We start from the raw sequence: 48,780 nt of genomic DNA on the forward strand, positions 1-48,780 counted from the left end.
TCTCGGCGGCTGGGATGGCTACCCGTCCTCCAAACCCCCAGGTCCGATAACCCTCAAGAACGGCCTCGAATACTTCCAGGCCGTCGCAGCAGGATGGAGCCTCAGAGATATGTGCATGCTCTAGCGCGTTCGCGGGGACGACAGCTAGGGCTGCGCGACGATCACGCCCTCATTGCCGCGCAGATCCAGCACGCCTTCGAGCCTTTCGCCTTCGCGATCGAGGAACGTCGAGACAAGAATCTCGCTGCCGAACCTTATCGCGCTGGTGGTCACTGCGATCGGATCAGGGCCGAGATTGAGCGCCACGATGATCGCCCTGCCCTCGGCCTGGCGACGATAGATCAGGAGATCGCCCTGCGCCGCGATCGGATGATAGTCGCCGGCGACCAGCGGCGGGCAGCTCTTCCGCACGCCGATCAGACGTCTGTAGAGCGCGAGGATCGAGCGGTCATCGGCTTCGAGGTTGACGACATTGTCCCGCACATGATGCTCCGGCAGCGGCAGCCACGGTCGCACCGCGGAGAAGCCGCCGAACTCGGACGCGTCCCACTGCATCGGCGTGCGGCAGCCGTCGCGGCCGACACCGATGCCGGGGACGTTCCTCTCGAAGGGATCGCGCACGTCCTCCGGCGCGATCGTCACCTGATGCATGCCGATCTCGTCACCGTAATAGAGCGTCGGCGTGCCGCGCAGCGTCAGCCACAGCATGGCGGCGACGCGGGCCTGCTCGGACCCGACGCGGCTGGCCACGCGCGGGCGATCGTGATTGCCGAGCACCCAGTTCGGCCAGGCGCCCCTCGGCAGCGCCTTCTCGTAATCCTCGATGATCTTCTCGATCGACCGCGCGCTCCAGAAGGTGGAGAGCAGCGCGAAGTTGAACGGCATCTGCGCGCCGGTGAGATCGTTGCCGTAATAGGCCATGAGGCGATGCAGCGGCAGATAGATCTCTCCGATCAGCACGCGCCGGCCAAAGCCATCCGTGACGCGCCGCATCTCGGCGATGACGTCATGCACCTCCGGCTGGTCGGTGGAATATTGCGTGAGGATTCTTTCATTCGGCGGCCGGCCCTCGACGTAATGCGGGTTCGGCGGATTGTCGCGGAATTCGGCGTCCTTGATCAGGTGCCAGATCACGTCGACGCGAAAGCCGTCGACGCCCTTCTCCAGCCAGAACCGCATCACGTCGTAGATCGCGGCGCGGACGTCCGGATTGCGCCAGTTGAGGTCCGGCTGCTGGGCGAGGAAGGCGTGGTAGTAATACTGGCCCGTCGTCTCGTCGAACTGCCACGCACTGCCGCCGAATTCGGACAGCCAATTATTCGGCACACCGCCGTCCGGTGCCGGATCGCGCCAGACGTACCAGTCGCGCTTGGGATTGTCGCGCGAGGCGCGGCTCTCGACGAACCAGGGATGCTGGTCGGACGTGTGGTTCGGCACGAGATCGAGGATCAGCTTGAGGCCGTTGTCGTGGGCCGCCGCGAGCAGCGCATCGAAATCCGCCATCGTGCCGAACAGCGGCTCGATGCCGGTATAGTCGGAGATGTCGTAGCCGAAATCGGCCATCGGCGAGGGAAAGATCGGCGACAGCCAGATCGCGTCGACGCCGAGCGATTTGACGTATGGCAGACGGCGCAGGATGCCGGCGAGATCGCCGACGCCGTCACCGTCGCTGTCCTGAAACGAGCGCGGATAGATCTGATAAAAGATGCCGTCGCGCCACCAATTCTCGTCGCCGTGAGCCATGCCTGAAACACCACCGAAAAATATGCTTCTCGCGCGGAAGAACGCGGAAGGAACGCCCCGGTTCAAACTGGCAAGTCAATTGGGACGGCCGTGTGACGGTGGGCGCGGCTGTTCCGGGGTCCGGTTGCGAATCTTTTGCTTGGCGGCATGACAAAAATCGGCATTGTGAGGCCATGACCGAGCAAAATGATACCCGCGAATCCGGGCAGGCCAAGGCCGGCGCGATCATCGTTCCCGTGACGCTGTTCGAGCAGAACTGCACCATCATCTGGGACGAGCCCAGCAAGAAGGCCGTGGTGATCGATCCCGGCGGCGACGTGCCGAAGATCCTTGAGGCGGTCAAGCAGACCGGCGTCACCGTGGAGAAGATCTGGCTGACCCACGGCCATATCGACCATGTCGGCGGCGCGGCCGATTTGCGCGATGCGCTGAAGGTGCCGATCGAGGGCCCGCATCAAGCGGACAAGTTCCTGCTCGACAACGTGGTCGAGAGCGGCGCGCGCTTCGGCATGACCGGCGTGCGCAACTTCGCACCCGACCGCTGGCTCGACGAAGGCGACAGCGTGTCGATCGGCGGCTTGCAGTTCGACATCTTCCACTGCCCCGGTCATTCGCCGGGCAGCGTGGTGTTCTTCAACAAGGATTTGCGTTTTGCCCATGTCGGCGACGTGCTGTTCGCCGGCTCGGTCGGCCGCACCGATTTGCCCGGCGGCAGTCACGCCACGCTGATCAACTCGATTCTGACCAAGCTGCTGCCGCTCGGCGACGATGTCGGCTTCATCTGCGGCCACGGCGCCGGCTCGAGCATCGGCCAGGAGCGGATGACCAATCCGTTCATCACCGGCGAGATGTAATGTTCTATTCCGCGGCGTCCGCCAGCGCCGCGGGTTCGCTCAGGTTGCGCTCGCCCCATTCGCGGATTGCGGCGACCACCGGCACGAAGCTCCTGCCCTTGCGGGTCAGGCGATACTCGACCTTCGGCGGCACCTCGCCGAAATCCTTGCGATCAATGAGACCGCTTGCTGTCAGCGCCTTCAATTCGCGGCTGAGCACGCGCGGGGTGATCTCGGCGCTGCCGGCCGTGCCGCGCAACAGGCCGCTGCGGATCTCGCCATAACGGCGCGGGCCGTCTTTCAAGTCCCAAACGATGCGCAGCTTGTACTTGCCGCTGATCATCTTCTGAAACGCGGCGACCGGACAGGCGCGCGCGGGGACTATCTTTGCCATGTCGTCTCCTCCATGTGCGAATTGAGCATAGGAGTGACTTCAGAAAAGTCCATACTATCAATTTTGTCCATACTTGCAGGATCGTTCGCAAGGGGCAGATGATGGCGCACATGATGAACAGGGAGCGTCACATGAAGCACTTCATGATCAGGTATCAGTTCAAGGACGGCACCACGGAAGCCTGGCATCGGGAGATCGGCCGCTTCGTCAAGGCGATCGACGGCGATCCGGAGCTGAAAGGGCGGATCGGCTATCGTGTCCTGAAGAACCGCGACGACGGCAGCTACTACCACCTCGCCAGCGTCAGCGACGATGCCGCGCAAAAGACGCTGCAATCGCGCGACTTCTTCAAGGCCTATCAGGAGATGACACGGAAGGTCGCCGGCGGCGAGGTGACGGTGACGCCGATCGAATGGATCGACGCGACGGCGTAGCCGTCATTCCGGGGCGCGCGAAGCGCGCGCCCGGAATCCATAACCACAAGGAGATGTGGTTACGGGGACTCGGAGTGACGCCTTCGCGCATCACCCTGTCCTGTGGTTATGGGTCCCGGATCGGCGCGCGCTTGGGGCGCGCTTGTCCGGGACGACAGTGAAGTTTGTGCCGCTTATCGCGCGATCAACTACTTCATCAAACCCGCCGCCGTCAGCGCGCGCGTGATGATCTGTCCGAGATCGAAGCCGCGAGCCTCTTCACGCTTCGGCTCGGCCGGCTGTGCGGCGACCGCGGTGCGGATCGAGCGGGCGAGATGCGGCGCGGGCGTCAGCGCCGCCTTAGTTGCAGGCTTGGCCTCGGCCTTCTTCGTCGCCGCATCCGGAATCCAGCCGGTGAGGCCGAAGAACTTGGCGATGTGATAGGACGAGGAGATCCCGGCCTCGATCAGGAAGGCGCCTTCGACGCCGTAGCGCTGGTCGTTGTCGGCAAGGCCGAGCGGCGTGCCATGCGCCATGTCGGTGATGGCGTAGGATTCGACCAGCGTCTCGCCGTCCCTGTTCCACCAAGCCTGGCGCGGATAGCCGTCGACATTGGTCTCCGCCATCGGCACGTCGGGCAGACCATGGAGGTCGAGCCATTGCTTGACGATCTCGTTGGCATTGCCGGGATTGACGGTGCGGTCGGCGCTGCCGTGCCACACCGAGATCTTCGGCCAGGGTCCGCGATAATCAGAGGCGCGGCGCACGAGATCGCCGAGTTCGCGCGCGGGGCGCACCGGGGAATGAAACATCCCGTCCAGCGCCTCGCGCAGATTCGCGGCGATGCCGTAGGGCAGGCCCGCGATCACCGCACCGGCGGCGAAGACTTCGGGATAGGTCGCGAGCAGCACCGACGTCATGCCGCCGCCGGCCGACAGGCCGGTGACGAAGATGCGCCGGGAATCGATCCGGTGCGCGTCGACCATGTGCGCGATCATCTCGCGGATCGAACGCGCCTCGCCGCTGTCCCGCGCCGTGTCCTCCGGATTGAACCAGTTGAAGCAGGTGTTGCCGTTGTTGATGCGCTGCTGCTCGGGCATCAGCAGCGCGAAGCCGTAATGCCTTGCGAGCGTCGACCATCCCGCGCCGAGATCGTATCCGGCCGCGGTCTGGCCGCAGCCATGCAGCACGACGACGAGCGCACGCGGCCTCTGCAATTGCGCCGGCACGAACGCGAACATGCGCAAGTTTCCGGGATTGGCGCCGAAGCTCGTGATCTCCTGCAGCGGGCTGGATGCATCTGCGCCTTGGCCAAAATCGGCAAAGCGCAGACCGTTCAGCTTCGGCAGGCGTCTCAAGAGATCGACATTTCTGGCTAGTGACACGGCAACTTCCTGGTGGGGCGACGTCCAACGTTCAGCCAAACCAAATAGTTGCTGCAGCGCAAAATAAAAAGGCCGTGTGCTGTCGACCGGCCCTAAATCATCGGTAATCCCGCGGAAATCCGCATGTATTAACCGCAATGCCTCAACTTCATGCAGATGCGCGGCGCATCCACGCCAGAAATGCGGCGCAGATCATGATTAATGTCACAAACAGCGCGAGTGAGACGAGAAATCCTGCGCGCGCTGATTGCAGCGCTTCGATCGCGAAGAACGTTGCGCCGATTGCGGCCACTCCGGCCGCATTTCCGATCTGCGCCGTGGTGCCATACGCGCCGGAGGCAGAGCCTGCGGCGACGGATTTCACTGTCGAGAGCACGGCGCCCGAGAGCGGTGCCATCACCAGCCCCTGGCCGTAGCCGAAGATGACCATGGTGAACGCAAGTGCGATCGCCGTCGGCTTATCGACATAGCCTGCAACGAGCGCGAGCGCGGCGAGGCCTGCGATCTGCAACATGCAGCCTTCTATCAGCACCTTGGTGCCGCGATGCCGCGCCCGCGTCGCGCTGTGGCGGGATGCCACGACAAAGGCCAGCGCGAGCGGAATGAAGGCCATGCCGGCCGCGAGCGGCGGAATCTTCAGGCCGCGCTGCATGAACAGCGTCATCACCAGATAGAACGAGAGATTGGCGAGGAAGAAAAAGAAGGCGGCGCCGAGGCCGCGCAGGAAGGCCGCGTCCGACAGCAATGTGAGATCGATCAGCGGCATGCCGCCGGCGCGCGCCATCGCATGCTCCAGCTTCAGGAATGCGGCGAGGATGGCGCCGCCGCTTCCCATCACCGCCCATAGCCACGGCGCCCAGCCGAAATCATGGCCGAACAGCAGCGGCCCGATCAGGCACAATAACCCTGCGAACAGGACCACGCTGCCCTTGATGTCGAGCCTTGTGCCGGCCCGGCGCGGTACCGACGGCATGATGCGCCAGGCGGCAGCGGCGATCGCGAGGCCGCAGGGCACGTTGACGAAGAACACCGCGCGCCAGCCGGTACCGGCGAGATCGATCGTGACCAGCAGGCCGCCAAGCAGGAAGCCCGCAGCGCCTGCGAGCCCGAGCACGATGCCGTAGATGGCAAAGGCGCGGTTACGCGTCTCGTCGGTGAACAGCAGGTGCAGCGTCGCCAGCACCTGCGGCACCATCAGCGCAGCGGTGGCGCCCTGCGCCAGCCGCGCCACGATCAGCTCCGCACCCGACTGCGCGAGGCCGCACCACAGCGAGGTCGCCGTGAAGCCGAGCACACCGGCCAGGAAGATAGTCTTCGTGCCGTGAATGTCGCCGAGCCGGCCGCCGGTGACGACCAGCGTGGCATAGGCCATCAGATAGATCGCGATGACGGATTCGATCTGCGCCGGTGACGCCTTCAGATCGACCGCGATGGTGGGAATGGCGACGTTCACGATGAAGGCGTCGACGCCGAACATGAACTGGGCGGCAACGACGATGGCCAGCACCCACCAGCGGCGGGACGTATCGATCTGCTTCGTGACGGCTTGATGCATCGGCGCGTGAACCTGAATTGTCGTTGCCCGATGGTCTCAGATCGCGTGCGGTGTCGCGATTACCTCAGAGGTAGGACTCCTGTGCTTCCTTCACCTCTCCCCGTAAGGACCAGGGGTATCGCGTATGCAGGCTGTTTCTCTGCGGCCATCCTTCGAGACGCCCGCCTTTGGGCGGGCCCTCAGGATGAGGACGGAGTGTGCGGCAGCAATTTCAACAGACAACCCTGCCGCTTAGCCTCATCCTGAGGAGACCGCGGAGCGGTCGTCTCGAAGGGCGAGGCGTGCGCTCAGGCGCCGCCAATAGTCATATGCGATTGCCCTACCGTAAGGACGGGGAGCGGGAGAGCAGAGATCGCACGCGCGATCAGAAGCTTGCCGCTCCCGTCTCCCTGCATGCCCAGCATTCCGTCGCACGGGACATCGCGAGATTGCGTTCGCTCTTTCCAGCACGTAGCCTCACCGCCTCAACAAACAGAAAATCGAAGCCGGAGAGAACGCCATGGCGCGCCTGAAATTCGGAGCCTTCCTTGCCCCGCATCATCCGATCGGGGAGCATCCGATGCTCCAGTTCCGGCGCGATCTCGACCTGGTCGAGCAGCTCGACGCGCTCGGCTATGACGAGTTCTGGTGCGGCGAGCATCACTCCTCCGGCTGGGAGATGATCGCCTCGCCCGAGATGTTCCTGGCCGCGGCGGGCGAGCGCACCAAGCGGATCAAGCTCGGCACCGGCGTGGTGTCACTGCCCTATCACCACCCCTTCAACGTCGCCCAGCGCATGGTGCAGCTCGATCACATGACCGGCGGCCGCGCCATCTTCGGCTCCGGCCCGGGCGCGCTGGCCTCGGACGCGCACACGCTCGGCATCGACCCGATGACGCAACGCGATCGCCAGGACGAGGCGATCGGCGTGATCCGCCGCCTCTTCAATGGCGAGCGCGTCACCGCCAGGAGCGACTGGTTCACCATGAACGATGCCGCGCTCCAGATCCTGCCCTTGCAGGAGGAGATGCCCTTCGTCGTGGCCTCGCAGATCTCGCCCTCCGGCATGACGCTGGCCGGCAAATACGGCATCGGCATCATCTCGCTGGGCTCGATGACCACGCAGGGACTGATGTCGCTGCAACAGCAATGGCAGTTCGCCGAGGACGCCGCGAAAAAGCACGGCACCACGGTCAATCGCGCCGACTGGCGCGTGCTCCTGACCTTTCACATCGCCGAGACCCGCGAGCAGGCGCGCCGCGAAGCCGGCGCCGGCCTGATGCGCTGGCACAACGAATATAATGTCGGCACGCTGCAACGGCCGGGCCTCACCGCCTTCTCCTCGCCGGACGAGGCCGTGGACAAGACCGCCTTCGTCGAGGGCGCGGCCTCCACCATCGGGACGCCCGACGATCTCGTCAAAACCATCAAGAACGTGATGCAGGTGTCCGGCGGTGTCGGCGCCATCATCGGCTTCGTGCACGACTGGGCCAATCCGGAAAATACGCGGCGGAGCTGGGACATGGTGGCGCGCTACGTCGTGCCCGAGATCAACGGCTACATCGATGGCCTGCGCAAGTCGCAAAAATTCGTGATCGAGAACCGCGCGATCTTCGAACGCGCAGGCCAGGCCGTGATGGCGAAAATCATGGAGAACGAGAAGGCCGCCGAGGCGCTGAAGGTGACCGGCCCCGGCCGCGTCGCCATTCCCGCCGTCAACGCGCCGGATCTGCAAAAGGAAGCCGCGAAGCAGCAGGGATAGGCTCGCGCGGCCGTGAATTCGGAAGGGCGCGGCGGCACGTCATTCGGTCCGGACCGTGCTATGCTAGCCCTGCAAGTCAATCGGAGTCAGCAGCATGTCGATGCCAAGCGTTGCCTCTCCCGGCGTCCCCTTCACGTCGCCCAGGCGTAACCAGTTGACGCACATTCCGGGCGACGAGGGCTGGCCGATCATCGGCAAGACGTTCCAGGTGCTGGCCGACCCCAAGGGCTTCGTCGAGGCGGCCGCCAGGAAATACGGACCGGTCTATCGGACCCACTCGTTTGGCCAAACCAACGTCGTGCTGCTCGGACCCGAGGCCAACGAGCTCGTGCTGTTCGACCAGCAAAAGCTGTTCTCGTCGACCCATGGCTGGAATCACGTTCTCGAACTGCTGTTCCCGCGCGGCCTGATGCTGCTCGATTTCGACGAACACCGCCTGCATCGCAAGGCGCTGTCGGTCGCGTTCAAGTCCGGACCGATGAAGTCCTATCTGGGCGAGCTCGATAAGGGCATCGCGGCGCGGATCGCGCAGTGGAGAGCGAAGCCCGGCACGATGCAGCTCTATCCCGCGATGAAGCAGCTCACCCTTGACCTCGCCGCGACGTCGTTTCTCGGCGCCGACATCGGACCGGAGGTCAACCAGATCAACCTCGCCTTTGCCGACATGGTGGCAGCCTCCATCGCCCCGATCCGCCGTCCGTTGCCGGGCACCCAGATGGCGCGCGGAGTGGCCGGACGAAAGCGCGTCGTCACCTATTTCCGCGAACAGATTCCGCTCCGCCGCGCCAGGGACGGTGGCGAGGATCTGTTCTCCCAACTCTGCCATGCGACTCACGAGGACGGCGCACTGCTCTCCGAGCAGGACATCATCGACCACATGAGCTTCCTGATGATGGCCGCGCACGACACGCTGACTTCGTCCCTCACCTCCTTCATCGGCGAGCTGGCGGCGCATCCCGATTGGCAGCAGAGGCTGCGCGAAGAGGTTCTGGCGCTCGGACTTTCGGCCGACGCCCCGACGGGCTTTGATGATCTCGAAAAGATGCCGCTGTCGGAAATGGCGTTCAAGGAGACGCTGCGGATCAGGCCGCCGGTGCCGTCGCTACCGCGCTACGCCATGCGCGATTTCACTTTCAAGGGATACACCATTCCTGCCGGGACCCCGGTCGGCGTCAATCCGCTCTACACCCATCACATGCACGACATCTGGCCGGAGCCCGACCGCTTCGATCCGCTCCGCTTCACCGAAGACGCCCAGCGCAACCGGCATCGCTTCGCCTGGGTGCCGTTCGGCGGCGGCGCGCATATGTGCCTCGGCCTGCATTTCGCCTACATGCAGGCAAAGTGCTTTGCGCGACACTTTTTGCAGAACATCGCGGTGTCGCTGGAGCCGGGCTACAAGCCCCCCTGGCAGGCATGGCCAATCCCGAAGCCACGCGACGGACTGAAGGTGACGGTGAAGGCGGTGTAGCCGCAATCGTCATTGCGAGCCAACGGGTCCGCGCGAAGCGCGGCCCGATGACAGGCTCCGCGAAGCAATCCAGACTGCCTCGGCGGAAGCAGTCTGGATTGCTTCGTCGCAAGGGCTCCTCGCAATGACGGAAAGCTGGTTTCGTAGGGTGGGCAAAGGCGCGAAGCGCCGTGCCCACCATATCTCGCGGAGAAAGAATTGGTGGGCACGCTTCGCTTTACCCACCCTACGACTCCGTCGCCGTGGCTCCTATGCCCCCTGATCGAATGCCTTGCGCAGGGCGACATAACCCTGCTGCTGCTGGCTCCAGTTACGGCCGCCGGTCATGGCGCCGTCGATGACGAGGTCGTGGCCGTTGATGAAGCTCGATTCGTCGCTGGCCAAAAACACCGCGGCGTGGGCGATGTCATCGGGCAGGCCGGCGCGCGGGATCGGCTGCGCGGTCTTGTAGACTTCGCGCATCACCGCCGGCGTCTTCTCCGCCGCATCGGTCGACAGCCCCAGCGCCTTGCCGAAGATGCCGGTCGCGATCGCGCCGGGCGAGATCGAGTTGACGCGCACGTTGGACTCGCCGAGCTCCATCGCCACGCATCTGGTGAGATGGATCACCGCGGCCTTGGCCGCGCCGTAGACCACCGACGAGGAGAAGCCGGCGAGGCGGCCGGCGATGCTACCATTGTTGATGATGCTGCCGGCCCCCTGCTTCTTCATGTGGGGCGCGGCGTGCTTCATGCCGAGCATGACGCTGCGCACCAGCGTCGCCATCGCCGCGTCGAACCGCTCGACCTCGAGGCCCTCGATGCCGCCGGTCTGCGCCGGGCCGCCGGCATTGTTGAACAGGCAGTCGATCCGGCCGAACTTGTCCACCGCGAGCGCGATCAGCGCCTGCATCTGCGCTTCGACCGTCACATCGGTCTGGCGGAAGATGCAGTTGGCCCCGAGCTGCTTCGCCAGCGCCTCGCCTTCCGCCACGCGGCGACCCGCGATCACAATTTTGGCACCTTCGGCAACGAAGACTTCCGCGGTACGCAATCCGATCCCGCTCGTCGCGCCGGTGATGACCGCAACCTTGCCGTCCAGCCTGCCCATGGAATGTTCCCGTTTTCGATTGATTTGATTTCTGATGGCGGACACTGACAGATGACGGCGCCGCGACGGTCACTATTCCCGCCGGCTCGCGGCAAGGCAAGCTTTGCTTGCGCTTCCGACATGCGTAACATTCGCAACCATCGCTCGATTTTCGAACGAGCATCGCGACCGGGCCGGGCATGGGGAAGCTGATCGACGAGTTCCGCAAGGGCTGGCAGGGTGTGGCGCCGCCATCGCTCGGTCTGAGTATCGCCTTCGCGATCGCCTGCCTGCTGGTTGCGACGCTGGCGCGCTGGGCTCTCGCGCAGGTGCGGCCCGACGTCTACTTCACCCCGTATTTCCCGGCCGTGTTCTTCGCCGCCGCCTTCGGTGGCTTCCGGATCGGCATCGTGACGGCGCTGGTCGGCGGCGTGCTCGGCGTGGTCGTGAATTTCGGCGATGCCTTTGCCGATCGTGCCCGGTTTGCCCTGCTGACGCTCTACTGGGTAGTCTGCGCGCTCACCATCTGGGGCGTCGAGCACTATCGCTCGCTGCTGATCGAGCAGCGGCGGATCTCCAAACGCCTGATCGAGGAGGAAGACTATCGCAAGCTGCTGGTCGACGAGCTCCAGCACCGGCTGAAGAACAAATTGTCGACGGTGCACGCCGTGCTGCACCAAGTGCTGCACGACCAGCCGCAGGTCTGGGACCGGATCGATCCGAGGCTGCGGTCGCTGGCCACGACCGACGATCTGATCTCGCGGATCGACAAGGGGGGCTGCGACATCCGCGATCTCCTGATCGCGGAGCTCGGGCCTTACGGCCATGTCCGCTTCACGCTCAATGGCGAGCGGCTGTACCTGCCGCCGAAGCTTGCGGTCACGCTGTCGCTGATGTTTCACGAGCTCGCCACCAACGCGGGCAAATATGGCGCGTTCTCCGCGCCGCGCGGCTTGCTTCAGGTCTCATGGACCGTCGACGGCGATCGCCTGATCGTCACCTGGGATGAGACCGAGGGACCGAGCATCGGCGAAGTGTCGGCACCGGGCTTCGGCACCAAATTGCTGAAGTCGGCGCTATCCGCCTTCGACGGCAAGACCGAGATCTCGTATCTGGCCACCGGCCTGCATTGCATCATGCAATGCCGCATCCCGCCAAACGGTTAGCGGATGATCACCTCTCCCCGGCGGGAGCAGGGCCATCACATTGAGAGAGTTTCGCTGCGGCCATCCTTCGAGACGCCCGCTTTAGCGGGCTCCTCAGGATGAGGACGGAGTGCGCGGCAGCCGTTTCAACGGGCACTGCCGCTCGTTAGCCTCATCCTGAGGAGACCGCTGAAGCGGTCGTCTCGAAGGACGAGGCGCGCGCTCAGGCGACTGCCAAGATCACATGCGATTGCCTTGCCGGCGGATGGTGTCCACTACGGCTCGCACCGATTTCAGTCGAAGCCATCGCACGTCAAGATTCAATGGAAGCGAAAGAGAGCGCGCGCTCCGCACGCCGTTTCGTAAGCGGCGTTGACGCTCTGTTAATGACGATCGGCGGCGCGCGTCGCATCGCCGCAAGTTTCGTCGAAAACACCCCCGTATTTCTCCGGACCCCTTAACCAAACTTAAGAGGGAACTGCGCATGATTGCGTGCATTGCAAAGGCGCGCTGAACAACAAGATTCATGGCTTCTATGAACGACAACAAGTATTCCGGCGCCAGCGAAGCCGAGCTCGGTTTTCTCAAGGAAATCGTTAGAATGCTGCCGGCCGGCCTGACCGTGCAGGACGCTCATGGCGAGCTTCTGCTGGTCAACGATGCGGCGGCCGCCCAACTCGGCATCGACGGTAGCCGTCCGTCGCTGGATCTGACGCCGCGCCGGGAAGCGTGCAGGCGGGCGCTGAGCGCCGGCAAGGCCGTCGTCGCCGAGGAGGCGCTTCACGACGGCGCAGCGCGGCAGGTGCTGCTCACGACGCATCGTCCCGTCCGCCTCGCCGGACGCGAGCTGTTGATCTCGGCCTCCTCCGACATCACCGAGCAGAAGAACTTCGAGGACCAGCTGTTCCGCTCGGCCTATTTCGACGAGCTGACGGGATTGCCCTCGCGGCGCGTGATCGAGCACCGCGCCAACAGCCTGCTCGCCCGCGACAGCGCCGGCGAGCGCTTCGCGCTCGCCTTTCTCGATGTCGACAATTTCAAGCACATCAACGACTATTACGGCCACGCCGTCGGCGACGCGCTGCTGGTCGAGCTGTCGAAGCGGCTCGGACGCGACTTGCGCGATTCCGACATGCTGTCGCGTATCTCCGGCGACGAATTCCTGCTGCTGCTCTCCCCGATCCAGAGCCAGGAGGAAGTCGCCGAATTCATGCAATCGACGCTCGAGCGACTGACTGCGCCGTTCTTCATCGACCATTCGGAGGTGTTCGCCTCCACCTCCGTCGGCATCAGCCTCTACCCGGATCACGGAAGCAGCTTCGAGACGCTGCGCCAGAACGCCGACATCGCGATGTACCGCATCAAGAACGACGGCAAGGGGTCGGCGGCCTTCTTCGATTCCAGCATGGAGCGGGAGGCGCTGGCGCGGATGAAGGTCGAGCAGTCGCTGCGACTCGCGCTGCTGGAAAAGCGCTTCTGCTGCGCGTTCCAGTCCAAGGTCGACATCCGCACGCAGGCCGTGAAGGGCATCGAGGCCCTGGTGCGATTGCGCGACGACGAAGGCGTGATCCAGGCGCCCGGCTCGTTCATCGACCTTGCCGGCGAGCTCGGCCTGATCGACGAGCTGACCCATCTCGTGCTGGCCGAGATCGTCAAATCGATCGACTTGATCAACGACACGTTCGGCGCGGAAGCGACCATCAGCATCAACGTCGCCGCCAAGCAGGCCGGCAACCTCGAATTCATGCGCAGCTTCGCGCAGGCGCTTGATGACACCGGCTTCCCCAAACGCTTCATGATCGAGGTGACGGAAGACGCCTTCGTCGCCAAGAACCATTTTCAGGACGAGATCCTGCCGATGTTCCGCAAGCTCGGCGTCGGCATCTCGATCGACGATTTCGGCACCGGCTATTCCTCGCTCTCGGCGCTGGCCGACATCACCGCCGACGAGATCAAGATCGACCGCTCCTTCATCACCGACATCCATAAGCGGCCGCGCAGCCAGGGCATTTTGCGCGCGATCGAATCCTTGAGCGACGCGCTCGGCATGACCGTCATCGCCGAGGGCCTGGAATCCTACGAGGAGCTGGCCTATCTCCAGGCCGCGACCAAGATCCGCTACGCGCAGGGCTATTACTTCTCGCGGCCGATCTTCCTGGAGGAGCTGAAGCTCGCACCGCCCGCCGCCAGCGAAGCGCGCGCCAGCGTCGCAACCCGCCCGATGCAGCAGAACCGGCAAGGTTATTCGCGGGCGAGCGGGTATCGACGGTAGGCCGGCAACAACCACCGTTGTCGTCCCGGGGCGCGCGAAGCGCGAACCCGGGAACCATAACCACAGGGAGAAGTTGCTGCGTGAGTTGCCCACTCCGAGCCTTCGCCAAACCACTGCCTGTGGTTATCGCGACGAGCGCAAGCGCTCGCGCGGGGGTCCCGGATCTGCGCTCCGCTTCGCTGCGCTTGTCCGGGACGACGACTGAGGGCAAACGGGCGCCGTCGTTAACCCCGTCACGCCAATTCTCTCCTTTGAAATTGCTGGCCTTTTGCTAATAAGCGGGTGGACTTCCCGCGAGGTACGTCATGCCCGCCTCCTCCGCCGTCAGCGATCCCGTCTATCTCCGTGCGCGCGCGATGGTGACGCTGTTCGAGCGGCTGGAGCATCTCTGCGAGGGCGCGATTGCGATCGATCGCGGCGGGCGGGTCGTCTACGTCAACGAGAAATACCTTGCGGCGCTCGGCCTCAAGCGCACCTCCGAGGCGATCGGCCGGCCGATCGAGGAGATCATTCCGAACAGCCTGATGCGGAGGGTCGTCGAGACCGGCGAGCCGATCCTGCTCGACATCATGGAGCTCGGCGGCGAGCAGCTCGTCGTCACGCGGATGCCGATCGAGGACGAGAACCGCGAGATCATCGGCGCGATCGGTTTCGTGCTCTATGATCATCTGGAGAGCCTGAAGCCCCTGCTGGTCCGCGTCACGCAGCTCGAGAGCGATCTGCGGCTGGCGCGGCGGCAATTGTCCAACCCCCGCGCCGCGCGCTTCACCTTCGCCGATTTCGTCGGCGCGACGGCGGGAATCGCACAGGCCAAGGAGCTGGCTGCCCGCGCGGCGCGGCAGAACGTCACCGTGCTGCTGACCGGCGAGACCGGAACGGGCAAGGAGATGCTGGCGCAGGCGATCCACAACGCCTCCTCGCGCGCCGAAAAGCCGTTCGTCAGTGTCAATGTCGCGGCCATCCCCGATACGCTGATCGAGTCCGAATTCTTCGGCACCGCGCCCGGCGCCTATACCGGCGCCGACCGCAAGGGCCGCGAGGGCAAATTCCGCGTCGCCGACGGCGGCACCCTGTTCCTCGACGAGATCGGCGAGATGCCGCTGCAATTGCAGGCCAAGCTGCTGCGCGTGCTCCAGGAGCGCGAGATCGAGCCGCTCGGCTCGGACAAGGTGTCCAAGGTCGACGTCCGCGTGATCGCCGCCACCAATATGGATCTGCGCAAGCGCGTCAGCGACGGCGCGTTCCGGGCCGACCTCTATTACCGGCTGAACGTGCTCTCGATCGACCTGCCGCCGCTGCGCGACTGCCTGGGCGATCTTCCCGATATCAGCACGCGGCTGCTCGAGGACATCAGCGCCTCCGGCGATTACGTCAGCGCCAGGATCACGCCGAGCGCGCTTGCGGCGCTTGCCCGCTACGGCTGGCCGGGCAACGTCCGCGAGCTCCGCAACATCCTGGAGCGCGCGCTGATCCTCAGCGATTCCGGACGGCTGACCGGCGACGATTTTGCGCGCATCCTTCCGGTCGACGCCGATGCGAGCTTGGCCGCGCCGGCGCGGGCGGCCGGCATCGTGGTGCCCTATGCCGAGGCCGAGGCGGAGTTCGAGAAGCACACGCTCGAACAGGCGCTCGCGGCCAGCAACGGCCAGATCTCCGAGGCCGCCAAGATGCTGCGCATCTCGCGCGCCACCTTCTACAAGAAGCTCGCCAAGTTCGGGCTGGCTACAGGATCTGGCCCTGACGGCGTGTGAGGTTTTCGTGTCATTCCGGGGCGCGATGAAGTCGCGAGCCCGGAATCCATCGGGCCGCAGAGATCGTAGCGCCATGGATTCCGGGCTCGCGCTCACGCGCGCCCCGGAATGACGAGGGACTCGTGCCCGTCTGAGTTTCGAGACACCGCGTGTCCGGAGTCTCGGATTCCTGACACCGCGCCCGGCGCCCCTGCTTCGACGTCTGCACTGAATCTGCTGGGTTTTCAGCCCTCTTGCGCAAACTGACGGCATCTGGCGCGGAGCTTGCTCTTCGCTTTTGCACAATGACGCATGCTGCACATGCGCATTCGCAACCAGGGAGAGCGCCAGATGAGTGAAGCGATCACGATTCATCCGCTTCAGGCAAAGCAGCCGTCGCACGTCACGGTCGCCACGGCGAGCCTGATCGGCACGGCCATCGAGTGGTACGATTTCTTCCTCTACGGCACCGCCGCGGCGCTGATCTTCAACAAGCTGTTCTTCCCGACCTTCGACCCCATGATGGGAACGCTGCTGGCGTTCGCGACCTACGCGCTCGGCTTCATCGCGCGCCCGCTCGGCGGCGTCGTGTTCGGACACTACGGCGACAAGATCGGCCGCAAGACCATGCTCTATCTCACGCTGCTGATCATGGGCGCAGCGACCGCGGCGATCGGCTTCCTGCCGACCTACGAGACCGCCGGCATCTGGGCGGCGATCCTGCTCGTGACCTGCCGCCTGATCCAGGGCTTTGGTCTCGGTGGCGAATGGGGCGGCGCCGTGCTGATGGCGGTCGAGCACGCCCCCGCCGACAGACGCGGCTTCTACGGCAGCTGGCCGCAGCTCGGGGCGCCGCTCGGCCTCGTGCTCGGCACGCTGGTATTCTCCGTGGTGTCCTCGGTGCTGACCGACGCCCAGCTCTATGCCTGGGGCTGGCGCATCCCGTTCCTGTTCTCGATCGCGCTGGTGCTGGTCGGCCTGTGGATCCGCTTCACCATCGCGGAATCGCCGGAATTCCAGAAGGTCAAGGACACCAAGCAGGAAGTGAAGATGCCGATCCTCGAGGCGATCCGGATGTATCCCAAGAACATCCTGCTCGCGATGGGCGCGCGCTTCGCCGAAAACGGCTTCTTCTACATCTACGCGACCTTCGTGCTCGCTTACGCCACGCAGTCGCTCGGCATGAACAAGCAGGACATGCTCAACGGCGTGCTGATCGGCGCGGCGATCGAGACCTTCACCATTCCGGCATTCGGGGCGCTGTCCGACCGCGTCGGGCGGCGGCCGATCTACATCTTCGGCGCGGTCTTTTCCGCACTGATGTCGTTTCCGCTGTTCATGCTGCTGTCGACCAAGAACCCGCAATATGCCTGGATCGCGATCGTGCTGGGCCTCGCCGTCGGCCACGCCGCGATGTACGGCCCGCAGGCGAGCTTCCTGTCCGAGCTGTTCGGCACCAAGGTGCGCTACAGCGGCGTCTCGCTCGGCTACAACCTCGCCTCGATCTTCGCCGGCGCGCTGTCGCCGCTGATCGCGACCGGCCTGATGACGGCCTATGCACCGGCCACCTGGCCGATCTCGCTCTACATGATCGCGCTGGCGCTCATCACCATCGTGTCGGTCTATTTCGCCACCGAAACGCGCAAGATGGTTCAGGCCTGAGACCCCTCCCGTCGCGAGGAGCAGCCTGTTGCAGGGCCGCTCCTCGCGATAAGATCGACGCACCGCAACGACGGCATACTGTCCATGAATCGGGAGGAACGCCGTGAACCAGCACCCAGCTCTGCCCTATTTGCGTAATTCGGAAAAAGGCAAGGTCGTCACCGCGGCGGAAGCCATCATGCTGATCCGCGACGGCGACACGGTCGCCACCGGCGGCTTCGTCGGCATCGGTTTCGCTGAAGAGATCGCAGTTGCGCTGGAGGAACTCTATCTCGCGAGCGAGGGCGATGCGCCCTACACCCAAGGCAAGCCGCGCAATCTGACGCTGGTCTATGCCGCGGGCCAGGGCGACGGCAAGCATCGCGGCCTCAATCATTTCGCGCATGAAGGCTTGGTCCGCCGCGTGATCGGCGGCCATTGGGGCCTTGCCCCCAAACTGCAGCAGCTTGCGATCGCGGGCCAGATCGAGGCCTACAACCTGCCGCAAGGCGTGATCACCCATCTGTTCCGCGACATCGCCGCACACCGGCCCGGCCACATCACCCGCGTCGGCATGGGCACCTTCGTCGACCCCCGCAATGGCGGCGGCAAGCTGAATGAACGCACCACCGAGGACATGGTGGAGCTGATCAGGATCGGCGGCGAGGACTGCCTGCTCTACAAGACATTCCCCATCCATGTCGGCATCATCCGTGCCACCACCGGCGATCCCGACGGCAACCTCACCATGGAGAAGGAGGCGCTGACGCTGGAAGCGCTCGCCATCGCCATGGCGGCGCATAATTCCGGTGGCATCGTCATCGCGCAGGTCGAGCGCGTCGCCGAAAGCGGCAGCCTCAATCCGCGCCAGGTCAGGATTCCCGGCATCCTCGTCGATTGCGTCGTGGTGGCGAAGCCCGAGCATCACTGGCAGACGTTCGGCACCCAATATAACCCCGCCTATTCGAGCGAGATCCGGGTGCGCGCGGCGTCGCTGCCGGTGATGCCGATGAGCGAGCGCAAGATCATCGCCCGCCGCGCCGCGTTCGAATTGAAGGCCAACAGCGTCGTCAATCTCGGCATCGGCATGCCCGAAGGCATCGCCTCGGTCGCCAATGAGGAGCGCATCATCGACCTGATCACGCTGACGGCGGAGCCCGGCGTGATCGGCGGCATTCCCGCGAGCGGGATCGATTTCGGCGCGGCGATCAACACCCAGGCGGTGATCGACCAGCCCTACCAGTTCGACTTCTACGACGGCGGCGGCTTGGATGCCGCCTTCCTCGGCCTCGCCCAGGTCGATCGCGCCGGCAACCTCAATGTCAGCAAGTTCGGGCCGAAGCTCGCCGGCGCCGGCGGCTTCATCAATATCAGCCAGAACGCCAAGGAGGTCGTGTTCGTCGGCACCTTCGGCGCGGGCAAGCAGCGCATCGCGGTCGAGGGCGGCAAGCTGTCGATCGTCGAGGAGGCGACGTCGCGCAAATTCGTCGACAAGGTCGAGCATGTCACCTTCAGCGGCGCCATTTCGGCGGCGCGGGGACAGCGGGTGCTCTATGTCACCGAACGCTGCGTCTTCAGCCTGCGCCCCGACGGCCTCGAGCTCGTCGAGGTCGCGCCCGGCATCGACATCGAACGCGACATCCTGCGCCTGATGGATTTCAAGCCGCTGATCCCGCGCAACCCGGTGCAGATGGACGCACGCATCTTCCGCGAGGACATGATGGAGCTGCGCGAAAGACTGCTGACCATCCCGCTCGACCAGCGCTTCACGCTGGACGAGCAGCAGAACCTGTTCTTCGTCAACCTGGAACGCTATCCGCTGCGCAGCAAGGCCGAGATCGACACCATCGCTGAAATCGTCGAGTCCAAGCTGGCGCCGCTCGGCCGCCGGGTCTACGCCATCGTCAATTATGACAACTTCTCGATCCTGCCGGAATTGATGGACGATTATTCGGCCATGGTGCGCAGCCTCGTCGACCGCTTCTATTCCGGCGTGTCGCGCTACACCACGTCCGGCTTCCTGCGCATCAAGCTCGGCGAGGCCCTGGAGCGGCGCGGCGTCGCGCCGCATATCTTCGAGAGCGCGGAAGAGGCGCAGTCGGATCGGCGGCAGGTCGAGGCAACGGCCGCCTCGATCATACCCGACGCTACACGCGTCACACGGCAGGCCTAAAAATGATGCATGCTCGCATGCCGGCATGCTCCGCCGGAAGGTTCAATTGCAATGTTCGTAACGTTGTGCAAATCGCTGTCACCACAAGTCTTGAATCAGGAGGGACCATCGTGCGTCGATCACTCATCATAACAACAACCATCCTCGCGCTCGCCGCGGGCACCTCCGCACGGGCCGACGATCTCAAGGTCGCGCTGATCTACGGCAAGACCGGTCCGCTCGAAGCCTATGCCAAGCAGACCGAGACCGGCCTGAAAATGGGCTTTGAATACGCCACCAAGGGCACCATGTCGCTCGACGGCCGCAAGATCGTCATCATCACCAAGGACGACCAGGGCAAGCCGGACCTGTCGAAGGCCGCGCTCGCGGAAGCCTATCAGGACGACAAGGCGGACATCGCGATCGGCACGACCTCGTCGGCCGCGGCGCTCGCCATTCTCCCGGTCGCCGAGGAGAACAAGAAGATCCTGATCGTCGAGCCCGCGGTCGCGGACCAGATTACCGGCGAGAAGTGGAATCGCTACATCTTCCGCACCGCGCGCAATTCGTCGCAGGACGCGATCTCCAATGCGGTCGCGATCGGCAAGCAGGGCGTCACCGTGGCGACGCTGGCGCAGGACTACGCCTTCGGCCGCGACGGCGTCGCCGCCTTCAAGGAGGCGCTGGCCAAGACCGGCGCGACGCTCGCCGCCGAAGAATATGCGCCGACCTCGACCACCGACTTCACCGCGGTCGGCCAGCGCCTGTTCGACGCGCTGAAGGACAAGCCGGGCCGCAAGGTGATCTGGGTGATCTGGGCCGGCGCCGGCAATCCGCTGGCCAAGCTCCAGGACATGGACCCGAAGCGCTACGGCATCGAGCTGTCCACCGGCGGCAACATCCTGCCGGCGCTCGCCGCCTACAAGGGCCTGCCCGGCATGGAGGGCGCGACCTATTATTTCTATGAGATTCCGAAGAACCCGGTGAACGACTGGCTGGTCGCCGAGCACCAGAAGCGCTTCAACGCGCCGCCGGACTTCTTCACCGCGGGCGGCTTTGCCGCCGCGATGTCCGTCGTCGCCGCCGTCACCAAGGCGAAGTCGACCGACACCGAGAAGCTGATCACGGCGATGGAAGGCCTGGAGTTCGACACGCCGAAGGGCAAGATGGTGTTCCGCAAGGAGGACCATCAGGCGCTCCAGAGCATGTATCACTTCAAGGTCAAGGTCGATCCGAACGTCGCCTGGGCCGTGCTCGAGCCGGTGCGCGAGCTGAAGATCGAGGACATGGACGTTCCCGTCCGCAACAAGCGCTGAGCGCTCTTGCTTCACCTCTCCCGCTTGCGGGAGAGGTCGGCGCGAAGCGCCGGGTGAGGGCTTTCTCCTCTCGGGGACTGTCCCGTTGCGGAGATACCCTCTCCCCTGCCCTCCCCCGCAAGCGGGGGAGGGGGCGCTCCGTGATCGCGGATACACCCCAAACTCATCAGACGCTCAATGACTCTGACCCTCGAAACCCGCGATCTCACCATCCGCTTTGGCGGCCACGTCGCGGTCAACAGCGTGACCTGCACGTTCCGCCCGGGTGAGCTCACCGCGATCGTCGGGCCGAACGGCGCCGGCAAGACCACCTATTTCAACCTGATCTCAGGCCAGCTCCGCGCCTCGAGCGGCAGCATCCTGTTCGACGGCACCGACATCACCCAGCATTCCGCGCCGCTGCGCACCCGCGCCGGCCTTGGCCGCGCCTTCCAGCTCACCAACCTCTTTCCGAACCTGACCGTGGAAGAGAACGTGCGCCTCGCCGTGCAGGCGGCGAACGGCACCCATTACGACATGCTGCGGCCCTGGATGGTCCGCCGCGACCTGATCGCCCGCGCAGACGGCATCCTCGACCAGGTTGCGCTCGGCAGCCGCCGGGGCGTCGCCGCGACCGCACTGTCGCATGGCGACCAGCGCAAGCTCGAGGTCGCCCTGATGATCGCGCTGGAGCCGAAAGTGTTCATGTTCGACGAGCCGACCGCCGGCATGAGCATCGACGAGGTGCCGGTCGTTTTGAACCTGATCGCGCAGCTCAAGCAGGACAGGAGCAAGATCATCCTCCTCGTCGAGCACAAGATGGACGTGGTGCGCTCGCTCGCCGATCGCATCATCGTGCTGCATAACGGGCAACTTGTTGCGGATGGCCCGCCCGCCGAGGTGATCGCCTCGCCGATCGTGCAGGAAGCCTATCTCGGCGTCGCTCCCAAGAACGCCGCAGAGAGTGCAGCATGACAGACCTTCTGAGACTCTCCGGCGTGCACACCCATATCGGCCGCTATCACATCCTCCAGGGCATCGACCTCGCCGTTCCGCAGGGACAGGTCACGATGCTGCTCGGCCGCAACGGCGCCGGCAAGACCACGACGCTGCGCACCATCATGGGCCTGTGGCAGGCCTCCAGCGGCGAGATCAGCCTCGCCGGGGAGCGCATCGAGAGCCGCGCCACGCCCGACATCGCGCGGCTCGGCGTCGGCTACGTGCCGGAGAGCATGGCCGTGTTCTCCGACCTGACGGTGAAAGAGAACCTCGTCCTCGCCGCGCGCGACGGGCCGCTCGACGACGCCCAGCTCGACTGGATCTTCGGCTTCTTCCCGGCGCTGCGCCGGTTCTGGCTGTCGCGGGCCGGAAGCCTCTCGGGCGGACAGAAGCAGATGTTGTCCATTGCGCGCGCCATCATCGAGCCGCGCAAGCTGCTGCTGATCGACGAGCCGACCAAGGGCCTGGCGCCGGCGATCGTGATGGCGCTGATCGAGTGCCTGAAGGAGATCAAGCGCGAGGGCGCGACGATCCTCCTGGTCGAACAGAATTTCTTTGCCGCCCGCGAGCTCGGCGACAACGTGCTGGTCATGGACAACGGCACCATCGTCCATCGCGGCGAGATGGCGGCGCTCGCCGCCGACGTGCCGCTGCAGGAGCGGCTGCTCGGCCTGAGTCTGGAGGCGCATCAGTGACTGAACTTGCCGCAAATGATCCGCTGCCGAAGCCGAAGCGCGACATCGCGCCGGTTCTGCTGCCAATCGCGGTCGCGCTTGTCATGATCCCGCTGATCGGCTCGCCCAGCACCTGGCTGACGCTGACCGCGGCGAGCCTCGCCATGGGCATGATGATCTTCATCATGGCCTCCGGGCTCACCCTCGTGTTCGGCCTGATGGACGTGCTCAATTTCGGCCATGGCGCGTTCATCGCCGTCGGCGCCTATGTCGCAACCCTGGTGCTGGCGCCGTTCGCGGCCTCCATCCAGGCGGATTCGCTGTGGATGAACCTCGCGGTGCTGGCGCCGGCGGCGCTGCTGTCGATGGCGGTCTCCGGCGCGCTCGGCCTGGTCGTCGAGCGCGTGCTGATCCTGCCGGTCTACGGCCAGCACCTGAAGCAGATCCTGATGACCACGGGCGGCCTGATCGTCGCCGAGCAGACGCTGTATGCGCTGTGGGGCCCCCAGATCATTCCGATGCCGCTGCCGGCCTCGCTGCGCGGCTCCTTCATCCTCGGCGACGTCGCCATCGCCAAATACCGCGTGCTGGCGATGCTGATCGGCCTCGCCATCTTCATCGCGATCCAGCTCGTGCTCAACCGCACCAAGCTCGGCCTGCTGATCCGCGCCGGCGTCGAGAACCGCGAGATGGTCGAGGCGCTCGGCTATCGCATCCGGCGCCTGTTCCTCGGCGTGTTCATGACGGGCTCGGCGCTGGCCGGCCTCGGCGGCGTGATGTGGGCGCTCTACCGCGAGCAGGTCCATGCCTCCATGAGCGACGACCTCACCGTGCTCATTTTCATCGTGGTCATCATCGGCGGCCTCGGCTCGATCGGCGGCTGCTTCATCGGTGCGATCCTGGTGGCGATGGTCGCCAATTACGGCGGCTTCCTGGTGCCGAAGCTCGCCCTCGTCTCCAACATCCTGCTGATGGTCGCCATCCTGATGTGGCGTCCGCGCGGCCTCTATGCGGTGACCAGCCGATGATGATCCTGTCGGGCGATCCGCCGCGCAGCCGCGTGCTCACGCTTCTTCTCGTCGTCATCATCCTGGCGCTGGCGGCAACACCGTTCCTGTTCCCGGGGGCCAAGGCGCTGAACGTCGCAGCCAAGATCTGCGTCTTCGCCGCGCTGGTCGCCTCCTACGACCTGCTGCTCGGCTATACCGGCTCGGTGTCGTTCGCCCACACCATGTTCTACGGCATCGGCAGCTACGCGATCGCCATCGCACTGTACGGGATGGGGCCCAACTGGGCCGCGGTCGCAACCGGCATCGTCATTGGCCTGCCGCTCGCGGCTCTGCTCGCGCTCGCCATCGGCCTGTTCTCGCTGCGCGTGGCCGCGATCTTCTTTGCCATGATCACCCTCGCGGTCGCTTCCGCGTTCCAGGTGCTGGCCTCGCAGCTGTCCTGGCTGACCGGCGGCGAGGACGGCCGCAGCTTTCAGCTGCCCGAGCTGCTGCGTCCCGGCACCGTGCTGATCTCGAAGAACCTGTTCGGCTTCGAGATCAACGGCCGCATCCTGACTTTCTATCTGGTGTTCGCCATCTCGGCCCTGATGATCCTCGCCTTGCTGCGGGTGGTGAACTCGCCGTTCGGGCGCGTGCTCCAGGCGATCCGCGAGAACCGTTTCCGCGCCGAAGCGCTCGGCTTCCGCACCGTGTTTCACCTGACCTACGCCAACTGCCTCGCCGCCCTCGTCGCCGCCAGCGCCGGCATTTTGAACGCGCTGTGGCTGCGCTACGCCGGGCCGGACACCTCGCTCAGTTTCTCGATCATGCTGGATATCCTGCTGATGGTCGTGATCGGCGGCATGGGCACGATCTACGGTGCGATCATCGGCGCCACCATCTTCATCCTCGCGCAGAACTATTTGCAGTCGCTGATGGGCGTCGCCTCCCAGGCGGCGTCGGAAGCGGGCCTGCCGCTGCTGCCGGGGCTGTTGCATCCCGACCGCTGGCTGCTGTGGCTCGGGCTGCTGTTCATTGCCAGCGTCTACTTCTTCCCGACCGGCGTGGTCGGACGGCTGCGCAAGGCGGGCGGCGACAAGAGCGCGGACGCCTCGCATTAAGCACCGGTTAATGGTGCAGCGCAGCGATTGTTGCGAGCCTCGCGCAACCGCGAAGCGATTCCCGCCCTGCTGCATGCCGGTGCGGCCGCGCAACCCGATTAATGCTTAGGTAACTGGCTTTCCTAAGGTTTGGGCCATTTGTGCGGTGTATTTCTGTTTCTCCAGGGAGGGGGAATGCACCAGGTCTTTTCCAGGGCGGCAGCCGGAATGTCCCTAGCCGCGAACAACGGCTGGGCGGCCTTGGCGCGGCGTGGTCCCGTGCTGTGGCTGACCTTGTGCGGCGTGTTGCTGGTCGCGGGCATCTTCACCGTGACCGCCATGGCTGTCGGCGAATTTCGCGAGCGCACCCTCGCCAACCGCGAGCGCGAGCTGGAAAACACGGTGCAGCTGATCGCGCGGCACTTTGATCAGCAATTTGAGGATTCCGACGTCGTCGCCGCCGACGTGATCGGGCAGATGAAGCTGCCGGAGATCACCTCGCCCGCGATGTTCCGCGAGCGCATGTCCGGGCTCGCGACGAACCAGATGCTGCGCAGCAAGATCAGCTCCGTGTCCTATCTCGGCGACATCGCGATTTACGACGCCGAGGGCGAGCTGATCAACTGGTCGCGGGCCCAGCCGCTGCCCAAGATCAACGTCTCCTCGCGAGCCTATTTCCAGACCTTCAAGTCCGATCCGATGGCCGAATCGGTCATCCTGGAATCGGTCCGGAGCTTCATCATCGGCAAATGGACCACGATCGTCGCGCGCCGGCTGAACGGCGCGGACGGCACCTTCCTCGGCGCGATGGTCCGGCGGATCGATCCGGACAGCTACCAGCAGTATTTCGCATCCGTCGCGCTTGCCGAGGGTACGGCAATCGCGCTGTTCGATCGCGAAGGCAAGATGCTGGCGCGCTACCCGCACCTCGAGGAATTGATCGGACGGAGCTTCAAGGATGCGCCGCTGATGCAGAAGGTGCTGTCCAAGGGCGGTCAGCACACGCTTCGGGTCAGGAGCCCAATCGATGGCGAGGAGCGGCTCGGCTCGGCCGCATCGCTGACGCACTTCCCGCTGGTCATCGTCGCCACCAACACGACGGCCGCCGCGCTCGCGGACTGGCGGCAGCAGACCAACTTCATGGTTACGACGGCGACGCTTTCGGCCACCGTGATCGCGCTGATCCTCTATTTCATCATTCGTCAGATCAGCCGGCAGAATCGCGAGGCCCAGGAACGGATCGAATCCGAGCGACAGCGGCTCGACACCGCCTTGAACAACATGTCGCAGGGGCTGATCCTGTACGATGCCGCCGGATACATCGTCACCTGCAACCGCCGCTACGCCGACATGTTCGGCCTCTCCCACGACGTCATCAAGCCCGGCTGCCACATCCGCGAGGCGATGCACCATCGCAAGGAGCGTGACGCGTTCGACGGCGATGTCGAGGAATTCTGCGCCGATGTCATGAGGATCGTCACCGAAGGCACGGTATCCACGCGAATTCATCAGCTGGCCAACGGCCGCGCCTTCCAGGTCATCAACACCCCGCTCGCGCAGGGCGGATGGGTCGCCACGATCGAAGACATCACCGAGCGCCGCAACCTGGAGCAGGAGCGCGACCGCAACTACACGTTCCTGCGCGAGATCATCGACCATATTCCGTCGCGGATCACCGTGAAGGACGCCCGGACGCGGCGCTACCTGCTGGCCAACCAGGTGGCCGAGGAACAGCTCGACGAGACCCAAGAGACGATCGTCGGCAAGACCGCGTTCGATATCTACCCTGCAGAGTCCGCCGAGATCATCACCCGGGACGACGACCAGCTCCTGCAATCGCAGGACGGGCTGTTCCTGGATGAGCACGTCTGGAGCACTCCCGCCGCCGGCCGGCGCTACATCACCTCGCGGCGGATCGGCATCCGCGACAAGTCCGGCGAGCCGCGTTACATCATCAACGTCGTCGAGGACGTCACCGAGCGGCGACGCGCCGACGAGAAGATTGCGCATATGGCGCATTACGACGCGCTGACCGACCTGCCGAACCGCACGCTGTTCCGCGAGCAGATCGAACGCGAACTGGACAAGGTCGCCGGCGGCAAGCAATTCGCGCTGCTGTACATCGACGTCGACGAATTCAAGGGCATCAACGATTCGCTCGGCCATCACGTCGGCGACGAGCTGTTGAAGGCGATCGCGGGCCGCATCCGCGGCTGCCTCAAGCAGGGCGACCTGATCGCGCGGCTCGGCGGCGACGAATTCGCGGTCATCCAGACCGGAATCCAGTCCGCTGCCGACGTGGTGTCGTTCGTGACGCGGATCTACGAGGCGATCCGGCAGCCTTTTCACTGTCTCGGCCATCAGCTCTCCACCGACGCGAGCATCGGGATCGCACTGGCGCCGCAGGACGGCAGCGATCTCGACCAGCTCGTCAAGAACGCCGACCTCGCAATGTACGGCGCCAAGGCCGAAGGACGCCGCACCCACCGCTTCTTCGAGCCGGAGATGGATGCGAGCGCCAAGGCGCGGCTGAACATGGAGCAGGATTTGCGCCAGGCCCTGGTGAATGGCGGCTTCGAGATTCACTACCAGCCGCTGGTCGATCTGCGCTCGGGCGCGGTCTCCGGCTGCGAGGCGCTGCTGCGCTGGCGGCATCCCGAGCGCGGGATGGTGTCGCCGGCCGAATTCATACCGGTCGCCGAGGACACCGGCCTGATCAACGAGCTCGGCGACTGGGTGCTGCGGATGGCCTGCAACGAGGCCGCGACCTGGCCCGCGCATGTGCGCGTCGCGGTCAACGTCTCGCCGGTTCAGCTCAAATGCGACACGCTGGCCTTGCGGATCGCCGGTGCGCTCGCCGCCTCCGGGCTCGCTCCTTCCCGGCTCGAGCTCGAGATCACCGAGGCCGTGCTGATCCGCGACGACGAGGCGGCGCTCTCGATCCTGCACCAGCTCCGCGCGATCGGCGTGCGCATCGCGCTCGACGATTTCGGCACCGGCTATTCCTCGCTCAGCTACCTGAAGCGCTTCCCGTTCGACAAGATCAAGATCGACCGCTGCTTCGTCGCCGACATCGCCGAGACGCCCGGCGCGCCCGTGATCGTGCAGGCGGTGGTGAACATCGCCGCCGCCAGCAGCATGACCACGGTCGCCGAAGGCGTCGAGACCGAGGCTCAGCGCGAGATGCTGCGCGCACTCGGCTGCACCGAGATGCAGGGCTATCTGTTCAGTGCGCCGAAACCGGCCGCCGAGGTGCGAAAACTGTTCGGCGCGGGCGATGGCTTGCCCGGAGTCCTGCCGGTGGCGGCGGTGGCCTGATGCCGAAGTCGCGCAAGACCGTCGACGTTGCGGATTCCTATGCGGTGCGGCTGATGCAGCATCTGGTGGTGCCGACCTTCGTGATCGACCCCAAGCGCCGCGTCGTGATCTGGAACAGAGCCTGCGAGCGGCTGACCGGCGTTGCCGCCTCGGAGGTGATCGGCACCACGAAGCACTGGCAGGCCTTCTACGAGACCAGGCGCCCCTGCCTCGCCGACCTCGTCGCGCGCGACTGCCCCGAGCAGCTGCCGGAGTATTATTCGGAATACGCGGCGCGCGGCCACAACGGGCTCGGCTTCAGCGCGGAAAACTGGTGCGTGATGCCGAAGCTCGGCAGCCAGCTTTATCTCGCCATCGACGCCGGCCCGATCCACGACGAGGCCGGCCACCTGATCGCCGTGGTGGAGACGCTGCGCGACCTCACCGACCAGAAGCGCGCCGAGATGGCGCTGAAGGAGCTCGCCACCAAGGACGGGCTGACCGGGCTCTCCAACCGCCGCTCCTTCGACCAGATGCTGGTCACGGAATGGGCCCGCGCCCAGCGGACGCAGAAGCCGCTCGCGCTGCTGTTCGTCGACGTCGATCATTTCAAGCTGTTCAACGACCGCCACGGCCATCAGATCGGCGACGAGTGCCTGCGCGCGATCGCTGATGTCGTCAGCCGCCACGCCGTGCGCCCGCTCGACCTCGCCGGCCGCTATGGCGGCGAGGAGTTCGCGTTGATCCTGCCGGACATGGATTGCGATTCCGCCTGCGCCGTCGCGGAGGAGATCCGCGGCGCCATCATGGCCTTGCAGATAGCCCACGGCGCCACGGGCGCCGGCGACCACGTCACCCTCAGCGTCGGCGTCGCAAGCCACCTTCCGAGCGGCGCCGATGGCGGCCCCGACCGGCTGCTCGGCGCGGCTGACGAGGCGCTCTATGTGGCCAAACGGCTCGGCCGCAACCGCGTCATCTGCGCCGAACGGGTGCTTGCCGAGTTCGCCGCCCTGGGCCGGGAGACCGCAGCGGTTCCGGCCCCCGGACGGCGCAAATCGGCCTAGAGCCATACGGCGAGAAGCGGTTGCCCGCCCCTCGCCAATCGGCTACATGAACCCTCGCTGCACCCGTAGCTCAGCTGGATAGAGCGTTGCCCTCCGAAGGCAAAGGTCACACGTTCGAATCGTGTCGGGTGCGCCACTTCGCAGAATCGGATCATGCGCAGGCATGCTCATTCCGCTGCGATGGCCTCGATCTCCAGCAGCCATTTGCCATCGACGGTCTCGGCGACGATCACCGTCAAGGCCGGCTCGTGATCCCCGAATATCCGCCGGCGAATGGCGCGATTGGCGAGAAGCTGGCTGCGATCGGTCAGGAACGTCGTGACCTTGACCAGATGCTCGACCCCGAGCCCCGCGGCGGCGAGCACGGCGAAGACGTTGCGCCAGGCCTGCTCGCATTGCGCCTCGAAACCTTCGGGCACGCTTCCGTCGGGCCGCTCCGGCACCTGGCCGCTGACGAACAGCAGCCGGCGATGCTGGTCAAGCTCCAGCCCCATGCTGTATCCGCCTGCCGGCGGATGCACGGCGGCGGGGTTGTGGCGAGTGATACGGGCCATGTCATTCTGCTCCTTTTGAATTCGCGGGCGGCGGCGACGGCGCCGACGCTCTGAAAACCAACCGCACGACCAACCCTAGACAGGGACATGGGCATTCGGCAAAGCAGAATTGGTGACGGCAAGGTGCAGAAAATCTATTGCAAGGTAGGCAGCGGATCGGCGCCGGACAGTGCGGCGATGACCTGCGTTCTTCTCTGCTCAATGCGTTGTGCGGCTTCGCGCCGTATGGCGTTGATCAGCTTCCGCACCACGCGGGCGCGCGGTGCGGCCTAAAGCCGATGGGTCGCGCGCGGGAGCTGACTTCGTCCCGCGGCCATTGCTCATCCTGGCGACCTCTGGGGTCATCGGCGGCCGTGCTATCGTCGTCGCCGACAACACGTTTCGACGGCGCAATCGAACCTTCCGTCGGGCTCGGCGCCGTGGCGCCCGTCAATGTCTGACGTGCTCGAACACGACGATCACACCGGTCGGCTCGGGCTCGTGCGCCATCAGGCGCGTCAGGTCCGAATCGCCCCAATCGGCCAGACTGACGACTTCGCCGCTCTGGCGCTCCGCCCCGACCGACGGCGTGGGCTCAAGCACCTTGAGGCCGGTCTCGTCCACGAAGAAGGTGTGTTCGCCGAACATGCTGTTGAGCTGCGGCATGGCCGGATGCTCGTCGGGCAGCACCTGAGCGCCGAGTTGCCTGACGGTCTGCTTCACTTGCTCGGACGTTAGCTTCATGCGCTGCTCCGTTTTGTGATGTCGGGTTTCATAGAGCCGGGTCGGGCGTTCCCTGCGCCTCCATTGCCTGGCTCTAGCTCCCGAACGGGTGCTGCGCACAAATGTTCCTTCGAAATGTATTTCGTGATCGCGCGTTGCATTCGCCGCGCTGGCGGCACGAGATCGCCACAGGATGCACACGATTTGGCGGATCCGGCCGAACCGGAACCCTACTCGCTCCTGGTCTCACCGACCGACAGCGCGCAGATGCGTGACAGATATGTGTAGGGAAGACCGGTCTCCGCCGCCCAGGCGTTGAACTGCGCCTGCACCTTGGCGAGATCGCCTTTCGACTTGACCTCTTCGGCGATGTCGAGGCCGGCCCCGCGCAGGCAAGCGACGACATCCTTGGAGGTGACGAAACCGTCCCAGCCGACGAAGCGCAGCAGCATCTGGCCGGTGTTACCCCCGAGCCGGCTGCCGCGCTTGGTCAGGAGATCGAGCAGGCCGACCTCGTCGGAAGGCGGCCACTTCGCCAGGAACTTGCCGAAGCTGCCATGCTCCTTTGCGATCTCCTGCACGAAGGCGGCATTGTCGCGTACCGACATGATCTTGGCGCCGTTGCGCACGACGCGCGCGTCGCGCAGCAGGCCTTCCCAATAATCCTCGGGCTGGAAGCTGAGCTTGGCCGGCTGGAAGTGCAGGAAGGCCTCTTCAAAGCCGTCCCATTTCGAATCGATCACGCTCCAGGCAAAGCCCGCGCAAAACACCCGCCTGGTCATCTCGGCGAGGATGCGATCGTCGCCGAGCTTCGCCAGACCCTTCAGGTCGGGCTTCGCCGGCATCAGCTTGTCCAGCGCCTTGGGCCCGCCCTTGCGCTTCTCGGCGCGGGCACGAATGGTCTTGAAAGAGGTCATGCGGACACGCGCGGTTGAGGGTGCGCCACGACATCAGAATTCGATGATCCGGTCCAGCCCTGCGTCACCCGCCCCCTTGCGGGCTGCAACGCGCCGCAGCATGCTCTCGCCCATTGATTGACGGGGCGGAGCGGCCAGGCTGGTCTGCTTCTTGCTTTGTGACGTTTTGGAATTCCCTGACATTTTCAATCGACGGATTTTCAATGCGCTGCCTGGTCGTTGCCGACCTGCACTATTCGCTGCCGCAGCTCGACTGGCTGGTCAGTGCGGCGCCACAGTTCGACCTCGTGATCTTCGCCGGCGATGCACTCGACATCGGCTCGATGGTGGATTTTCGCGCGCAGATCGTGGTGGTGAAAAAATACCTCGCGCTGCTCGCAGCGAAGACCCGCGTCATCCTCTGCTCCGGCAACCACGATCTCGACGAGCGCAATGCGGACGGCGAGAAGGTCTCGCGCTGGATCTCGGAGGTGCGCGAGCTGGGCGTTGCCTGCGACGGCGACAGCCTCGCCATCGGCGACACGATGTTCACGGTATGCCCGTGGTGGGACGGGCCGCTGGTCAAGCAGCGCATCGTCGCGCAACTCGGCGACGCCGCGGCCGGCCGGCACCAGCGCTGGATCTGGGTGCATCATGCGCCACCGGCGGAATCGCCGACGAGCTGGGGCGGCAAGCGCTTCTTCGGCGACGTCGAGCTGGTGCAATGGATCATGCAGTACCAGCCGTCGATGGTGATCTCGGGCCATGTGCACCAGTCGCCCTTCATCACCGACGGCTCGTGGTTCGACCGGCTCGACCAGACCTGGGTGTTCAACACCGGCCTGCAACCCGGGCGGCCGCCCACCTACATCGTGCTGGATCTCGATGCGGACAAGGCGTTCTGGCTTGCGGCCGGCGAAGCGCAGTGGATCGACCTCGCCGCGCCGCTGAAGCGGCCAGCGGCTCCCATCGAGGCGCCGCCGGACTGGCTCACATCCTTGGATCGGATTTCCGATCCGAGCCTGGCGAAACCTCAAGCGGCGGCAGGTTGATCATGCTCTGGAGCACTTCGCCGACCATGGCGAGATGCGTGCCGTGGCCGGCATATTGCCGCTTGAGATCGGCGAGATAGGTGTTGGCGACGTTGAGCCGCTGCGCCAGCATCTTGGCGATCAGCAGCGCCACGCCCGGCTCCTGCTTGAGGAACGAGGCAGCATCCTCGAACTCGTAGACGACCGCGTCGGAGCAGGCCCGCACGGTTGCGGTGTGCGGCTGGCCCAGCAGCACCGACATCTCGCCGAGCACTGCGCCGGGCTCGGTGACCGTGGCAACCACCATCTCGCCCTTTAGCACCTCGAGCTTACCTTGCATCAGCACGTAGAGATGGCCGCTGGTGCCGCCTTCGGTGACAATAAGCGTACCGGCCGTAACCTTGCGCTCCGTTCCGCCGGTGCAATAATCCAGGACTGCGCGCATCTTGCGAAGACTCCCGTCACGACGGGACAGTAGAGCACGATCCGCTGCAGCTTGCAGCGATTTTCGATCAAGCCGAAGGCTTGCTGAAATCTTCGGCAGGCCCGGTCAGCGCGACGGGCGTTTTGCCAGGTGGACCGGCTGCCAGTCTCCAAGCCCGGTATCACTGAACCCCGCCCTGGTCGCCAGGCCGCGCATTTCGGCGTTCGTCCGCGTGCGTCACGCGCGGGAGAGTGACGGCACCTCCTCCGGCAGGATCGCCTGGAGACCGCCGAAGCGGCGCTCGCGGCCATGGAAGGAGGCCAGCGCCGCGGCGAGATCGCCCGCGTCGAATTCGGGCCACATCCGCTCGGTGAAGTGCAGCTCGGCATAGGCGCCTTCCCAGAGCAGGAAGTCCGACAGCCGCTTCTCACCCGAGGTGCGGATGATGAGATCGACATCGCGAAGTGCGGCCTCGCCGGTGACGAGCTGTGAGAACGCTTCGCGGGTGAGGCTGGTCAGCGCAGCCGCCTTCGCCGCGGCGTTGAGGATGGCATCCCGCGCGGAATAGTCGACCGCGATGCGCAAATGCAGCGTGCTGCCATGAACAGTGGCCTCTTCGGCGCGCGCAATCGCATTGGCGATGCCGTCAGGCAGGCGATCGCGGCGGCCGATCACGGTGAGGCGCACGCCATTCTTCACCAGGCTCTGCACCTCGTTGGCGAGATAGAAGCGCAGCAGGGTCATCAGCGCGGCGACTTCGGCCTTCGGCCTCCGCCAATTGTCAGTGGAGAACGCATAGAGCGTCAGCGTGCCGATGCCCTGCTTGGGCGCGGCCTCGACGATACGGCGGATCGCCTCGACGCCGGCCTCGTGGCCGCGCACGCGCGACAGGCCGCGGCGTGTCGCCCATCGTCCGTTGCCGTCCATGATGATGCCGACGTGAAGCTTTTCGCTGCGGAAGGTGACGTCACTTTGCATCGCAAAGTCTCCGGTCAAAAAGGGGGAGGATCAGATCGAGACGATACCGAGGCGTCCGAGCGGCGGCGCCTCGCGGCCGGCGGCCTTGGCGGCGTCGCGCACCAGGCGTTCGAGCACGGCGAGATAGTCGAGGAAGCGGCGGCGCCCGGCCTTGGTCAGGCGGCAGGTGGTGTGCGGGCGGTTGCCCTCATAGCCCTTGGTGACCTCGACGAGGCCGGCCTCCTGGAGCACGGCGAGATGCCGGCTGAGATTGCCGTCGGTGAGGCCGCAGAGCTGCTTGAGATCGCCGAACGCCAGACCCTTCGGATGCGCCATCAGCGAGGTCAGAAGCCCGAGCCTCGCCTTCTCGTGGATCACGCGGTCGAGCCCTTCATAGGAGAAGGGCGCGCTGTCAGTCTTCGACATCATTGTCTCCGGAAGCGAAATACAGAATGCCCGCCATCATCGACTGCCCGATCATGAAGGGCAGGCCCATGGTCCATGGCGACAACGTGTGAGTCCGGCTCGCCAGCACCACCACCACAAAGCCGGACATGAAATACCAGGCGCCGGCGAGCGCGACGGTGCGCGGCAGCGAGCGGATGGAGGCGAAGATGCCGAGCGACACCAGGATCTGCCACAGGCCGGGCAAGAGCCACAGCGTTTCGGCGGCGAACTTCCACATCACCACCGCAAGCAGCACGCCGGCGACGCCGGCGGGAAGAAACTGCTCGACCGCCTGGTGGATCATCGCATCGGCGAGGCCCGAATGATGACGGCGGGAACGCGCGCGCATCTCGATGCCGATCATCAGACCGGAGAGCGCGGCGGCGATGAACCAGCCGAAAAAGAAGCCGAGCGGCTCGCTGGTGGGGTCGCCGAGCAGCCAGAGCTGCAGGATCGCGGTGAGAAGCGCGACGCCGCCGGTCGCGGCCATGGTCGCGGGGCCATAGCCGCGGAACGCCGTGCCCGCCGCGATCTGGCTGCGGATCGCCACGATGTCGGCCAGTGCCTTGTCGAGGTCGCGCATCGGCAACGCCAAAACCCCGCTTCGCCCCCTGCGTTCCGGGGGCTGCACGCCCCCGTCACTTTGTATCGCAAAGTATATAACACCGCAAAGTAAGCGCAAGCCCGAAAGCCGGAGCAGGGAGACCTTGCCCACGCGGGCAACTGCCGGTTGCATGGCCGGTTCCACCACGGATAAGATGGAGCCAAAGCATTCCCGGGGGCTGGTATGTGGCTTAAGTCATTTGTCGTTGCGTCCTTGTTGCACGTGGGTGTCGTCGGTATCGCGCATGCGGCCGGACCGTTCGGCTCCGTCAACGTCGGCAATTGGATCGGCGGCGCTTTCAGCAACGATGAATCGGGCGCCTTCTCCCATTGCGCCGCGACCACGCCTTACGCGAACGGCGTCATCCTCGTCGTGGGCCAGAGTGCTGCCGGCATATGGTCGCTGGGTTTTGCGAGTCCCAGCTACCGCTTCAAGCAGGGCGAGAACGCCGCGATCGACGTCATCTTTGACGGACAGGAACAGGCCAGGCTGTTCGCCACGGCCAATCAGCCGAACATGCTCACGGCCGTCATGCCGGCCAATGTCGTGCGAACCTTTCAGAAGGCGAGCCTGATGGTCGCGACCGCCGGTCGCGCCGTCCTGAATTTCGACCTGACCTCGACCGGGCCGGTGATCGCCGCATTGGCCAATTGCGTCACTAGGGTGAAAGCCGACGGGCTGAGCAAGGCCGGTGATTTCACCAAGGTCGCCGCGAAACCGCAGGCTGCGCCGGACAAGCAGACGCCGCCTGCGGCCGGCGGAAAAGCCGCCAGAGCCAAGAGCGGCACCGGCTTTGTCGTAAGCGCGAGCGGGCACATCGTCACCAACAACCATGTGATCGACGGTTGCGTCGGCGACATCAAGGGCAACCTCACCGGCGAGGCCTCGATGGTGTTGCGCGTCGTATCGAGCGATGCGAACAACGATCTCGCTCTCTTGCAGGCGCCGTCGACGACGACCTTCAAGGACTTTGCCCGGATCCGCGACCGTTCAATCCGCTCCGGCGATTCCGTCATCGCAATCGGCTTTCCCTTCCATGGTCTTCTAAGTTCGGATTTCACCGTGACCACCGGCATCGTCAGCTCGCTCAGCGGCATGCGCAACGATTCGCGCTTCCTGCAAATCAGTGCACCCATACAGCCCGGCAATAGCGGCGGGCCGCTGTTCGATACCACCGGTCAGGTCGTGGGTGTGGTCACCGGAAAGATCCCAGCATTGCGTATAGCCGCTGCGACCGGCAACATTCCCGAGAACATCAACTTCGCCATCAAGACCGGCGTGCTGCGCGACTTCCTCGACAATTCCGTGGTGCCCTATCAGACCGCCGAGCCGAAGGGCGAGCTGAAGACCACCGACATCGCCGGCAACGCACGGCCGTACACGATGCTGATCTCGTGCAACGCGACGGAACAGGCGGACGCGAAGCGGTGAGATGGGCTGCGCTACCAGTCCCGTCATCCTGAGGTGCGAGTAGCGCAGTGCATATGCACTGCGCTACTCGCCTCGAAGGATGAACGGCCGGCATGCAGCCGGGCCGCCGCCCTTCGAGGGCCGCTGAAGAAGCGGCCACCTCAGGGTGACGGTGATAGTCTGGAACTCGCGGCGACGTAAGCTTCGCAGCCCTCACCCGTGGCAGCACGCCGCCTTCGTCGACTGCGGCTCGTACTGGTCGCGCAGGCGGACCCAGTCCATCGGATAGGGCAGGCCGTCCTCGTGGCGGCCGAGCGGGGTGAGGTCGAGATATTGATAGGCCGCGTTCATCATGTCGAGACCGCGGGCAAAGCATGAGTAGGTGTGGAAGATCTCGCCGGCCTCGTTGCGAAAGAACACGCTGATGCCGGGAAGCTCGGGGCCGTAGAACGGCGTGGTGCCGAAATTGTACTTCGGCACGCCCTTGTCGATCTGCTCGCGTGTGAACGAGACCTCGTAATCGTAGTTGAAGTCGTTGTCGCCCGAGGAGACCCAGTCGAAGGTCCAGCCCATCCGCTTCTTGAAGGCTTCGAGCTTGGCGACCGGGGCGAGCGAAATCGCGACCATGGTGGTGTCGCGCGCGGCCAAATGCGGCACCATCCGTTCGAAGCCGTCGGCCCAGAACGAGCAGCTCTTGCAGGCGGCCTCCCAGTCGGGTGCGAACATCACGTGCTGCACCACGAGCTGCGGCCGGCCCTTGAAGAGATCGCCGAGCGTCTCCTTGCCGCTCGGCCCGTCGAACACGTAGTTCTTGTCGACCTTGACCCAGGGCAAGGCGCGGCGTTCCTCGGCGAGGCGCTCGCGGGCCTGACTAAGCTCCTTCTCATGCGCCAGATGGACCTTGCGGGCGGCGATCCATTGCTCGCGCGAGACGATCTGATGTTGCTGCATGGTGTCCTCCTCTGACAGGGATCAGCCGACGAACGCGTCGAGCTTGTCGAGGAACGAGCTCCAGCCGCGCAGGTGGTTGTCGCGTGCGGTTTCGTCGAAGAACTGGGCGTGATGAAAGATCAACAGCGCGCCGGCGCTGTCCGGCTTCAGCGTGATCGTCACCAGCGATTCACGTTCCGGCGTCGAGTGCCAGGCCCAGGTGAAGACCAGCCGCTCGTTCGGCACGACGTCGCGATAGGTCCCGCCGGCCTGGAAGTATTCGCCGTCATCGCGGGTGAAGCTGATGCGAAAGCTGCCGCCGGTGCGGACGTCGAGCTCCGCTTGAAGCGTCGCCGGCTTCATGTTCGGCGGCCCGAACCATTGCACTAGCTGCTCGGCTTGCGTCCAGGCGGTGTAGACCTTTTCCGGCCGCGCGCGGAGCCGGCGCGTGAGCGTGAGGCTTGGACGTTCAGGGCTTGGGCGTTCCGTTGGACGCCCGGCGGCGCGGGCATCGGCGTTGACGGCTGCGTTGGCCATGTCTCTTCCTCCACGAAGGCAGTGAGGCGATCGAGATTGTCGGACCAGAACTGCGCGTAGCGATTGAGCCAGTTCATCGCCTGCTCCATCGGCTGCGCGGTGAGCCGGCAGGCGACCGTGCGCCCGGTCTTCTCCCGCACGATCAGGCCCGCATCCGTAAGCACGTCGAGATGCTTCATGATCGCCGGCAGCGAGATCGGGAACGGTGCGGCCAGCTCGCTCACCGACAGGCTGTCCTGCCCGACGAGGCGCGCCAGCAGGGCACGCCGCGTCGGGTCGGATAGCGCGGCAAAGGTCCGGTCCAGCGTCTCGTCCTGATACTTAACCATATGGTTTAGTATAGGCGCAAGCGGGAAGGCGTCAAGCTGGAACCCGCATCGGAGAGCCTGCACGACTGTGTGATCGGAAAAGAGGTCGCGCCACCTTATTCCAGATCAACCGGTACCGAGCACGCAAGAAAAAAGCCCTGCCATACGGCAGGGCTTCATTCGATCGTCGCGAGATCGCTACTCGACCTTCAGGCCGGCGAAATCGACGACCTTCTTCCACTTCTCGGTCTCGGCCTTGATCTCCTCGCCGAAGGCCTCGGGCGCCTGCACCCGCGGCTCGCCGCCGAGCTCGACCAGACGCTTGGTCATGTCCGGCTCCTTCATCAGCGTGTTGATCTCGCTGTTGAGCTTGGCGATGATCTCCTTCGGCGTGTTCTTCGGCGCGCCAATGCCGAACAGCGCGCTGGCCTCGTAGCCCTTGACGGTGTCGGCGATCGGCTGCACGTCGGGCAGTTGCGGCGAGCGCTCCGTGGTGGTGACGCCGATGGCGCGGAGCGAGCCGGAACGGATGTGCTGGATGATCGAGGGCATGTTGTCGAAGATCACCTGCACCTGGCCGCCGAGCATGTCGGTGATCGCGGGCGCCGCGCCGCGATAGGGCACGTGCTGCATCTTGCAGCCGGTCATCGCCATGAACATCTCGCCGGACAGATGCACCGAGGTGCCGTTGCCGGAAGAGGCCATGTTCACCTTGCCGGGATTGGCCTTCACATATTCGATGAACTCGGCGACGTTCTTGGCCGGCACGTCCTTGTTGACGGTCATCACGTTCGGCACGCGCTGGAACGAGGCGATCGGCGCGATGTCGCGCACGAAGTTGAACTTCAGGTTGGTGTAGAGCGAGGCGTTGATATAGTTGGCCGGATTGACCATTTGCAGCGTGTAGCCGTCGGGCTCGGCGTTGATGACCGATTCGGTGGCGATATTGTTGCCGGCGCCCGGCTTGTTCTCGATCACGAATTGCTGGCCGAGCCTCTCCGACAGCCGCTGGCCGATCAGCCGCGCCAGGATGTCGGTGGCCCCGCCCGGCGGATAGCCGACCACCCATTTCACCGGGCGGGCCGGGTAATCGGCGGCAAAGGCCTTCGACAGCGGGGTGGCTGCAAGAGGACTGGCGGCAAGCAGGCCCAGCGCGGTACGGCGAGTGATCATCAAGGGTTCTCCCAACGTGTTGTTCTTGAAAGCGTCATGATCTTGAAGGCAACGTGGACGGCGTTGTAACAAAGCTTGTCGCGGGCGGAAAGTGCGTGCGGCGCATCGCGACGAAAGGATGAGGCATGACACTCAAGGTCGAAGCCCTCGATCACCTCGTGATCAACGTCACCGACGTCGCCGCGACCGCCGAGTGGTACCGCAAGATTCTCGGCATGGAAGTCAAGGTGTTCGATCCCGGCGGCGGCAAAGCGCCGCGGACTTCGCTTCAGTTTGGTAACCAGAAGATCAACGTGCGGCCGCGCGACGCCGACAAGGTGGAATGGTTCACCGCGGACCACCAGACCGCCGGCAGCGACGATCTGTGTTTCCTCACCTCCTCGACGCCCGACGAGGTGGTGGCGCATTTGCAGGCACATGGCGTCGCGATCGAGGAAGGGCCAGGCCCTAGGCAAGGCGCCCGCGGCACGCTGCGCTCGGTCTATTGCCGCGATCCGGATGGCAGCCTGATCGAGATTTCGTCGTACGAGGACGGTGGTCGATAGGCCCACGCCGCCAATCCCACCGTCATTGCGAGGAGCCCTTGCGACGAAGCAATCCAGGCTGCACCCGCGGAGACAGTCTGGATTGCTTCGCTGCGCTCGCAATGACGAGAGAGAGCGCGGACTGCCGCATGCGCCCCGACCGATTTGCTCCCTACCCCTTCCGATGGCAGGAAGACGCAATCATCAAAAGGCAGCCGCCAGCGACGCGCGAGAGTTTTGACGAGCACGGCTTCTTCCTCACTGGCGACCGCGTGACGCGGCTCGCGAACGGCTACATCAAGTTCGGCGATCGCGCCAAGGACATGCTCAAGGTCGGCGGCGAGAACGTCGCGGCCTCCGAGATCGAGCAGGTCATCGCACTGGTCCCCGGCGTGCGCGAGGCGGCGGTGGTGGCGAAGACGCATCCGATGCTGGACGAGGTGCCGGTCGCGTTCGTCATCCCGCTGGGCGGCGTCGCCGGCGACGTGCCCGATCTGCATGACAGCGTGATGGCGGCCTGCCGCAAGGGCCTTGCCGACTTCAAGGTGCCGCGCGAGGTGCGTCTCGTCGACGACATGCCGCGCTCGACGCTGGAGAAATTGGCGAAGGCGGAGCTACGGAAGCTGTTGGGGTGAGAAGATGTCGTCCCGGCGAACGCCGGGACCCATACCGCGTGATCTATCGATTGCGGTTAGCCGTCGTACCGAACAACGAATCTTCGCCAAACTTCTCCCTGGGGTTATGGGTCCCGGCCTGCGCCGGGACGACACCGAGGGCGTGGTGAGAGCGTTGGTAGATCAATAGCACCGAGATCAAAACGACCCCAGCGCCACGGGGCGGAACGCCTGCAGCAGCTGCTGGTCGAGCTTGCCGCCCATGCCTTCCATCATCGCGAACGCGCGGGAGTGCGTGAAGGGCATGCGGTAGGCGCGCTTCTCCACCAGCGCGGCATAGATGTCGACGATCGTCGTCAGCCGCACGATATCGCTGATCTGGTTCGACGACAGGCCATTCGGATAGCCGCTGCCGTCGAGGAATTCGTGGTGGTGCAGGATGACGTCGAGCATCTCCGGCGGAAAGCCGCCCTGGGCCGCGAGCGCGTCATAGCCGCGGCGTGGATGCTGGCGGACCTCGGCCATCTCCTCGTCGGTGAGCTTGCCCGGCTTGTCGAGCAGCGCGGAGGGAACGAAGGCCTTGCCGACGTCGTGCAGCAGCGCGGCACGGGTCAGGCGGCGCTGGTCGTCCTCGCGCATGCCGAGATGCTGCGCGAAGGCGACCGCGAAGCCGGTGACGAACAGGCAGTGCCGGTAGCTGCCGACATGGTGGCAGCCGACGGTGGTGAGCCATTCGCGCAGCGAGGAATGCTTGATCGCCTTCAGGATCTTGTTCTCGGCGGCAATGACGTCGTCGAAGGTCAGGGGCACGCCGAGTGGCAGTTTCTCGAACATCTTCGCAAGAACCGCGTGCGCCGCCTCGACGCCGCGGTTGAGCGTCTTGCCGCGATCGGTCGCGTCGTAGACGGCGGTGTCCGGGAACGCAGCGCGGATGCGCTGAAGAATATCGTCCGGCTGAAGCGGCCGCGAGATCGTGTCGGTGGCGCCCAGCGCCCAGGCCTGCATGGTGCCGTGATGCAGGGCGTCCGCAAGCACGAACAGCCGCGGCATCGAACGATAGGCGTCGCCGCGCAGCTTGTTGCGCACCCGCTGCACGCTTTCGGGCGAGCGCAGATTGATGTCGACGACGAGGCCGGAGAGATCGCGGCCGGGCTGCTCGGGAATGTCCTGGGTCGTCACCGTCGAGACGTCGCCGACCGCCTTCAAGATGCTGGCGAGCTCGGTGCTCTCGTCGCTCCGGTCGGAGGCGAGCAGAAGCCGGCGTTTGGCGGCGGGTTTGGCTGAGGCGTTCATGACTTCCCCAAAAGTGACCGAGTATTGCCCTTAAGCCTAAGCCCGTTCAGGTTCTCTGGCCCTTAAGAGGCGTGCTCAATGGAACCCTGCGGAATTGCGAGCAATTTTAGGGGTTCTCGGGTTCCGCGGCGGTTTCAGTCAAAACGGCGAAAACAACCCCATGCACAGTAGACATGGCATTGATGGACAAGGGGAATTTTGGCCCAAAAAAGTCGTCGTCATGGCCGGGCTTCCACGCCTTGCCCCGCGGCAGGAAAGACGTGGATGCCCGGGACAAGCCCGGGAATGACAACCTCCCTCGAAGCCCAAAAGAAATCCGCCGGAGACTGGCCTCCGGCGGATCATGTCGCTTCACAAGCGCAGCTGGCGCTACGCCTTCATGCTCGCCTTCACGGCCTCCGCCGTGATCGGCAGGGCCCGGACGCGGGCGCCGGAGGCGTTGAAGATGGCGTTGCCGATGGCGGGGGCGACCACCGTCACCGCGGGCTCGCCGACGCCGGTGGCCTTCTCGCCATTGGCGATCACGGCGACCGCGACCTCCGGCATCTGGCTCATGCGCAAGGGCGTGTAGCTGTCGAAATTGGTCTGCTCGATGCCACCGTCCTTCAGCGTCGCCTTCTCGTACATCGCCAGCGACAGACCCCACAGCGCCGCACCCTCGACCTGGGCACGGATGTTGTCGGGATGCACCTGGGTGCCGACATCGGTGGCGACCGTAAGCTTCTTCACGGTCACTGCACCTGAGGGCGCCACCGCAACATGGGCGACGCAGGCGGTCCAGCTTGCGGTCGCGCGCTCCTGTGAGGAGACGCAGGCAACCCCCATGCCCTCGCCTTTCGGCAGTTGCCTGGTGCCGTAGCCGGACAGCCCCATCGCGGCGAGCAGCGTGTTGCGCAGCCGCTGCGCGCCGCCGTCGTTCTTGCCGGCGCCGTCGAGCAGCGAGATGCGGAACTGCGCGGGATCCTTTCCGGTCGCCGCCGCGATCTCGTCGATCATGCTTTCGACCGCCCAGAAGGTCCAGCCCGGCGCCACCGAGCGGAGCTGACCGGACGGCGTGGCGTTGTGCGCGAGCTCGTTCTTGATCGCGCGCACATAGTGGTTGGGCACGGTGTAGAAGAAGTCGGCCCCGTTCACCGTGAAGCTGTCGAGCGGGCCTTTCTTGTCGACCGAGGGCGTCAGGAAATCGGGGATTCCCCAGCGCGCGGTCGGCCAGGCCGAGACCACGTCATGGCTGAGCGCGATGAGCTTGCCATCGCCGTCGACGCCGGCCTTGACCTTCTGATAGGTGAGCGGACGCGAGAAATCCATCGTCATGTCGTTCTCGCGCGTGTAGATCACCTTCACCGGCTTGCCGATGGCCTTCGCCGCCTGCACCGCGGGAATCATCATGTCGGCATCGAGCCTGCGGCCGAAGCCGCCACCGAGCCACATCTGGTGCATGACGACGAACTTCGGATCGATCCCGGCCGCACCCGCCGCAATCGCACCGGAGCGCGTCGCGAACTGGTTGCCGGAATAGATGTGCAGGATGTCGCCCTTGAACTCCGCGGTGGCGTTCATCGGCTCCAGCGGCGCGTGGATGTTGATGCTGGTGGTGTACTCGGCCTCCACCACCTTGGCGGCCGAACCGAACGCCGCGTTCGGGTCGCCGTCCTTGACGAAGAACTGGCCGGAATCCTCCAGCTTCTGAAGCCGCATCGCTTCATCGAGCAGCGACTGGCTCGACAGCTTTGCGTTCGGGCCTCCGTCATAGGCGATCTTCAGCGCCTGCGCCGCCTTCCTGGCGTTGGCATAGGTGCTCGCGACCGCGACGACCCAGCCCGACGTCGTGCCGGTCTTGTCGTCGAGGGTGACGGCCTTGATGAAGCCCGGCACCTTCTTCGCCGCGCTGTCGTCGACCGATTTCACCGTCGCGCCGAAGCGCACCGGCGGCGTGACCACCGCGCCATAGGCCATGCCGGGCAGCATCACGTCGATGCCGTACTTGGCCGTGCCGTTGGTCTTGGAGGGGATGTCGAGCTGCGGCACCGACACGCCGATCATCGTGTACTGATCCGGCGTCTTCAGCTTGATCGCCTTCAGCTCGTCGGGCGTAAACGTCTTGGTCGCCTTGCCGCTCTTGACGACATCGGCGAACGACATCTGCTTCTTCGATTTCGGATGCACGATCATGGAATCGCGCACCACGAGCTCCGAAGCCGGCACACCCATCGCGGCTGCCGCGCCTTCGGTCAACGCCATGCGGCCCGCAGCGCCCGCCCGGCTCATGGCGTCGAAATTCATCATGGTCGACCAGCTGCCGCCGGTGATCTGCGCGCCGAGCACGGGATCATTGAACTTCGGATCGTTTGAAGCGAGCGCGACACGCATATCCTTCCAGTTTGCCCCCAATTCCTCGCAGACGATCTGCGCCATGGTGGAAGCGATGTGCTGGCCCATGTCGGCCTTGCCGCAGGTCACCGTGACGAGACCATCCGGCGAGATCGCATACCAGACGCTCGGCTCGAATTTGGCCGGCGCCGCGGCAGATGCGGAATCGATGCCGGGCACGCCGGCATAGCCGAGCACGAGGCCGGTCGCGGCGGTGCCGACCAGGAAGGAGCGGCGGCTGAGATCGGTCTTCTCGGGTGTGACGTTCTTGACGTGCTCGTTCATGTGGGCCTCCGCTCGCTGGAGGTGGCGGACGCGGTGCGCATCTCGGATGCGGCGCGCATGATCGCCTTCTGGATCCGCGAATAGGTCATGCAGCGGCAGAGATTGCCGTCCATGTGAGCGACCACTTCGTCCTTGGTCGGATTCGGATTCTTGGCGAGCAGCGAGGCTGCCTGCATGATCTGCCCGGACTGGCAGTAGCCGCATTGCGGCACCTGCTCGGCGATCCACGCCTTCTGGAGCGGATGGTCGCCCTTGGCAGAGAGGCCTTCGATGGTGGTGATCTTCTTGCCGGCGACATCGCCGACCATGGTCTGGCACGAACGCACCGCTTCGCCGTTGACGTGCACGGTGCAGGCACCGCACAGGCCGGCACCGCAGCCGAACTTGGTGCCGGTCATCTGCAATTGCTCGCGGATCGCCCAGAGGAGCGGCGTATCGTTCGCCGCATCCACGGACAGACTCCGCCCGTTGATGGTGAGAGTTGGCATAGGCGTCTTCCCCTGCCGGTGCATGAAGCCGCTTACGGCGGCAACTTGTACAGCGGACGCCCACCGGGCTGGCGTCAGCCTTGGTGCCAGCATGGTCGGGTTCACGCGCGGAGGCAAATGCAATCTGGAATGAGTCGAAACTATCGCGGCAGCTTAGTGTTGTGCGTTGCGAGAACAGCGATGACGCAGCGACTGAACGCAACAAGCAGAGCCTCGCACGTGCGTGCCATCGCATTCGCGGCAGTTTCTTCCAGGTAACTTGGCGCGCTAGAGTACCAGCGCCGCCGCGGACACCCCTTCTCCCCTTGCGGGAGAAGGTGGCGCGCGCAGCGCGACGGATGAGGGGTTCTCTCCGCAAACTCAAAAGACAGTTGCGCGCGCGGAGAGAGACCCCTCACCCGTCTCGCCGCTACGCGGCGAGCACCCTCTCCCGCAAGGGGAGAGGGTGCAGTTACGTCGTGGCGAGAATAAAAAGAAAGGCGGACACAATGCCAAGGATCGATCGGGACGGCGTCAACATCTACTACGAAGTTCATGGCGAGGGGCCGCCATTGCTGCTCACGCACGGCTATTCCTCGACGTCGGCGATGTGGCACGGGCAGGTCGATGCACTTGCAGCCAACCACAAGCTGATCTTGTGGGACATGCGCGGGCACGGTCAGTCCGACTATCCCGATGACCCCAAGGCCTATAGCGAAGCGCTCACTGTCGGCGACATGGCGGCGATCCTCGATGCCGTCGGCACCGAGCGCGCCATCATCGGCGGGCTGTCGCTTGGCGGCTACATGTCGCTCGCGTTTTATCGCGTGCATCCGCAGGCCACCCGCGCGCTGCTCATCATCGACACCGGGCCGGGCTTCAAGAAGGACGATGCGCGCGAGGCCTGGAACGCGCGGGCGCTTGCGACCGCCGACAGGCTGGATCAGGAAGGACTCGCGGTGCTGAAATCGGCGACGCGTGAGCGCGCCACGGCCAGCCATCGCAACGCCAGGGGGCTGGCCCTTGCGGCTCGCGGCATGCTGACCCAACGCGATGCGCGCGTGATCGAACTATTGCCCGACATCAAGGTGCCGTCGCTGATCGTGGTCGGCGCCGACGACACGCCGTTCCTCGCAGCGTCCGACTACATGGCCGCAAAGATCCCCGGCGCACAAAAGGTCGTGATCCCCGCGGCCGGACACGCCGTCAACATCGATCAGCCCCAGGCTTTTGTTGACGCGGTCGCGCCTTTCCTGAAGAACTTGCCGGGGTAGGCGGATCAAGCAGGGATAAAGGCCATGACGCGGGCGATGTTGGCTGCGGGCGCAGTAGCGGTGCTGCTCTCGGCATCGGCACAGGCCGAGCCGTTCGGCACCATGCCGCCGCGCCAGCCTTTCGTCGCGACATTGTCGAACAACACGCCGCTCGCCTTCGGCATGGATGCCGCGCAGACCGCGCGCGCCCTGGGGCAACCGCTGCAATATGTGCGCGGACGTCCCGGCAACGAGATCTATCTCGCTTTGCGCAACATCGGAGGCAGCGGCCTGATCCCCTACCGCCACCGCCTGTTCCTGCAATTCCGTCATGGACGGCTGGCAGGATGGAAGGAGGATTACGGCGAGAACTGGATGTGGGAGTGAGGGCGGCCGCCCTACCGCTTCCCCTCATCCTGAGGAGCTTGCAACGCAAGCGTCTCGAAGGATGAAGGCCCGGCTGAGGCGTCACGGGCCTCTATCCTTCGAGACGCGCGCGAAGGGCGCGCTCCTCAGGATGAGGGGAGAGATTGAATTCGCGACAACCAAGAAGGACAACCCGCGTGGGACAAGACATCAAACTGACGGCTTCCGATAATTTCCAGCTTGGCGCCTATCGCGCCGATCCTAGCGGCGCGCCGAAGGGCGCGGTGGTGGTGATCCAGGAGATCTTCGGGGTCAATCATCACATCCGCTCGGTCTGCGACCGTCTCGCCGGGGAAGGCTATGTCGCGATCGCACCGTCGATCTTCGACCGCACCTCGCCGAACTTCCAGTCGGGCTATACGCCCGATGAGATCGCCGAGGCGCGCAAGTTCGTGGCCAATCCCGATTGGGCGGCGATGCTGCGCGATACGCAAGCGGCGATCGATGCAGTGCAGAGCGCCGGCCCGGTCGGGATCATCGGCTTCTGTCTCGGCGGCAGCATCGCCTTCGTCGCGGCGACGCGGCTGTCGGGCCTGAAGGCCGCGATCGGCTATTACGGCGGCGCCGTCGTGCGCTTTGCCGACGAGACGCCGAAGGTGCCGACGCAGCTGCATTTCGGCGAGAAGGATGCCGGCATTCCCTTGACTGACGTCGAGACCATCAAGGCGAAGCGGCCCGATGTCGAGGTCTTCATCTATCCCGGCGCCCAGCACGGCTTCCATTGCGACGAGCGGGCGAGCTACGACAAGGCCAGCGCGGACATCGCCTGGCCGCGCAGCATGGCGTTCTTCGCGAAGCATCTGAAATAGGCGGCGCACAGCTCTCTCCTCCGTCATTCCGGGCCTGCACCGCGAAGCGGTGCAGGCCCGGAATCCATAGCCACGAACCGGGATTATGGATTCCAGGCTCGCGCTGCGCGCGCCCCGGAATGACGAGAGAGCAGGAATCGGGTGGCTGCATCATGCCGCGTGACGATAGAGCTGGCCGATCAAGCCAACTCACGCCGGGAGATCGTCATGCAGCAGGCCATCACACACCTCATCATCCGTAATCCGTTCGGCACCATGGACGTCCCCACGCCGGACGATCGCGACGTTATGGATTACGCCGCATCCGCGACGCTTGCCGGCGATGCCGCTGACATCAATGCAGCGATGTGGGCCTCGATTCCCGCCGTTTCCGATCCGCTCGAAGGTGTCTGGGCGAGCCGCTGGAACGGCGGCGCCGATCCGACCATTGCCGGCGATACGCCGGAAAAATGGAAAGTGGGACGCGCGGACGTCCGGGTCGTCGGCGAGCGCATCTATTTGCGCTTCGACTGGGACGGCGGCCGCCGGCACGGACTGATCGATGCGGCGCGCGACGGCGCGGGGCGCCTGGTCGGCAAGTACATCAACCTCACCACGCCGGCGATCACACGGCCATGGGTCGGGCTCGTGGTCAATGCCGCGCGGATCGACGGGTGCTTTCCGAACGGGCGGTTGGATTTTCGGAGATAGCCTCCGCTGTCATTCCGGGACGCGTCGCTAGGCGCGGGCCCGGAATCCATCGGATGGCAGAGTCGGCGGGGGAATGGATTCGCGACTTCGTCGCGCCCCGGAATGACGGGGCTAGAACCAGCGCTCGCCGACGAACACGGTGTCACCGGGGGCCAGCGGCGTGCCGAGCGGGACGACGGCGCGCATGGCGCCGCCGGCTTCGGTATGCGTGACGGTGACCACGTCGCGCTTGGCACGGGGCGAGAAGCCGCCGGCGATCGCAACCGCGCTTTCGACCGTCATGTTCGGCACATAGGGATATTGGCCGGGCGCAAGGACCTCGCCGAGAATGAAGAACGGGCGATAGGCCTCGATCTCGACGGCGACCGAAGGCTCGCGGATGTAGCCGTTGCGCAGGCGCGCGCCGATGTCGCCGGCAAGGCCCGCCGTGGTACGGCCGCGCGCGGGCACCGCGCCGATCAGCGGCATGGTGATGGAACCGCCGGCATCGATCGCGTAGCTGTTGGTGAGACCTTCCTGGCCGTAGACCACGACGCGCAGCTTGTCGCCGGCGTCGAGATGGTAGGAGGCGTCGTAGCGCACCGGCGCCGCCATCGGTGCGGCATAGCCGACCGGCATCGGCGAGGAGGCAAAGGAATTGCGCAGTGCGCCGATGGCGCCGCCACCGTCGGCGACGACGACCGGCTGCGGCGCGCTGTAAGGCTGGCCATAGGCCATGGAATCGAGATCGGCGCGCGGCTGCATCACCGCGACGGGACCGGCGGTCTGCATGCAGCCGCCAAGGGCAAGCGCGGCGGACGCTGCCAGGGACGCCGTCAAGATCGACCATCGAAACGCGCGTGCAACCGGCACCGGACCTATCCCTCGAAACGAGACGGCTCCAGTCTTGCACCGGTTATGGTTAAGAAAGCGTTGAGGGAGGCTGGGCGCGGGTCGCAGCGATGCAGAGGCGGCGACGGCCTCTCGGCGTCGTCATGGCCGGGCTTGTTGTTTAGCCCGGACAGATCACTGACGGGTGTTCGGAGACATAGCTGACACATCAACATGGCTGGATTGGTCGATTCGGGAGGCCGTCCATGCCTTGGAGTGAGGTGTCGGTAATGGATCAGCGTCAT

43 protein-coding genes, 1 tRNA gene and 2 pseudogenes are annotated in these 48,780 nt (G+C 65.0%); 25 read left to right on the plus strand and 21 right to left on the minus strand.

Going from position 1 to position 48,780, the window contains the following annotated elements; translation table 11 throughout:
• Positions 1–144: 144 nt before the first annotated feature.
• On the minus strand, positions 145–1,743 hold the full coding sequence (locus GPL20_RS34290; protein WP_157336439.1) for an alpha-amylase family glycosyl hydrolase: 1,599 nt from the start codon (positions 1,741–1,743) through the stop codon (positions 145–147).
• A gap of 173 nt (positions 1,744–1,916) precedes the next feature.
• Between GPL20_RS34290 and GPL20_RS34295 the strand changes: the two genes are divergently transcribed.
• Positions 1,917–2,597 (plus strand): MBL fold metallo-hydrolase, encoded by a 681-nt coding sequence (locus tag GPL20_RS34295; protein WP_157336441.1) that lies wholly within the window; start codon positions 1,917–1,919, stop codon positions 2,595–2,597.
• A gap of 4 nt (positions 2,598–2,601) precedes the next feature.
• On the opposite strand, the gene GPL20_RS34300 is transcribed toward GPL20_RS34295, so the two are convergent.
• Complete coding sequence (locus tag GPL20_RS34300) at positions 2,602–2,970, minus strand: winged helix-turn-helix transcriptional regulator (RefSeq protein ID WP_157336443.1); 369 nt, start codon at positions 2,968–2,970, stop codon at positions 2,602–2,604.
• Positions 2,971–3,101: 131 nt separating this feature from the next.
• Between GPL20_RS34300 and GPL20_RS34305 the strand changes: the two genes are divergently transcribed.
• On the plus strand, positions 3,102–3,404 hold the full coding sequence (locus GPL20_RS34305) for a hypothetical protein (protein WP_246251173.1): 303 nt from the start codon (positions 3,102–3,104) through the stop codon (positions 3,402–3,404).
• Positions 3,405–3,592: 188 nt separating this feature from the next.
• Here GPL20_RS34305 and GPL20_RS34310 read toward each other — a convergent pair whose 3' ends face one another.
• Both GPL20_RS34310 and GPL20_RS34315 read right to left on the minus strand, forming a co-directional pair.
• The gene (locus GPL20_RS34310; protein WP_254126258.1) at positions 3,593–4,768 is read right to left on the minus strand and encodes an extracellular catalytic domain type 1 short-chain-length polyhydroxyalkanoate depolymerase; all 1,176 of its coding nucleotides are present in this window, start codon (positions 4,766–4,768) and stop codon (positions 3,593–3,595) included.
• 148 nt (positions 4,769–4,916) lie between these two features.
• Positions 4,917–6,323, minus strand: a complete 1,407-nt coding sequence (locus tag GPL20_RS34315) for an MFS transporter (protein ID WP_157336448.1) — start codon at positions 6,321–6,323, stop codon at positions 4,917–4,919.
• 499 nt (positions 6,324–6,822) lie between these two features.
• On the opposite strand from GPL20_RS34315, the gene GPL20_RS34320 reads away from it, so the two are divergent.
• Positions 6,823–8,064, plus strand: coding sequence for an LLM class flavin-dependent oxidoreductase (locus GPL20_RS34320; protein ID WP_157336450.1), 1,242 nt, complete (start codon positions 6,823–6,825; stop codon positions 8,062–8,064).
• A 94-nt stretch (positions 8,065–8,158) separates the two neighbouring features.
• Positions 8,159–9,535, plus strand: coding sequence for a cytochrome P450 (locus GPL20_RS34325; protein WP_157336452.1), 1,377 nt, complete (start codon positions 8,159–8,161; stop codon positions 9,533–9,535).
• Between the two features lie 249 nt (positions 9,536–9,784).
• Here GPL20_RS34325 and GPL20_RS34330 read toward each other — a convergent pair whose 3' ends face one another.
• Positions 9,785–10,624, minus strand: coding sequence for an SDR family NAD(P)-dependent oxidoreductase (locus tag GPL20_RS34330; RefSeq protein ID WP_157336454.1), 840 nt, complete (start codon positions 10,622–10,624; stop codon positions 9,785–9,787).
• A 179-nt stretch (positions 10,625–10,803) separates the two neighbouring features.
• Between GPL20_RS34330 and GPL20_RS34335 the strand changes: the two genes are divergently transcribed.
• From GPL20_RS34335 to GPL20_RS34395, 13 genes are all read left to right on the plus strand, one after another.
• Positions 10,804–11,769: a sensor histidine kinase gene (locus tag GPL20_RS34335; RefSeq protein WP_157336456.1), complete on the plus strand. Its 966-nt coding sequence runs from the start codon at positions 10,804–10,806 to the stop codon at positions 11,767–11,769.
• Between the two features lie 514 nt (positions 11,770–12,283).
• On the plus strand, positions 12,284–14,020 hold the full coding sequence (locus GPL20_RS34340; protein WP_167533340.1) for a putative bifunctional diguanylate cyclase/phosphodiesterase: 1,737 nt from the start codon (positions 12,284–12,286) through the stop codon (positions 14,018–14,020).
• Positions 14,021–14,325: 305 nt separating this feature from the next.
• Complete coding sequence (locus GPL20_RS34345) at positions 14,326–15,771, plus strand: sigma-54 interaction domain-containing protein (protein WP_157336460.1); 1,446 nt, start codon at positions 14,326–14,328, stop codon at positions 15,769–15,771.
• Between the two features lie 330 nt (positions 15,772–16,101).
• Positions 16,102–17,412 carry an MFS transporter gene (locus tag GPL20_RS34350; RefSeq protein WP_246251174.1) on the plus strand — a complete coding sequence of 437 codons (1,311 nt, stop codon included), beginning with the start codon at positions 16,102–16,104 and terminating at the stop codon, positions 17,410–17,412.
• Positions 17,413–17,515: 103 nt separating this feature from the next.
• Complete coding sequence (locus GPL20_RS34355; protein WP_309143246.1) at positions 17,516–19,564, plus strand: acyl CoA:acetate/3-ketoacid CoA transferase; 2,049 nt, start codon at positions 17,516–17,518, stop codon at positions 19,562–19,564.
• 110 nt (positions 19,565–19,674) lie between these two features.
• Positions 19,675–20,859, plus strand: coding sequence for a substrate-binding domain-containing protein (locus tag GPL20_RS34360; protein ID WP_254126260.1), 1,185 nt, complete (start codon positions 19,675–19,677; stop codon positions 20,857–20,859).
• Positions 20,860–21,036: 177 nt separating this feature from the next.
• Entirely contained in the window at positions 21,037–21,813 is a 777-nt protein-coding gene (locus tag GPL20_RS34365; protein ID WP_157336464.1) for an ABC transporter ATP-binding protein, read from the plus strand.
• Positions 21,810–22,532 (plus strand): ABC transporter ATP-binding protein, encoded by a 723-nt coding sequence (locus tag GPL20_RS34370; RefSeq protein ID WP_157336466.1) that lies wholly within the window; start codon positions 21,810–21,812, stop codon positions 22,530–22,532. The genes GPL20_RS34365 and GPL20_RS34370 overlap by 4 nt, the downstream gene beginning before the upstream one ends.
• On the plus strand, positions 22,529–23,539 hold the full coding sequence (locus GPL20_RS34375; protein ID WP_254126262.1) for a branched-chain amino acid ABC transporter permease: 1,011 nt from the start codon (positions 22,529–22,531) through the stop codon (positions 23,537–23,539). Before GPL20_RS34370 ends, GPL20_RS34375 begins: the two co-directional genes overlap by 4 nt.
• Positions 23,536–24,621, plus strand: coding sequence for a branched-chain amino acid ABC transporter permease (locus GPL20_RS34380; RefSeq protein ID WP_157336468.1), 1,086 nt, complete (start codon positions 23,536–23,538; stop codon positions 24,619–24,621). Before GPL20_RS34375 ends, GPL20_RS34380 begins: the two co-directional genes overlap by 4 nt.
• A gap of 174 nt (positions 24,622–24,795) precedes the next feature.
• Positions 24,796–27,918, plus strand: a complete 3,123-nt coding sequence (locus GPL20_RS34385) for a bifunctional diguanylate cyclase/phosphodiesterase (RefSeq protein WP_167533341.1) — start codon at positions 24,796–24,798, stop codon at positions 27,916–27,918.
• Positions 27,918–28,961, plus strand: a complete 1,044-nt coding sequence (locus GPL20_RS34390; protein WP_157336470.1) for a sensor domain-containing diguanylate cyclase — start codon at positions 27,918–27,920, stop codon at positions 28,959–28,961. Before GPL20_RS34385 ends, GPL20_RS34390 begins: the two co-directional genes overlap by 1 nt.
• 59 nt (positions 28,962–29,020) lie before the next feature.
• Positions 29,021–29,097, plus strand: a tRNA-Arg gene (locus GPL20_RS34395).
• A gap of 31 nt (positions 29,098–29,128) precedes the next feature.
• On the opposite strand, the gene GPL20_RS34400 is transcribed toward GPL20_RS34395, so the two are convergent.
• The 3 genes from GPL20_RS34400 to GPL20_RS34410 all read right to left on the minus strand — a co-directional run bounded on the left by GPL20_RS34400 (position 29,129) and on the right by GPL20_RS34410 (position 31,134).
• On the minus strand, positions 29,129–29,515 hold the full coding sequence (locus GPL20_RS34400) for a RidA family protein (protein ID WP_157336472.1): 387 nt from the start codon (positions 29,513–29,515) through the stop codon (positions 29,129–29,131).
• Between the two features lie 429 nt (positions 29,516–29,944).
• Positions 29,945–30,238: a hypothetical protein gene (locus tag GPL20_RS34405; RefSeq protein ID WP_157336473.1), complete on the minus strand. Its 294-nt coding sequence runs from the start codon at positions 30,236–30,238 to the stop codon at positions 29,945–29,947.
• 209 nt (positions 30,239–30,447) lie between these two features.
• Positions 30,448–31,134, minus strand: a complete 687-nt coding sequence (locus tag GPL20_RS34410; protein ID WP_157336475.1) for a DNA-3-methyladenine glycosylase I — start codon at positions 31,132–31,134, stop codon at positions 30,448–30,450.
• Positions 31,135–31,337: 203 nt separating this feature from the next.
• Here GPL20_RS34410 and GPL20_RS34415 point away from each other — a divergent pair, with 203 nt between their 5' ends.
• Positions 31,338–32,165 carry a metallophosphoesterase family protein gene (locus GPL20_RS34415; RefSeq protein WP_157336477.1) on the plus strand — a complete coding sequence of 276 codons (828 nt, stop codon included), beginning with the start codon at positions 31,338–31,340 and terminating at the stop codon, positions 32,163–32,165.
• Here GPL20_RS34415 and GPL20_RS34420 read toward each other — a convergent pair.
• From GPL20_RS34420 to GPL20_RS34440, 5 genes and pseudogenes are all read right to left on the minus strand, one after another.
• Positions 32,104–32,589 (minus strand): Crp/Fnr family transcriptional regulator, encoded by a 486-nt coding sequence (locus GPL20_RS34420; RefSeq protein ID WP_157336479.1) that lies wholly within the window; start codon positions 32,587–32,589, stop codon positions 32,104–32,106. The two genes, GPL20_RS34415 and GPL20_RS34420, sit on opposite strands and share 62 nt — an antisense overlap.
• 105 nt (positions 32,590–32,694) lie before the next feature.
• A pseudogene (locus GPL20_RS40340) lies at positions 32,695–32,799 on the minus strand (GNAT family N-acetyltransferase); the annotation flags it as partial.
• Between the two features lie 6 nt (positions 32,800–32,805).
• Positions 32,806–33,546 carry a di-trans,poly-cis-decaprenylcistransferase gene (locus GPL20_RS34430; RefSeq protein ID WP_157336481.1) on the minus strand — a complete coding sequence of 247 codons (741 nt, stop codon included), beginning with the start codon at positions 33,544–33,546 and terminating at the stop codon, positions 32,806–32,808.
• 30 nt (positions 33,547–33,576) lie between these two features.
• A complete protein-coding gene (locus tag GPL20_RS34435) occupies positions 33,577–33,951 on the minus strand; it encodes a transcriptional regulator (RefSeq protein ID WP_167533342.1) in 375 nt (124 codons plus the stop codon).
• Positions 33,938–34,555: a hypothetical protein gene (locus GPL20_RS34440; RefSeq protein ID WP_157336485.1), complete on the minus strand. Its 618-nt coding sequence runs from the start codon at positions 34,553–34,555 to the stop codon at positions 33,938–33,940. Before GPL20_RS34440 ends, GPL20_RS34435 begins: the two co-directional genes overlap by 14 nt.
• A 204-nt stretch (positions 34,556–34,759) precedes the next feature.
• Here GPL20_RS34440 and GPL20_RS34445 point away from each other — a divergent pair, with 204 nt between their 5' ends.
• Positions 34,760–36,007, plus strand: a complete 1,248-nt coding sequence (locus GPL20_RS34445) for a S1C family serine protease (RefSeq protein WP_157336487.1) — start codon at positions 34,760–34,762, stop codon at positions 36,005–36,007.
• Positions 36,008–36,199: 192 nt separating this feature from the next.
• Here the strand turns inward: GPL20_RS34445 and GPL20_RS34450 are convergent, their stop codons facing one another.
• The 4 genes from GPL20_RS34450 to GPL20_RS34465 all read right to left on the minus strand — a co-directional run bounded on the left by GPL20_RS34450 (position 36,200) and on the right by GPL20_RS34465 (position 38,934).
• Positions 36,200–36,937 (minus strand): DUF899 domain-containing protein, encoded by a 738-nt coding sequence (locus GPL20_RS34450; protein ID WP_157336489.1) that lies wholly within the window; start codon positions 36,935–36,937, stop codon positions 36,200–36,202.
• 21 nt (positions 36,938–36,958) lie between these two features.
• On the minus strand, positions 36,959–37,303 hold the full coding sequence (locus GPL20_RS34455) for an SRPBCC family protein (protein WP_254126264.1): 345 nt from the start codon (positions 37,301–37,303) through the stop codon (positions 36,959–36,961).
• Positions 37,303–37,782, minus strand: a complete 480-nt coding sequence (locus tag GPL20_RS34460) for an ArsR/SmtB family transcription factor (protein ID WP_157336493.1) — start codon at positions 37,780–37,782, stop codon at positions 37,303–37,305. The genes GPL20_RS34455 and GPL20_RS34460 overlap by 1 nt, the downstream gene beginning before the upstream one ends.
• A gap of 177 nt (positions 37,783–37,959) precedes the next feature.
• The gene (locus GPL20_RS34465) at positions 37,960–38,934 is read right to left on the minus strand and encodes a Bug family tripartite tricarboxylate transporter substrate binding protein (protein ID WP_157336495.1); all 975 of its coding nucleotides are present in this window, start codon (positions 38,932–38,934) and stop codon (positions 37,960–37,962) included.
• A gap of 125 nt (positions 38,935–39,059) precedes the next feature.
• Here GPL20_RS34465 and GPL20_RS34470 point away from each other — a divergent pair, with 125 nt between their 5' ends.
• Both GPL20_RS34470 and GPL20_RS34475 read left to right on the plus strand, forming a co-directional pair.
• Positions 39,060–39,479, plus strand: coding sequence for a VOC family protein (locus GPL20_RS34470; RefSeq protein WP_157336497.1), 420 nt, complete (start codon positions 39,060–39,062; stop codon positions 39,477–39,479).
• Between the two features lie 200 nt (positions 39,480–39,679).
• Positions 39,680–40,093 (plus strand): annotated as a pseudogene (locus GPL20_RS34475) (AMP-binding enzyme); the annotation flags it as partial.
• A 177-nt stretch (positions 40,094–40,270) separates the two neighbouring features.
• On the opposite strand, the gene GPL20_RS34485 reads toward GPL20_RS34475, so the two are convergent.
• From GPL20_RS34485 to GPL20_RS34495, 3 genes are all read right to left on the minus strand, one after another.
• Positions 40,271–41,365, minus strand: a complete 1,095-nt coding sequence (locus GPL20_RS34485) for an HD-GYP domain-containing protein (protein ID WP_157336499.1) — start codon at positions 41,363–41,365, stop codon at positions 40,271–40,273.
• A 369-nt stretch (positions 41,366–41,734) separates the two neighbouring features.
• Positions 41,735–44,020, minus strand: coding sequence for a xanthine dehydrogenase family protein molybdopterin-binding subunit (locus tag GPL20_RS34490; RefSeq protein WP_157336501.1), 2,286 nt, complete (start codon positions 44,018–44,020; stop codon positions 41,735–41,737).
• Positions 44,017–44,508, minus strand: a complete 492-nt coding sequence (locus tag GPL20_RS34495; RefSeq protein ID WP_157336503.1) for a (2Fe-2S)-binding protein — start codon at positions 44,506–44,508, stop codon at positions 44,017–44,019. The genes GPL20_RS34490 and GPL20_RS34495 overlap by 4 nt, the downstream gene beginning before the upstream one ends.
• 488 nt (positions 44,509–44,996) lie before the next feature.
• Here GPL20_RS34495 and GPL20_RS34500 point away from each other — a divergent pair, with 488 nt between their 5' ends.
• The 4 genes from GPL20_RS34500 (at position 44,997) to GPL20_RS34515 (ending at position 47,665) form a co-directional block, all read left to right on the plus strand.
• Positions 44,997–45,761, plus strand: a complete 765-nt coding sequence (locus GPL20_RS34500; protein ID WP_157336505.1) for an alpha/beta fold hydrolase — start codon at positions 44,997–44,999, stop codon at positions 45,759–45,761.
• A gap of 24 nt (positions 45,762–45,785) precedes the next feature.
• Positions 45,786–46,127: a hypothetical protein gene (locus GPL20_RS34505; RefSeq protein WP_157336508.1), complete on the plus strand. Its 342-nt coding sequence runs from the start codon at positions 45,786–45,788 to the stop codon at positions 46,125–46,127.
• Between the two features lie 176 nt (positions 46,128–46,303).
• On the plus strand, positions 46,304–46,975 hold the full coding sequence (locus GPL20_RS34510) for a dienelactone hydrolase family protein (protein WP_254126267.1): 672 nt from the start codon (positions 46,304–46,306) through the stop codon (positions 46,973–46,975).
• A gap of 207 nt (positions 46,976–47,182) precedes the next feature.
• Positions 47,183–47,665, plus strand: a complete 483-nt coding sequence (locus GPL20_RS34515; RefSeq protein WP_157336511.1) for a hypothetical protein — start codon at positions 47,183–47,185, stop codon at positions 47,663–47,665.
• A 111-nt stretch (positions 47,666–47,776) separates the two neighbouring features.
• Here the strand turns inward: GPL20_RS34515 and GPL20_RS34520 are convergent, their stop codons facing one another.
• Positions 47,777–48,517 carry a polysaccharide biosynthesis/export family protein gene (locus GPL20_RS34520; RefSeq protein WP_254126269.1) on the minus strand — a complete coding sequence of 247 codons (741 nt, stop codon included), beginning with the start codon at positions 48,515–48,517 and terminating at the stop codon, positions 47,777–47,779.
• Between the last annotated feature and the right edge of the window lie 263 nt (positions 48,518–48,780).

This window comes from Bradyrhizobium cajani (assembly GCF_009759665.1).
GTDB classification, from domain to species: domain Bacteria; phylum Pseudomonadota; class Alphaproteobacteria; order Rhizobiales; family Xanthobacteraceae; genus Bradyrhizobium; species Bradyrhizobium cajani.

Bases quoted from the DNA above. Each gene is read 5' to 3' on its own strand.
- GPL20_RS34390 (WP_157336470.1), top strand. From the start codon at position 27,918: ATGCCGAAGTCGCGCAAGACCGTCGACGTTGCGGATTCCTATGCGGTG.
- GPL20_RS34415 (WP_157336477.1), top strand. From the start codon at position 31,338: ATGCGCTGCCTGGTCGTTGCCGACCTGCACTATTCGCTGCCGCAGCTC.
- GPL20_RS34330 (WP_157336454.1), bottom strand. From the start codon at position 10,624: ATGGGCAGGCTGGACGGCAAGGTTGCGGTCATCACCGGCGCGACGAGC.
- GPL20_RS34460 (WP_157336493.1), bottom strand. From the start codon at position 37,782: ATGGTTAAGTATCAGGACGAGACGCTGGACCGGACCTTTGCCGCGCTA.
- GPL20_RS34465 (WP_157336495.1), bottom strand. From the start codon at position 38,934: ATGATCACTCGCCGTACCGCGCTGGGCCTGCTTGCCGCCAGTCCTCTT.
- GPL20_RS34420 (WP_157336479.1), bottom strand. From the start codon at position 32,589: ATGCGCGCAGTCCTGGATTATTGCACCGGCGGAACGGAGCGCAAGGTT.
- GPL20_RS34295 (WP_157336441.1), top strand. From the start codon at position 1,917: ATGACCGAGCAAAATGATACCCGCGAATCCGGGCAGGCCAAGGCCGGC.
- GPL20_RS34315 (WP_157336448.1), bottom strand. From the start codon at position 6,323: ATGCATCAAGCCGTCACGAAGCAGATCGATACGTCCCGCCGCTGGTGG.
- GPL20_RS34290 (WP_157336439.1), bottom strand. From the start codon at position 1,743: ATGGCTCACGGCGACGAGAATTGGTGGCGCGACGGCATCTTTTATCAG.
- GPL20_RS34370 (WP_157336466.1), top strand. From the start codon at position 21,810: ATGACAGACCTTCTGAGACTCTCCGGCGTGCACACCCATATCGGCCGC.
- GPL20_RS34445 (WP_157336487.1), top strand. From the start codon at position 34,760: ATGTGGCTTAAGTCATTTGTCGTTGCGTCCTTGTTGCACGTGGGTGTC.
- GPL20_RS34340 (WP_167533340.1), top strand. From the start codon at position 12,284: ATGAACGACAACAAGTATTCCGGCGCCAGCGAAGCCGAGCTCGGTTTT.
- GPL20_RS34305 (WP_246251173.1), top strand. From the start codon at position 3,102: ATGAAGCACTTCATGATCAGGTATCAGTTCAAGGACGGCACCACGGAA.
- GPL20_RS34470 (WP_157336497.1), top strand. From the start codon at position 39,060: ATGACACTCAAGGTCGAAGCCCTCGATCACCTCGTGATCAACGTCACC.
- GPL20_RS34450 (WP_157336489.1), bottom strand. From the start codon at position 36,937: ATGCAGCAACATCAGATCGTCTCGCGCGAGCAATGGATCGCCGCCCGC.
- GPL20_RS34380 (WP_157336468.1), top strand. From the start codon at position 23,536: ATGATGATCCTGTCGGGCGATCCGCCGCGCAGCCGCGTGCTCACGCTT.
- GPL20_RS34435 (WP_167533342.1), bottom strand. From the start codon at position 33,951: ATGTCGAAGACTGACAGCGCGCCCTTCTCCTATGAAGGGCTCGACCGC.
- GPL20_RS34365 (WP_157336464.1), top strand. From the start codon at position 21,037: ATGACTCTGACCCTCGAAACCCGCGATCTCACCATCCGCTTTGGCGGC.
- GPL20_RS34320 (WP_157336450.1), top strand. From the start codon at position 6,823: ATGGCGCGCCTGAAATTCGGAGCCTTCCTTGCCCCGCATCATCCGATC.
- GPL20_RS34325 (WP_157336452.1), top strand. From the start codon at position 8,159: ATGTCGATGCCAAGCGTTGCCTCTCCCGGCGTCCCCTTCACGTCGCCC.
- GPL20_RS34505 (WP_157336508.1), top strand. From the start codon at position 45,786: ATGACGCGGGCGATGTTGGCTGCGGGCGCAGTAGCGGTGCTGCTCTCG.
- GPL20_RS34485 (WP_157336499.1), bottom strand. From the start codon at position 41,365: ATGAACGCCTCAGCCAAACCCGCCGCCAAACGCCGGCTTCTGCTCGCC.
- GPL20_RS34405 (WP_157336473.1), bottom strand. From the start codon at position 30,238: ATGAAGCTAACGTCCGAGCAAGTGAAGCAGACCGTCAGGCAACTCGGC.
- GPL20_RS34495 (WP_157336503.1), bottom strand. From the start codon at position 44,508: ATGCCAACTCTCACCATCAACGGGCGGAGTCTGTCCGTGGATGCGGCG.
- GPL20_RS34300 (WP_157336443.1), bottom strand. From the start codon at position 2,970: ATGGCAAAGATAGTCCCCGCGCGCGCCTGTCCGGTCGCCGCGTTTCAG.
- GPL20_RS34385 (WP_167533341.1), top strand. From the start codon at position 24,796: ATGCACCAGGTCTTTTCCAGGGCGGCAGCCGGAATGTCCCTAGCCGCG.
- GPL20_RS34400 (WP_157336472.1), bottom strand. From the start codon at position 29,515: ATGGCCCGTATCACTCGCCACAACCCCGCCGCCGTGCATCCGCCGGCA.
- GPL20_RS34490 (WP_157336501.1), bottom strand. From the start codon at position 44,020: ATGAACGAGCACGTCAAGAACGTCACACCCGAGAAGACCGATCTCAGC.
- GPL20_RS34335 (WP_157336456.1), top strand. From the start codon at position 10,804: ATGGGGAAGCTGATCGACGAGTTCCGCAAGGGCTGGCAGGGTGTGGCG.
- GPL20_RS34345 (WP_157336460.1), top strand. From the start codon at position 14,326: ATGCCCGCCTCCTCCGCCGTCAGCGATCCCGTCTATCTCCGTGCGCGC.
- GPL20_RS34350 (WP_246251174.1), top strand. From the start codon at position 16,102: ATGAGTGAAGCGATCACGATTCATCCGCTTCAGGCAAAGCAGCCGTCG.
- GPL20_RS34500 (WP_157336505.1), top strand. From the start codon at position 44,997: ATGCCAAGGATCGATCGGGACGGCGTCAACATCTACTACGAAGTTCAT.
- GPL20_RS34430 (WP_157336481.1), bottom strand. From the start codon at position 33,546: ATGCAAAGTGACGTCACCTTCCGCAGCGAAAAGCTTCACGTCGGCATC.
- GPL20_RS34515 (WP_157336511.1), top strand. From the start codon at position 47,183: ATGCAGCAGGCCATCACACACCTCATCATCCGTAATCCGTTCGGCACC.
- GPL20_RS34410 (WP_157336475.1), bottom strand. From the start codon at position 31,134: ATGACCTCTTTCAAGACCATTCGTGCCCGCGCCGAGAAGCGCAAGGGC.
- GPL20_RS34440 (WP_157336485.1), bottom strand. From the start codon at position 34,555: ATGCGCGACCTCGACAAGGCACTGGCCGACATCGTGGCGATCCGCAGC.